Origin of the sequence: Nocardia sp. NPDC058705, from assembly GCF_042749305.1 — a bacterium.
Lineage (GTDB): Bacteria > Actinomycetota > Actinomycetes > Mycobacteriales > Mycobacteriaceae > Nocardia.
Map to the genome: position 1 here is coordinate 17,468 of NZ_JBHYRN010000025.1, position 56,286 is coordinate 73,753.

The following is a 56,286-nucleotide window of genomic DNA, read 5'->3' on the forward strand; positions in this document are numbered from 1 at the left end:
TCGCCGAGTGCGTGCTTGCCGCGCTCACAGCTGTCGACGGTGACTCGGCCGCAACGGATTCCGGTGATACCGGGGTCTTTCTGCGGTCGATCACCGTACAGGGCTTCCGCGGGATCGGGCCCGAGGCCACGTTGCGGTTGAACCCGGGGCCGGGCCTGACGCTGGTGGTAGGACGTAACGGCAGCGGGAAGTCGAGTTTCGCCGAGGCTGCGGAATTCGCGTTGACCGGGGGCAATCGGCGCTGGGACGGCCGCTCGACCGCATGGCGGGAGGGGTGGCGCAACCTGCACGAACCCGATACCGCTCGGATCGATGTCGAACTGCTCACCGCGGGCGAGCGGCCACACCTCTCGGTCGCCACCAGCTGGGACCCGAACGCCGAACTCGCCGACGCGCGGTGGACCGAACGGCGTGGCTCCGATCCGGCGACCTCGGTCGATCCGCAGGGCCGCAGGCAACGGCTCGATCTGTACCGGCCGTTCCTGTCCTACAGCGAACTCGGCGCGCTCGTCGACGGAAAGCCCAGCGACCTGTTCGACGCCCTGCATCGCCTGCTCGGCCTCGACGATCTGGCCGCCGCGGCCGAACAGATCCGGCTGCGTAAGCTCGAACTCGAACGCGCCGTGAAGGAATCACGCCAGTCCCGCGCCGATCTGCTGGACGAGCTCGCCGAGGCCGATGACGAACGCGCCCGCGGCGTGGCCGACCTGCTGCGCGCCCCTGACCCCGGTCTCGACGCGGTGGCGCGAGCGGTGGCCGACTCGGTCCTCGGCGTCGATGGGCCGGAGGGGTTGCGTGCGATCCTGCGGCTGACGTTGCCGACGGCCGCGCAGGTAGCCGCCACGACAGATCTGCTCGCCGAAGCTGCCCGCAACGTGGCGCGCCACGCGACCGTCGACACCGACGCCGACCTGCGAGTACTCGAATTGCTCACGCGGGCACGCGAACACGTCACCGCGGCGGGTTCCTGCCCCTGCCCTGTGTGTGGGCGCGACGAACTCGATGCCGACTGGCTCACAGCCGCCGACTCCGAAATCGCCTACCGCACTGCCGAACTCGCGACATTGCAGGCGGCGACAGCGGAGTTCGACACGGCTTTGGTGGCAGCCCGCAACCTTCCCGCAGAGCTGCCGATCGTGCTCGGCGCACAGGGCCGCTCGGCCCAGACGATCGATCCGCCAGTGCGGCAGGCGGATTCGACTACGAGACAACCCGGAACTTCGGACACGTTGCGTAAACGGCGCGAAATCGTCGGGCACCTCTGGTCGGAGTGGGCCGCGCTCGCGACAGTCGACTACGACGACCATCTCCCGGCCCGGCTGCGCGAAATTCACACCGCTCTCTTGGCGGAACTCACTGCACTGCAACGGGAGACGCAGACCGAGCTGGACCGCCTCGACACGGTCTGGTCGCCCCTCGTCCCGCGCATTCTCGCCTGGCTCGACCCCGCCCGCGTCGTCGCCGACCACGCGAACGAACTGCGGGTCGTGAAGAAGGCAGCCGACTGGCTCAAGGCGGCAACCGCGACGATCCGCGGCGAGCGGATGCGGCCACTGGAAACCACCGCCCGCTGGGTGTGGAGCACACTGCGCCAGCACAGCAATGTGGAGCTCGGCGCGATCCGGTTGCAGGGCAGTGCGGGCACGGCCCGACGGGTACTGCTCGATGTCACCGTCGACGACGTGGACGGCGCGGCCCTCGGGGTGATGAGCCAAGGCGAGCTGCACGCCCTCGGTCTGTCATTGTTCCTGCCGCGAGCCACGGTGGCGCACAGTCCTTTCCGCTTCGTGATGATCGACGACCCGGTGCAGGCGATGGATCCCGCGAAGGTCGACGGGCTGGCGCGGGTGCTCGCCGAGGTGGCGGCCTCGCGGCAGGTGGTGGTGTTCACCCACGACGAGCGGCTCGCCGAGGCGGTGCGCCGCATGCAACTCGATGCGACGGTCCTGGAGGTCCAGCGTCGCGAGCGGTCGATCGTGGAGGTGCGGGTGACCGGCGATCCGGTGCGCCGCTACCTCGACGACGCCCGATCTCTGCTGCGCACACCGCAGCTCCCGCCCGCCATCGCCGACGAACTCGTGGCGACCTGCTGCCGTTCGGCGATCGAAGCGGCCGGGCTGGCGAAGGCACGCCAGGAACTGCTCGCCGCGGGTCTCGCGCACGGGGAAGTGGAACGGCGCGTACGCAACGCCCACACCACCCGCGCGATGATCACCCTCGCCATCATGGGCGTCGGCGCCCGCGTGGACGACCTGAACAAGCACCTGAGCGCAGTCGGCGGACGCTGGCTCGTCGGCGTCCTGCGCGATGCCACGGCGGGTGCGCACGTACCGATCGACCGTCCCATGCGTGAGTTGATCAGTGACACAGAACGATTCATCACCTGGCTGCGCGCGCACGAGCCCGCTGTGGTGCGAACGTGAGGCGGCGCGGCGGGCCAATCAGCAGGCTGCGGTCTTTCGGGGAGTGCGAGTCGACGGTTGTGGTCGGCCCGGCGGGCAAGGTTCGCGGTAGTGCGGCGGCGGCGTCGTGAACCGGCGAGGCAGGCGGTCGCGGCCCGAGTTCAGTCCGCGACCATCGGTGGCGGCACGGCTCGAGGCGGCCGAAAATCTGCTCGACGGATCCGTATCGGATGCCGGCGGGGTGTGGTCGCGGGCGGTTGCCTGGATCTTGCGATTGGCGCTCGAGCAGGCGGTGGATCAGTTGTGGGCGCAGGTGGCGCCCGAGCTGATGCGGTGTCCGATGCGGGCGCAGCTGCTCGCGTTGCGGGTGTACGCGGGGCCGGAGGCCGCCGGTCAGGTCGGGGCGCTGTGGGCCGCGTTGTCGCGCGCGGCGCATCACCTCGACTACGAGATGGCGCCGAGTGTCACCGACCTGCGGCGCTGGCGGGACCAGACGGCAGAGCTGGCGCGGGTGCTGGAACTCGCGCCGCTCGCACACCAGCCGTTCGGGTGAGGTGGTGGGCACGGAGTCCGGCAGGATGGCTCGTATGGGTCAAGTGAAAGCGTGTCCGTGTCGTCGCGGTGAGCTGTTCGACGGCTGTTGCGGGCCGATTCTGGCGGGAGAGAAGGCCGCGCCCACCGCGGAGACGCTGATGCGGTCGCGCTTCGCCGCCTATGTTGTCGGCGATGTGGACTACCTGCTGCGCTCCTGGCATCCCAGCACCCGCCCGGCCGAGCTCGAACTCGATCCGGATCAGCGGTGGCTGTTCCTCGAGGTCGTGGGGACGCAGCGTGGGGGGCCGTTCGACGACAACGGCACGGTCGAATTCATCGCCCACTACAAACTCGACGGTGCGCGCGACGCGATGCACGAGCTGAGCACTTTCGTGCGGGTCGACGGGGCGTGGGTCTACCTCGACGGGACGTTCCAGGCCTGAACCGGGGATACTGCACGAGTGCCCCGTATCGCGATCGAATACTGCACCCAATGCCGCTGGCTGCTCCGCGCGAGCTGGATGGCGCAGGAACTGCTGACCACCTTCGCCACCGAACTCGGCGAAGTGGCGTTGGTGCCGGGGCAGGGCGGGATCTTCCGGATCACCCTCGACGGCGAACAGCTCTGGGAACGCAAGGCGGACGGCGGTTTTCCCGATATCGCCGTGCTCAAGCAGCGGGTTCGCGACCGGATCGCACCCGATCGCGACCTCGGCCACGTCGACCGTCGCGACTGACGCCTCAGCAGCAGCCGCCACCACCACAGCAACCGCCACCGGCCGGACGTGGCGCGGGTGCGGGTGCGGGCGCGGATCCGCGGCCCACCGCTGCGAAGGTGGTGAGCAGTTTGACGGTGTCGTCGTGGCCGACGGGGCAGGCGGCAGGGTCCGAGGACTGCGCCATCGGCCGGTTGACGTCGAACGTGTCGCCGCAGGAACGACACCGGAAGCTGTAGTTCGGCATCGGCCCAGTGTAAGCGGCCCGGTGTCACCCGCTGACCGCTGCTTTCGGTACCGCGCGTAACTGTTACCTGCGGAAATGGTAACCAGAGCGACTGTAGGGCCGGTGCGCACGTACTCTCGTAGGAAGTCACCAGGTGCTGCGGCCCGCGGGAGCAAATGCACAGGCACCCGTGCGGTCGCGCCGGCTAGGAGGTGTGCGATGAGCATTCAGCCCGATCTCGACCCCGACATGCAGATACACGAGGCCGACCCGATCGCGGATACCGAATACGGACTCGTCGGCGGAACCTGGGACGGGCCGGTCGCCGTGTGGCGCAGCATTCCCTACGCCACCGCACCCGCCGGACCCGCCCGCTTCACCAGGCCCGAACCCCCGAAGTCCTGGGACGGGGTGCGCGACTGCGTGGTGTTCGGCGACATCGCCCCGCAGGCCATGGGCGCGATGGTGCCGGTGGGTTCCGATCTGCAGATGGGCGAGGACTGCCTGTGGGTCAATGTCTGGTCGCCGCGGCCCGAACCCGGCGCCGACCCGCGACCGGTGATGGTGTGGCTGCACGGCGGCGCCTACTGCCTCGGCACCGCCGCCCAGACCATCTACGACGGACGCAAGCTGGCCGAGGCCGGTGACGTGGTGGTCGTGTCGGTGAACTATCGACTCGGTGTCCTCGGCTTCCTCGACCTGTCCTCGTTCGGCGAGCAGTTCACGGCGAACCTCGGCCTGCACGATCAGCTCGCCGCACTCGCGTGGGTGCGCGACAATATCGCCGCGTTCGGCGGCGACCCGGGCAATGTGACGCTGTTCGGCGAGTCCTCTGGCGCGGGATGTGTGACCGCACTGCTCACTTCGCCCGCCGCGGCCGGACTTTTCCACAAGGCGATCGCCCAGAGTCCGCCCGCCACTACGGTTTTCGGGCAGGAGCGGGCAGCGGTGGTCGCTCGACGCTATCTGGAACTCCTGGAACTCGGGCCGAACGAGGCGAATCGGTTGCTGGAGTTGCCGATCGAACAGCTCGTCGAGATCGGCTCGATGCTGTTGGACGAGGTGCCGATCAAGGAACCCGGCCGACTCGCCGCGGCGCCGGTCGTCGACGGAGATCTGTTGCCGGGCTACCCGATCGATCGATTCCAGCAGGGACGTTCACACCGGGTGCCGCTGCTGATCGGCACCAATCGTGATGAGGCGTCACTGTTTCGGGTATTGCGTTCGCCGATCATGCCGGTGACGCCCGACGCGGTGAACGCGATGCTGCGCGATGTCGCCGCCTCGCACCCGGAGATGTCGCCGGAACGGATCGCCGAGATCACCTCGGCCTATCCCGACCTCACCAAAACCCGTGGGGCACTGGCGATGTCGACCGATGCTGCCTTCCGGATGCCCGCCGCCTGGGTGGCCGAGGGGCACGCGCAGCATTCGCCGACCTGGATGTACCGCTTCGACTACGCCACTCCGATGCTGAAAGCGGCCAGGGTGGGCGCGGGTCACGCCACCGAATTGCCTTACGTCTTCGGCAATTTCGGCACCCTCAACCACGACCCCACCTTCTGGCTCGGCGGCCGCAAAGCCTCGGTCGCGGTCTCGGGCCGCATGCAGCGTCGCTGGCTGGCCTTCGCCGAACACAGCGTCCCCGCCGCCATCGACGGCTCCAAACACTGGCCCCACTACCGCCCGGCCGCCCGCACCACCTTGCTCATCGACACGATCGACCGCGTGGTCGACAACCCCGACGCCGACCTCCACACCGCCTGGGGCGATCAAGCGGTCGGCTTCAGCTAGCCGTCCCACACAGCACAACGCCGGGTCACCCTCCGAACGAATCGGCGGTAACCCGGCGTTGTGCGGATCAGACGTCGGTGGAGAAGCGGATGCCGCCGTCGGGAATCTCCACACCCGGCCACACCCGCGCACCACGCAGGAGTTCACAGCGAGCGCCGACAACGGCGCCGTCACCGATCACCCCGTCGCGAACCAGCGCGCGCGGGCCGATCCGAGCACCGAAGCCGATGATGGAACGTTCGACCGTCGCGCCCGCTTCGACAACAGCACCGTCGAAGATCACCGCGCCGTCCAGACGCGCGCCCGCACCGATCTCCGCGCCACGTCCGACCACGGTGCCGCCGATCAGCAGCGCGCCCGGTGCCACCCCGGCACTGGGATGGACCAGCGATTCGCCACGCTGACCCGGAAGAGCAGGCGAGGGAGCGATGCCACGGACCAGGTCCGCCGAACCACGCACGAAGTCTTCCGGAGTGCCCATATCGCGCCAGTAGGAGGCATCGACGTGCCCCTGCACGCGAGCGCCCTCGGCGAGCAGCGCCGGGAACACCTCGCGTTCCACCGACACCGGACGACCCGTGGGGATCTTCTCGATGTATTCGCGACGGAACACATAGCAACCCGCGTTGATCTGGTCGGTCGGCGGATCCTGGGTCTTCTCCAGGAACGCGGTGACGCGACCGTCGGCGTCGGTCGGCACGCAACCGAACGCGCGCGGGTCGCTGACCCGGACCAGGTGCAAGGTGACGTCGGCGTTGGTCGACTCGTGGGTGTCGAGGATGGCGCCGAGGTCGGTGCCGCCGAGGACGTCACCGTTGAACACCATCACGTTGTCCGCGCGCAGCTTGGGCAGCACATTGCGGATACCGCCGCCGGTGCCCAGCGGCTCGGTCTCGGTCACGTACTCCAGCTCGAGGCCGAGTTCCGAACCGTCACCGAAGTGTTCTTCGAAGACCTCGGCCTTGAAGGAGGTGCCCAGCACCACGTGGGTGATCCCCGCGTCGGCGATGCGCGCCAGCAGGTGGGTCAGGAACGGCAGCCCGGCCGTCGGCAGCATGGGCTTTGGCGCCGAGAGGGTGAGCGGCCGCAGCCGCGTGCCCTGTCCGCCGACGAGGATGACCGCGTCGGTGCCTGCATTGCCTGCCATCGAATTTCCCCTGTTCACAGTGGACCGGTGCCTACTCAGGCGCCGGTTCGCGCTTTCTCACGCAGCGCCGATCGAACCGCAATCTTGGAGCGAACCGCAAGTCCGGCCCGCAACGCGCCCCGCAACGGTGCCTGCCACCAGTGCGGATGCCGATCCGCCTGGAAACGGTAGGCGCTGGCGTGGTGGGCGGGCAGCATCAGTTCGGGATGCTTGCCCGCGGCGTGGCCCTTGGCGTGGGTCACCTCGGCGTCGGGGACGAACACATTGTGCCAGCCCGCCTTGCCCATGCGGTCACCGAAGTCCACGTCCTCCATGTACATGAAGTAGCGCGAGTCGAAACCGTCGATGGTGTCGAACGCGGCGCGACGCACCAGCAGGCACGAGCCCGACAGCCAGCCGACCACCCGCTCGGAGATCTGCTCGTTCTCCTGCCGGTAGCGCACCGACCAGGGGTTCTTCGGCCAGACCGAGCCCAGAATCGCGTGGCCCGCACCGTCGGCGAGGCCGGGGACCTGACGGGCGGACGGGTAGATGCTGCCGTCGGGCTCACGAACCATCGGCCCGATCGCGCCCGCGCGCGGCCAGCGCTCGGCGGCCTCGAGCATCTTGTCGATGGAGTCGACACCCCAGCAGATGTCCGGGTTGGCCAGGATGACGAATTCGATCGACGGGTCGATCTCGGCGACGGCCCGGTTGATGGCGCCGCCGTAGCCGATATTGCCGCCGGTGTGCAGCAGCGTGACGTGCGAGTTGGCCTCGGCGACGAGTTCGGGGACGCCGTCGGTCGAGCCGTTGTCGGCCAGGATCACCTGCGGCTTCTCGCTGGTGGCGTCGGCCAGGGTGGTGATGAAGTGCTCGAGGTGCTCACCCGGTGAATAGGTCACCGTGACCACGGCAAGGCCGGCGGGGGCTGGAGAATCGGCTGCGTCGTTCACGAGAGCGGAGCCTAGTCGGACAACCGGCGCAGTGCGTCGGTGAGTGCGATACGCCAAGGGCGGAGCGGGGTGAGACCGGCCGCATCCCAGGCCGCCGGAGACAGCACCGAATACGCCGGGCGCGGTGCGGGTCTGGGGAATTCGGTGGACGCGCACGGCAGCACGCGGGTCGGGTCGGCGCCGAGGTCGGTGAAAACCGCTGCGGCGAGGTCAAACCAGGTAGCGGTGCCGGAATTGGTGGCGTGCAGCACACGCGGGGTATCCGGGCGGGCGCTCAGTTCCAGGAGCGCGGCGGCCAGGTCGGCGGCGCTGGTGGGGGATCCGAGCTGGTCGTTCACGACGGTGACGGTGTCGCGTTCGGCTTCCAGCCTGCGCATGGTCGCGACGAAATCCCCCTCGACACCGCTGTATACCCACGCGGTGCGCGCCACCTGGGCGCCCAACTCTAGGACGGCCCGTTCACCGGTGAGCTTGGACTGTCCGTAAACCGTGTGCGGGCCGGTGGGATCACCCGGCTCGTAGGGGGTGTCCGCATTCCCTGGGAAGACGTAGTCGGTCGAAACGTGAATAAGCCGCGCACCTGCGTCGACACAGGCAGCCGCGAGCACAGCGGGACCGGTCGCATTGGCGGCGTAAGCGGCCTCGACATCGGTTTCGGCGGCGTCGACCGCGGTGTAGGCCGCGCAGTTGATCACCACCGCACCCGGCGTGAGGACGGCATCGACGGCAGCGCGGTCGGTGATATCGAGTTCGGCACGCCCGAAGCCACGCGCCTCGGGTGCCAGACGCAGGATCTGTCGCCCCAGCAGCCCACGTGCGCCGGTTACGATCAGGTGAGCGGGGGCGGGGAAAGCGGCGTACACGCGGTCAGTCTGGCACGCCGGGGCACCTGCGGTTGGGCCGGAGTGTGGTAACTAATGGTTAGCCTGTGATGGCCGGTGTTCGCGAACTGGCCCGGGTCAACAGCAAGGCGGTGTTTGCCGGGGGGATAGCGGACCGGGCGCGGAGTTCGTCGAGAGGATGCACGAGTGCGAGAGTCGACAAGGCCGGTCAGCGCGACCTTCGGTCCGGCCAAACTGATGGTGGCGATCTCGGCGGTGCTTGTGCTGTGCCTCACCGGATTCGCCTGGCGCAGTGTCGACAACCTGATCGCCAATATCGACCGGATCGGTGGGCTCGGGCTCGGTGGTGAGCGCGACGGCGCCGTCGACATCCTCCTGGTCGGCGTCGACAGCCGCACCGACGCGCACGGCAACCCGCTCACCAGCGCCGAGAAAGCCATGCTGCACGCCGGCGACGAAGTGGGCACCAACACCGACACCATCGTGCTCGTCCGCGTCCCCAACGACGGCCGCTCGGCCACCGCGATCTCCATCCCGCGCGACGCCTACGTCGACATCGGCGGCCAGGGCAAGGCCAAGATCAACTCCGCCTACGGCGCGACCAAGGAGACCGAACGCGCCGAACTGCTCGCCGACGGCAAGTCCGAGGCCGACGCCGAGAAGGAGTCGACCAAGGCGGGCAGACAGGCGCTGATCAAATCGGTGGCCACCCTCACCGGCATCACCGTCGACCACTACGCCGAGGTGAGCCTGCTCGGTTTCGTCCTGCTCACCGACTCGGTCGGCGGCGTGGAGGTGTGTCTGAATCAGGCGGTGGACGAACCGATGTCGGGCGCGGACTTCCCGGCCGGACGTCAGCGTCTCGACGGCCAGGAGGCGTTGAGTTTCGTGCGGCAGCGCCACGATCTCGAGCGCGGCGACATCGACCGGATCGTGCGTCAGCAGGTATTCATGGCGCAATTGGTCGGCCAGTTGCTCAATGCCAAGACCCTCGCCAACCCGAACAAGCTCAGCGAGATCAGCGAAGCGGTCGGGCGCACCGTGGTGCTCGACGAGGACTGGGACGTGCTGGCCTTCCTGCAGCAGCTCAAGGACTTGTCCGGCGGCAAGGTGGAATTCGACACCATTCCCGTCACCGATCTCAACGGCATGACCTCGGCGGGGGAATCGGTGGTCAAGGTCGACCCGAAGACGGTGCAGCGCTTCGTCGCAGGGCTGGTGGGCGAGGAGAAAACCGACGACACACCGAAACTCGACCCCTCGACGGTGACGGTGAACGTGCTCAACGCGGGCGGCGCCACCGGGCTCGCGGGCAAGGTGTCGACCGCGCTGACGGGCAAGGGCTTCAAGGAAGGCACGGTCGGCAACTACAGCGGCGGCAGCGTGACCTCGAGTCGCGTGCTGGCCGCCGACGCCGACGATCCGAAGGCGGCGGCGGTCGCCGAGGCGCTCGGCGGTCTCACCGTGGTCGCGGATGCGTCACTGTCGCCGGATTCGGTGAGCGTGGTGCTGGCGAGCGACTACTCTGGTCCCGGTTCGGCCGCGGCAGGCATGTTCGATCTCGACGCGACATCCTCGGCGACCGCGACGCCCATCCCGCCCGCCCCGCCGATCGACGCAGGCCAGAACGGACCGAAATGTGTGAATTGACCCATGCGTGAGCCGAACTCGACCCTGACCGACGCCCTGCTCGACCCGATTCTCGAACGCGATCCCGCCGGACCGCGCGTCACCTGGTACGACGACGCCACCGGCGCCAGGATCGAACTGTCGGGTCTGACGTTGGCCAACTGGGCCGCCAAGACCGCGAACCTGATCCGCGACGAATTCGCGCTCACCCCCGGCGCCAGGGTGGCGGTGCTGTTGCCCGCGCACTGGCAGACCGCCGCGGTGCTGCTCGGATGCTGGTGGGCGGGAACCGAAGTGGTGCTCACCCCTGATCCCGACGCCGACCTCGCGCTGGTCACGCCCGACCGGCTCGATGATGCCGACGGTGTCGGTGAGGTGGCGGTGCTGTCGCTGGACGCGATGGGGACGCCGGTGCGTGACCTGCCGGTCGGCGTCACCGACTTCGCGACCGCGGTGCGGGTGCACGGTGACCAGTTCCTGCCCGGTGGTTTCCGGGCCGCGCTGGATGGGCTCTCGGTGAACGAGGTGCTCACCGCCGCCCGCAAGTCCGCTGCGCTGCAAGGCTTTTCCGCCGGCGATCGGGTGTTGTCGAGTACGCCGTGGGAGACGGTGGCGGAAGTGATCGACGGGTTCGTCGCGGTGTTGTTCGCGGGGGCTTCGCTGGTGCAGGTCGTCAATCCCGATCCCGCGGGGATCGAGCATCGGGTAGTCACCGAGAAGGTGACCGTTCGCCGCTAGCTCCTACTCAGGTATGAGGTCGTCTCCCTCTCTGGACCGTGGTGTGTGTCACAGCCCGCCCGTACTGTCGAAGTCAGTGTTCGACTCGAGGACGGGGTGGCGATGATCGCGAAGTACTGGTTTCGGTGGTCGGCTGAGCACGGGGCGCCGCGGGCGATCCTGCGGTGGCAGGTGCGCAAGGGGGATCCGTTCGCGACGTTGCTCAGTGGTCAGCGGGGGTTGCACGACCCCTATCCGCTGATCGATGAGCTGCGCGCGAAGGGCGGATTGCTCGAGACGCCGCTGGCGTATGCCGCGTTCGACCACGCGCCGGTCCGGGCGATTCTGCGCGACCCCAGGTTCGGGGTACGGCCCGCGCTCGGCGACGAGTTGCCCGCGCCGTGGCGCAAGCTCGCCGAGCGGGTCACGGTGCCGCCCAATCCTGTTGAGCCGCCGTCGATGCTGGTGATCAATCCACCCGAACACACCAGGATGCGCAAGCCGGTGGCCTCGGCGTTCACCCCGCGCGCCATCGCCAGGCTGCGCGATCGGGTGGAGGTGGTCACGGCCGAACTCCTCGACGCGATGCCCGCCGACGGTTCGGTCGACCTGATCACCGATTTCGCCGCCAGGGTGCCGATCGCGATCATCGCCGAGATGCTCGGTTTCCCACCCGAGGACCGCGACCGGTTCCTCGCCTGGGGCGACAAGGTGACGCCGCTGCTCGACATCGGCACCTCGTGGAAGTCCTTCCGCGCCGCGATGAGCGCGATCGAGGACATGGACGAGTTCCTCGCCGACCACATCGCCACGCTGCGCCGCGCGCCGGGCGAAGACATCCTCTCCGCCCTCGTCAGCTCCGGTGACCTGAGTCTGCCGGAGCTGCAGGCGGGCGCGAGTCTGCTGATGGGGGCAGGGTTCGAGACGACCGTCAATCTCATCGGCAACGCGGTGGCCGCGCTGTCGGCCCATCCCGACCAGCTCGCCTTGGCGCAGGACGATCCCGAGCGGTGGCCCGACGTGGTGGAGGAGACGCTGCGGTTCGATCCGCCGGTGCAGAACACCGCCCGCCAGGCACTCGAGGAGGTGGAGATCGAGGGGGTGCGGTTGCCTGCGATGAGCACGGTCATCCTGTCGCTGGCCGGGGCCAACCGCGACCCGGCCGTCTTCCCCGACCCGCATCGCTTCGACATCGACCGCCCGAATGTCAAGGAGCACATGGCATTCAGCAGCGGCATCCACGCCTGCCTTGGCGCGAGCCTGGCCAGGATGGAAGCGGTACACGCCCTGCGTGCGCTCTACACCCGCTACCCGAACCTGCGCTTACGCGGTGAGCCGGTCCGCCGAAACCTGTTCACGCTGCACGGTTTCGAACACATGCCGGTCGACTTGGGGCCGGTCGCACGAACCTCGGCGCCCGACGAACTGACGGGAGCTTCGCACCCGGCGTGAACCATCGGGTCAGGTGGTGCTCGCGCGCCAGCGGTAGCGGGTCTTCGGGCGACCGGCGCGGCCGTAGTCGGCACGGCGTTCGGCGAGTCCGTCGTCGGCCAGCTTCTCGAGGTATCGCCAGGCGGTGATGCGCGAAACACCAACGGCGGCAGCGGCATCGGTGGCCGTGATGCCGGCTTCGGCTGCGCGGACCGCGCGGGAGACCTCCTCGAGGGTGTGCTGCACCACGCCTTTCGGCGCACCCGCCTTCTGGTCGGCGGTGCGCAGCGCACCGAGCGCGCGGTCGATGTCGTACTGCGACAACGCCGCCTCCCCAGCGGGCAGCGCCGTGTCGAAATCGCGGTAGCGCTCCAGCTTTTCGCGGAAGGCGGCGAAGGTGAACGGCTTGAGCAGATACAGCACCACACCGTGCGCCACCGCACTGCGCACCATGTTCAGCTCGCGCGCGGAGGTGATCGCGATGACATCGGGTCGCGGCTGCAAACCGTTGAGGGCGGCCGCGACATCGAGGCCGCTGATATCGGGCAGTCCGATATCCATCAGCACCAGATGGAACGGATTGCCGTCGGCGATCGCCTCGGCCGCGACCCGCAGCGCATCGCGCCCGGTGTGCACGACCCCGCCGGTGACGAAACCGTCGAGCCGTTCGAGATAGGCCCGATGTGCCTGGGCGATCAACGGTTCGTCTTCGACGATCAGCACGCGGATCAAGGTGTCTCCTTCAGCGGAATGCGAACGATGACCGCGCTGTGTGGTGCGGCCGTGGTGGTGATGGTGCCGCGATGTCGGTCGACGAGGCGGTGCACCAGTGCGAGGCCGAGGCCCGCGTGGTCGGACTTGGTGGTGTAGCCGCGTTCGGCGGCTCGCGAGAACATCTGGGCCGACATGCCGGGCCCGCTGTCGGACACCTTGACCCACAGTGCGCTGTCACGATGGCACACCGACACCTCGACGCGCTTGTCGACGGTCCCGGCGGCCGCGTCGATCGCATTGTCGATCAGGTTGCCGACCAGCGTCACGGTCTCGTGTGCCGAGAGCGGATCGGTGGAATCCAGGGCGGTGTCCTCGCTGATGGCCAGGCTCACCCCGCGCTCGGCGGCTTGGTCGACCTTGCCGAGCAGCAGTGCGGCCAGCGCCGCGTCACCCACGGCGGCCAGCAGCCGGTCGATCAATACCTGTGAGAGCTGCAGTTCGGCGGTCGCGAAGGCCACCGCCTCGTCGGGGCGGCCGAGCTCGACCATTGTGACGACCGTGTGCAGCCGGTTGGCCGCCTCGTGCGCCTGCGCACGCAGCGATTCGGCGAAGCCACGCACCGAATCGAGCTCGCCGAGCACCGCCCGGAGTTCGGTCTGATCGCGAATGGTGAGCACGGTGCCGATCTCGCGGCCCTCCCAGCTCACCAGGTCCTGGTTGACCAGCAGGATCCGATCGGTGGTCACGTGCGTCTCGTCGCGCACCACGCCCGCGCTCATCTGCTGCAGTGAGACGGGCAGGTCGCCGCGGTGCACCGGACCGTCGGGCAGGTCGAGCAGGGTGCGCGCCTGATCGTTGACCACCTCCGCGGCCTCGGCGCCATCGCCGAACACCACCAGACCCTCGTGCACCGAGTGCAGCACGGCGTCGTGGTGCTCGTAGAGCGCGCGCAACTCGTCGGGGGCGAGGCCGTGGGTCTGGCGACGGAGCCTGCGGCTGATCAGGAACGACGACAGCGCGGCCAGCGCCAGACCCACCGCCGCCACCCCGAGGATCAGCGGTAGCTGGGTGGCGACCTGGGTGGTGATCTTGGCCCGGGTGACCCCCGCCGAGACCAGCGCGACCACCCGGCCGTTGTCGTAGACCGGGGTGACCGCGCGGATCGAGGGGCCGAGGGTGCCGGTGAAGGTCTCGGTCAGCGTCTGGCCTGCCAGCGCACCGTCGATGCTGCCGACGAACGGCTTGCCGATCAGGTCGGGGTTGGTGTGGGTGTAGCGGGTGCGGTCGGGCGCCATCACGACGATGAAGTCCATGCCGGTGGCCGCTCTGATCCGCTCGGTGGTCGGCTGCAGCAGCCCGCTCGGGTAGGGCGAGTTCACCGCCGCGAGGGTGGACGGCGAGCGCGCCACGGTAATCGCTACGTCTCTGACCTGCATTTCCGCGGCCAGGTCATGGTCGCGCTTGGCATCGAGCACGGCCAGGATCGTGCCGACCGCGATCAGCAGCGCCAGCACCACCAGCTGCCACACGAAGGCCTGTCCCGCGAGCGACAGTCGTCCTCGTCGCACCTCTAGCCTCCGACCTGCTGTGAACGTAATGCACTGGATTTGAACGTTATGTACCAAAAGTGACGGCAGTCACAGTACTTGCCCATGCTCGTGCGCATGAGTACAACCACCGCACCGCGGAAACGCGACCATACCCACTGGCTGTACATCGCGGTGATCATCGCCGTCGTGGCCGGCGTCATTGTCGGCCGGGTGGTACCGGAATTCGGTCAGTCACTGGCACCGCTGGGCACCCTGTTCGTGAATCTGATCAAGATGATGATTGCACCCGTCATCTTCTGCACGATCGTCCTGGGTATCGGTTCGGTGCGCGCGGCCGCCACGGTCGGCAAGGTGGGTGGCCTGGCCATCGGCTATTTCCTGGTGATGTCGACGGTCGCGCTCGGCATCGGACTCGTCGTCGGCAACCTGATCGATCCCGGTGAAGGGCTCAACGTCACCGCCTCGGGCGCCGGTGCGAAATACGCCGATCAGGCGCACAGTGCGGGCGGCACGTGGGACTTCATCCAGAACATCGTGCCGACCACGCTGGTGTCCTCGCTGACCGCGGGCAGCGTGCTGCAGGCGCTGTTCGTCGCGCTGCTGGTCGGGTTCGCGGTGCAGGCGATGGGCGCCACGGGCGCGCCGATCCTGCGCGCGGTCTCGCTGATGCAGAAGCTCGTGTTCCGGATCCTGTCGATGATCCTGTGGCTGGCCCCGATCGGCGCGTTCGGCGCGATCGCCAACGTGGTCGGCCGCACCGGCTGGTCGGCGGTGGTGCAGTTGGCGACGCTGATGATCGCGTTCTACCTGACGTGTCTGGTGTTCGTGTTCGGTGTGCTGGGCGTGATCCTGCGCGTGGTCTCGGGTGTGTCGATCCTGAAGCTGTGCCGCTACCTCTCGCGGGAGTATCTGCTGATCGTGGCGACCTCGTCGTCGGAGTCGGCGCTGCCGCGACTGATCGCCAAGATGGAGCACGCGGGTGTGGAGAAGACGACCGTGGGTGTTGTTGTCCCGACGGGCTATTCGTTCAACCTCGACGGCACCGCCATCTACCTCACCATGGCGTCGATCTTCATCGCCGACGCCATGGGCAAGCCGCTGAACCTCGGCGAACAAATCGGCCTGCTGCTGTTCATGATCATCGCGTCCAAGGGCGCCGCGGGCGTCACCGGCGCCGGCCTGGCCACCCTCGCCGGCGGCCTGCAGAGCCACCGCCCCGACCTCCTCGACGGCGTCGGCCTGATCGTCGGCATCGACCGCTTCATGTCCGAAGCCCGCGCCCTGACCAACTTCTCGGGCAACGCCGTCGCCACCCTCCTCATCGGCACCTGGACCAAGACCGTCGACGCCGACCGCACCATGCGCGTCCTCGACCGCGAACTGCCGTTCGACGAGGAAACCATGGTCGACGACCACGAACTCGACGAGCCCGTCGACATCACGAAACCGGTTCCGGCGCAAGCCGTCGACGCGTAGTCCGGACAGCCGAAAGGCCCCGCGAGCAGAATTCGCGGGGCCTTTCGCTGGGCGCTAGATTCTGGCCCACTTGCCGGGGTTGAGGTGGAACTGGACGAGGGCGGTGGCGTGGCCGTGGCCGAGGCCGTGTTCGGACTTCAGCCAGGTGACCAGTGCCGTGTGGCCGGTCGGCTCGGCCGCGTCGAGCAGGGTGAACCACTCGTCGACGGTGCGCCCGTACTTGGTCTCGATGGTGGGGAAGTAGGACGCGGGTCCGTGCGGCGCGTTCGCCATGGTGGTTCCTCCTCGACGGGTGTTCGTTATCGGTGAAGACGGTGCGGCGGGCGGGAATTCATCGCCGGTGGGGTCAGGCTGCGACGAGGGTGGGTTCGGGGGTGCTCACGCGGCGCTCGCGGATCAGCAGCACACCGGCGAGGGCGACGAGGATCGCGGTGAAGCCGTGGACGCCGAGGGCGGTGGCGGTGGAGCCGTGCCAGCTCAGGATGGTGGTCATGTCGCCGAAGGGGGTGAGGGAGGTGGCCAGCATGGCGACGCCGAGGGCGAAGCGCTGCTTGGTGGCCAGCAGGCCGAGGATCACCAGGCCGCTCACGATGTCGCGGACGCCCTTGATGTTCAGGAACGCCACCGCGTCGCCCGCTGGCACCACGGGGAGGCCGAAGCCGGCGGCCGTCGCCTCGGGGGCGATCAAGTAGTTGATGCCGACGTAGATGATGAACAGTCCGCCGAGCAGGGAGAGTGCGGTGGCGATGCGCGAGGTGGTCATGGTGTGCTCCTGAATCTTTCACTGTGCTCTGAAATCTAGCGGCGCTAGGTGTTGAAAGAACTGTAACCCAGCCGCGCTATCTTGTCTAGCGATGCTAGAATTTCGAGCATGATTACACAGCAGCGCAAGGAACGTGAACGTGCCGAACGGCACCAGCGGATCATCGACGCCGCACGGGAGATGGCCGAAGCGGACGGCTGGGACGCGGTCACCATCCGAAAACTGGCCGACCGCATCGAATACAGCCAGCCCGTGCTCTACAGCCACTTCGCGAACAAGGCGGCGATCGTCGGGGCCGTGGCACTGGAAGGCTGTGTCGAGTTCGCCGAGAAACTGAAGCAGGCCAGGGAAGCTGCGACCACCCACACCGAGGTGGTCGCCAATGTCGCCCGCGCCTACCTCGATTTCGCCACCGACAACCCCGCCCGCTACGACGCCATCTTCGAACAGAAGACCGACCTGGAGTTCGGCCTCGACGCGCCACAACCCCTGCGCGACGCCTTCGCCGGCTTGGAAGCGATGTTCACCCCGTACGCCGAAGGCGACGATCTCGGCGCCCGCACCGAAGTCGCCTGGGCCTCGCTGCACGGCCTCGCCACCCTCGAACGCAACGGTCGACTTCGCCCAGAACTACGCGAACGCCGCATCGCCTTACTCGTCGACGGGGCCAGCGAAGCTGTATTGGATTGAGCGCTGGCGCGCTCGAGGTGGGCCCCTTCTGGCCCTGATCTTTCCTCCCTCCGGGCACTCCTTCGTCGCAGGAGTGACGAGTCAGCTCCTACCCGGGGTCCAGATCAGGGCGGGCCCCGACCTTGGCAGAGACAGACGGCGGATACCTAGCCGGTTCCGCGTAGGTTGGAGTAGCAGGCATTCCGGGGCGAAGGGACGGCAATGGCGGAAGTCGTAGTGGTCGGGTCGGGGCCGAACGGGCTCGCGGCGGCGGTGATCGCCGCTCGCGCGGGGCTGTCGGTGCGGGTTCTCGAAGCGCAGGAACAGGCGGGCGGCGGGTCGCGCACGGCCGAGCTGACCCTGCCCGGATTCCATCATGACGTCTGCGCCGGTGCGCATCCGATGGCATTGGCGTCACCGTTCTTTCGCGCGTTCGACCTCGAGGCACACGGCGTCGAACTGCTCACCCCGACCGTCTCCTACGCGCATCCCCTCGACGGCGGGATCGCCGGATTGGCTTGGCGCAACCTCGAATCCACCGTCGCCGACCTCGGACGCGACGGACCGGCCTGGCGCGAAATGTTCGGTCCGCTGGTGGAGCGCTGGCGCGACGTGGTCGAGCTGGCCATGTGTGACCTGCGTCATCCGCCGCTGCGGATAGCCGCGGGCACCGACTTCGCGCTACGCCTGCTCGCCCAGGCATCACCGTTGGCCAACAAGCGTTTTCACGGCGACGTCGCTCCCGCGATGTTCACCGGCGTCGCCGCCCATGCCATCACCTCACCGCGCGCGTTCCCCGCCGTCGGCGCGGCACTGCTGCTCGGCACCCTCGCCCACGCGGGCGGCTGGGTGATCCCGCGCGGCGGCAGTCAGGCCATCCCGAACGCGATGATCGCCGAAATCGAAAGCCTCGGCGGGGAAGTGATCACCGGCCACCGAGTGGACGACTTCGCCGAACTCGCCGATGCCCGTGCCGTGCTGTTCGACACCTCACCCGCCGAACTCCTTCGCATCGCCGGCGACCGTCTCCCGACCCGATACCGCAACGGCCTCGGGCACTTCCAGTACGGCAACGCCGCCTGCAAGGTCGACTTCGCGCTGTCGGGCCCGGTCCCGTGGACCGCACCCGGCGCCGAACTGGCGGGCACCCTGCACGTGATCGGTGACGCCGCCGAGTCCATGCGCGCCGAAGATGCCGTCAACGCAGGCAGATTCGCCGATCGCCCGTATGTGATGACAATCCAACCCGGGGTTGTCGACGACACCAGGGCACCCGAAGGCATGCAGACCCTTTACACCTACGCCCACGTCCCCAACGGCACCGACCGCGATATCAGCGAACAGGTGATCGACCAGATCGAACGCTTCGCCCCCGGCTTCCGCGACCTGATCCTCGCCAAACATGTGACACCAGCGGCCTTCATGCCCGCCCACAACGCCAACTACATCGGCGGCGACATCTCCGCGGGCGCGATGACCACCCTCCAAACCGTCTTCCGGCCCCTCGCCCGCTGGAACCCGTACTCCACCCCGATTCCGGGCACCTACCTGTGTTCGTCGTCCACCCCACCCGGCCCCGGCGTGCACGGTATGTCCGGCCTCCACGCCGCACAACACCTGCTGCGCAACCGTTTCGGCATCGTCACCGATCCCCTCGACCTGCTGCGCGGCGAGGCCCCCGCGTACCGCTAGGGCTGCTTCATCGGTGCGTCGTGAACCATGTCCGGCTTGAACACATCGGGCTCGAGGTAGATCGTGCACGCGTTCGGCACGGCGGCGTGGATGCGGTCGTCGGCGGCGTCGATCGCCTCGGAGACCTGGGTGATGTCGAGGCCGGCGTGCAGGGCGATCTTGGCGTTGATCAGTAGGTCCTGGGGGCCGAGGTACTGGGTCTGCATCCGGATGACGCGTTCGATCCGCGGATCGGCGAGCAGCGCGGATCGAATCGCGGTGTCGTCCTTGGTCGTCGCACCCTCACCGATGAGCAGGCTCTTGGTCTCCACGATCAGGATGATCGCGTTCACGCCGAGCAGGGTGCCGATCAGCAGGGTGCCGATACCGTCCCAGACCGCGTTGCCGGTGAGCACCGACAGGCTCACGCCCAGCAGCGCGAACATCAGGCCGATGATCGCTCCCGCGTCTTCGAGCAGCACTACCGGCAGTTCGGGATTACGGGTGTTGCGGATGAAATGCCACCAGGAATTCTTGCCCTTCAGCGGCTCCGACTGCTTGCGCGCGGTGCGGAAACTGGCGCCCTCGAGCACCATCGACACCCCGAGGATCCCGATCGCGACCCACGGCGACACGATCTCCTCCGGAAACCGGATCTTGTGGATCGCCTCGTTGATCGCGAACAGGGAGCCCACCGTGAACAGCACCAGCGCCACGACGAACGAATAGAAGTACCGATTGCGCGAGTACCCGAACGGGTGCAGCGTGTCCGGTGGCTGGTCGGCCCGGTTGTGGCCGACCAGCAGCAGCGCCTCGTTGCCGGTGTCGGCGACCGAGTGCACCGCCTCGGCCAGCATCGACGACGACCCGGTGATGAACGCACCGATGAACTTCGCGATCATGATGCCCGCGTTCGCGCCGAGCGCGGCGAGGATCGCGATCTTGCTGTCTCCACCTTGCTCGGCCATACCAGAACGCTACAGCCAGCATCAGGCCATGCCTTCGACCCCGGCATCGTGTCGGCGTACCCCATGTTCTCGGCGCGCCTCCGCCGATGGACTGACCGAAGGGTGCGACGAAGGAGTGCCCGTAGGGAGGGAAGAGGTGGAGTTAAGCGCCGAGAACCGCGGCACCAGCCGCCAATAGACACCGAGAACCGCGGCGCCAGCCGCTATTTGACTCTGTACAGGTCCGGCTCCAGGTAGATGAGGCGGGCGGTCGGGACCGCGGCGCGCACGCGCATCTCCGCCGCGTCGATGGCCTCGGCCACGTCGGCGATGTCGAGATTGGGCGCCAGGGCGACCTTGGCGGCCACCAGCATCTCCTCCGGGCCCATGTACTGGGTCTTGAGGTGGATCACCGAGGTGATCTTGGAGCCGTCGACCAGTTCGTCGCGGATGGCGCGGGTCTGGTCGGCGGTGGCGCCCTCACCGATGAGCAGGCTCTTCATCTCGATGATCAGCACGATCGCGATGATGCCGAGCAGGATGCCGATGGACAGGGTGCCGAGACCGTCGAAGATCGGGTCGTCGGTGACCATGGTGAGTCCGACACCACCGAGGGCCAGAACCAGACCGATCAGCGCGCCGGTGTCTTCCAGCAGCACCACCGGCAGCTCGGGGCTGCGCGAGTTGCGGATGAACTGCCACCAGCTGGCATTGCCCTTGAGCGGGCGGGATTCGCGCACCGCGGTGAGGAAGCTGTAGGTCTCCAGCCCGATCGCGATCACCAGGATCACGACCGCGACCATCGGCTGACTCAGCTCTTCGGGATGCTGGATCTTGTGGATGCCCTCGTAGATCGCGAACACCGAGCCGAGGGTGAACAGCACCAGCGCCACGACGAACGAGTAGAAGTAGCGGTTGCGGCCGTACCCGAACTGGTGCAGGTCGTCGGCGTCCTTGGCGGCGGCACGCTGCCCGAACAACAGCAGGCCCTGGTTCGAGGTGTCGGCGACCGAGTGCACGCCCTCGGCCATCATCGAGGCCGACCCGGTGATGAACGCGCCGATGAACTTCGCCACCGCGATGCCCGCATTGGCCGTCAACGCCGCGAGGATTGCCTTCTTGCCACCACCAGCCGACATGCCGGCCCGCCCTTCTGTTCGCTGAACACGACTCGGCACAGCTTAGTAGGACACCGGCGCGAAACGGTGATCAGTCGGGCGGCTTTCAGCCACCGTCGCCGACGCAGGCGCTGAAAAGCTGCGCGGGTCCGCGAACGGCCCGCGCCTTGATGTCGGTGTCGGAGGCCGAAATCCAGGCCGCACCGCCACGTTCGACGATCAGCGTGCGCCCGTTCTCGGAGAGCTCGACCGTGCCCGCGGTGCACAGCACGATGCCCGGCCCGGCGTCGGCGAGTACCACCGGTTCGTCGTCGGCGCCGAGGTCGAAGCGGCACAGCGCGAATTCCGGTGCGGGCGTGCGATATCGGATGCCGCCGTCGCCGCCGGGTTCGGGTTCGATCACCGGCAGGTCGATCGGCTGGAAGTCGAGCACCCGCAGCAGTTCGGGCACGTCGACATGCTTGGGCGTGAGCCCGCCACGCAACACATTGTCGGAGTTGGCCATGATCTCCACCCCGACACCGCTCAGGTAGGCGTGCAGATTGCCTGCCGCGAGGAACAGTGCCTGGCCGGGTTCGAGAGTCAGCCGGTTGAGTAACAGCGCGGCGAGGACACCCGCGTCGCCGGGGTAGACCTCGGCCAGTTCCAGCGCGGTGCGCACCTCCGCGGTGAACTCGCGCGCGCCCTTGCCGGACAGATACTGCACGCACCCTTCCAGCACCGTGGGCAGTAACTTCGACAGGGCCGCAGGCGGCAGCGTGATCCAGGTGGTGAACAGCGTCCGCAGGCCGGCCGAATCAGGTTGGGCTGCAAGCAGTTCGGCATACACATTGAGGCCGGGCACATCGAGCGCGCGTAACAAATCGACGGTGCGGTGCGGGTCGCGGAATCCGGCCAGCGCCTCGAAACGTTCCAGTGCGACAACGAGTTCGGGCTTGTGGCTGTCGTCGCGATAATTGCGCAGCGGCGAATCCAGCGCGACGCCGGTGCGGTTCTCCCGTTCGAAACCGGCGCTGGCCTGCGCCGAACTCGGGTGGGCCTGCAGCGACAGCGGTTCCTCGGCGGCGAGGATCTTCAGCAGAAACGGCAGCCGGGCGCCGAAAGTGTCGGCCACCGTGCCCAATTCGCCCGTCGGGTCGGCGGTGAGTACCTCGACCAGTGAGCGGGTGCCCGAGTCGGTTTTCACATGCGCGGGATCGGCCGGATGCGCGCCGAACCAGAGTTCGGCTTCCGGATGAGCCGATGGCACCGGTCGTCCGCACAGCTGAGCGAGCGCGGTGCGCGACCCCCATGCGTAAGAACGCAGCGCACCAACGAGTTCCTGCACTAGTAGCGTCCCCCGTCATATCGATCCGGTTCGGGCGCGGTGGTACCGCGCGCACCGGTCAGTCGCAGATAAGCCGCGGCCATCTCGAGTCGCAGCGCGAGCACGGCCAGCTGCTCGAGTTTGCTGCCGTGGCCGCCCCCTGCGGCGGACTCGGCAGCGGTTCGTTCGATCGCGGGTGCGGCACCCGGGTCGGCGAGCTGGGATTGCAGCACGTCGATATCGGCATGCACCAGCTCGGCGTCGATGAGACCACCGCCCGCGCCTTCGAAGACAGTGAGCTTGCGCCGCGCGGCCGCCTGGTCGGGATGCACGCTCATGGCGAGTACCCGCACCCGCTCGACCGGGGCCGGTCCGTCGAGTTCCTCGTCGTGGAACAGCGGATCGAAGCCAGGTGCGGTGCCGGCGGTGGCCTGCGACAGCCGACCGATCGAGGCCACGGCATCGGCAAGATCGGCCGCCGAGGCGAGCCTGCCCGCCGACTGCAACAGCACCTCGCAGCCGTGGCCCGCCAGTTCGACGGCCGCAGGCGAGTCACCCGCGAGCACCACGCCGACACCGTGCATCCGGGCCGCGAGGGTCTTGGCCGGATTGCGGAAGACCTCCGTCTGCGGGGCATCGCGCAGCGCTTCGGCATCGAGCATGTCGGCCAGCGCGGTCAGATCGGGCGTGACCGGTCCGCTGCGCTGGGCGTCGACCCCACGCAGCACCGCGATCCCGACGGCGAGGAAACGCAGCAGCCGATTGTGATCGAGCACGGGCACCCGCGGTTCGAGCACGATCGCGCGACCGGCGGCGACCGCGCGTAACGGACCCTCGTTGGGCGCCGCGATCACCACTTCGGCGCTGCGGCGGATGGCCCGGTCGACGGCGTCGATGAGCCGCGGATCGCCCGCGTCGTCGCCGGCCACCAGCACCACGTCCAGTGGGCCGACCCACGGCGGCAGTGCGGTGACGGGCACGATCGGCAGCCCGGCCCGGTCACCCAGCGTGGCGACCAGCAGCCCAGCCGCGCGCGTGGCCCGGCCCGAGCCCGTGACCAGCACCAGACTGCGCGGGCGCAAGTCGGCGAGCCGTTCGATGAGCGAGGTTTCGGCGACCGCGGCCGCGGTGGCACGCACCTGGGCGCCGCCCGAGGCCGCCGAGCGCAGGGCGCCGCCGGTGTCGGCTGCCGCCAGCGACTCGGCGTCGTCGAGGTCGAATACCGGTGTTCCAGCGATCATCGCCGAATCCACCTCCCCTCATCGCGCTGTGTCGTCTGTGACTCCACTATTCCAGCCGAGCTCCGGCAATGCTCGTGATCTGCCGTCGCCGAATACCGGGCATGTGATTCCACGGGTACTGGTTTCATCTTCCCAGTCAGGCGCGGACGATGCTCAGGATCTCGGTCACGAGTGCGTTTACTTCGGCCTGCGATCCGGCCTCGACGTTGAGTCGAAGCAGCGGTTCGGTATTCGAGGCGCGCAGGTTGAACCAGGCGTGGTTGCCCAGGTCGACCGTCACACCGTCCATGCGGTCCACCGATTCGGTGCGATCGGCGAACGCGGCCAGTACGGCGGCGGTGCGTTCGGCGGCGTCGGCCACGGTCGAGTTGATCTCGCCCGACGCGGCGTACACGTCGTAGGCGGCCATCAGGTCCGAGACCGTGCGCTCGCCCTCACCGAGTGCGGCCAGCACGTGCAGCGCGGCCAGCATGCCCGAGTCGGCACCCCAGAAATCGCGGAAGTAGTAGTGCGCGGAGTGCTCGCCGCCGAACACCGCGCCGGTGGCGGCCATCTCCTGCTTGATGAACGAGTGCCCGACGCGCGTGCGCACCGGCTTGCCGCCCAGTTCCTCGACCAGTTCGGGCACCGCGCGCGAGGTGATCAGGTTGTGGATGACCGTCGCGCCCGGCTCCTTGGCCAGTTCGCGCTGGGCCACGATCGCCGTGATCGCCGAGGGGGAGACCGGCTCGCCGCGCTCGTCGACGACGAAGCAGCGGTCGGCGTCGCCGTCGAAGGCGAGGCCTATGTCGGCGCCGCTGGAACGCACGAGCGCCTGCAGGTCGACGAGGTTCTTCGGGTCGAGGGGGTTGGCCTCGTGGTTAGGGAACGAGCCATCGAGTTCGAAGTACAGCGGCACGATCGTGATCGGCCCGAGCGTGCCGAGTACGGCGGGCACGGTGTGGCCGCCCATGCCGTTGCCGGCATCGACGGCGATGGTGAGCGGGCGGATCTCGTCGAGATTCACCAGTTCGCGCAGATAGGCGGCGTAGTCGGCGAGCAGATCGGTGCTGGTCGCGGTGCCGGGGGTGCCGTCGTAGGCGGGCACGCCGTCGATGACCTCGGCGGAGATGGTGGCAAGACCGGTGTCCTGGCCGACGGGCAGCGCGTTCGCGCGGCACAGCTTGATGCCGTTGTACTTGGCCGGATTGTGGCTGGCGGTGAACATGGCGCCGGGACAACCGAGCTTGCCGGAGGCGAAGTAGAGCTGGTCGGTGGAGGCGAGGCCGATGTGCACCACATCCAGGCCCTGCGCCTGCACACCCTCGGCGAAAGCCTGGGAGAGAGTGGGGGAGGATTCGCGCATGTCATGGCCGATCACCACGCGGGTGGCGCCTTCGGCGCGCATGAGGCGAGCGAAGGAAGCGCCGACATCGCCGACGAACGCCTCGTCGATCTGTTCGCCCACCACCCCGCGGACGTCATAAGCCTTGATCACGGCATTCACGAGTTCGCCAGAGCGCGCGAGGGTCGTCATGGCTGTAACCCTAGCGGGCTTGTCCGCCTCTCCGGGACTCCAGGCCAGACCTAGGCGCGTGCGGGCCTGCGATGGCGGCCGGACTGCGGTGTGGGAATGGTTAGGGGTCTGGCAGAACTCGCAGGTGGCCTCGGCGACCGGTGCGTGCGGTGCGCGGGGTCGCGGGGGTGTTGTCTCGGTGGCCGGGCTGGTCGGGTTCGGCCGGACGGCGGCGAAGGCCCGCTTCGCGGACGGCTTCGGCAAGGGCGGTCAGATCGTCGTCGTCGGGCGTGCTCGAGGAGAAGCCGCCTTCGTGGCGGACCAGCTCCCAGCCCTTCGGCGCGGTGATGCGGCAGGCGTGCGTTTCGCAGAGATCCCAGGAGTGTGGTTCGGCAACGGTGGCCAGGGGTCCGACGACAGCGGTCGAGTCGGAGTACACATAAGTCAGCGTCGCTACTGCCGGATTCTTGCAGCCTGGTCGGCAGCAACGACGCATAGGGATCACGACGTCGAGATTAGCCCTCCACGCGGCAAAAGTGGATACGGACACGCCCTAAAACGGGCACAGTCGCGCAGCGTTCCTCAGACTGCGCACGGCCGGAGCGCATGCGGAGGTTTCGCCGAGGGGGCGCAGTCGCGACAGCGTTCCTCAGACTGCGCATGGCCGGAGCGCAGGCGGAGGTTTCGCTCATTCGGGTTCTGGATCTATCAGATCGGGGTCGACACCGAGGTAGGTGGCGATCTGTTGGACGAGGACCTCGCGCAACAACTCGACGAGATCGTCGGGGTCGGCGGCGCGCAGTTCGAGCGGCTTGCGGAACAGCACCACCCTGGCGCGGGTGGCCGCACCGTGGCGGTCGACGCCCGCGGGGATGAGCCGTGACAGCGGGACCGGCCCGTCGGCGACGACCTCGTCCGGCCAGGTGACCGAATCAGGATGCAGCGGACGGATTTTCGGCACGTCGTCGACGGCGATATCGAGCTTGGTGAGTCGATCGTGCCAGCGGGTGTCGAGCGGAGCGAAGGCCTCGAGCACGAGTCGATCGAATTTCTGCCCTCTGGTGCGCCACGCGGGCACCGTCGGCGGGAGCATGGGACCACGAACACCTCGGCCGCGGCGGGTCACCGAACGGGCGGTGGGTGCCGGGGAATGACGCCGGGAACGTGCCATGGGTCTTTCACCTCTCTCGCCTGCACCGTGTTGAGTAGGGCGTTCGCCCGGAGACACCGACGTACTGCGCCTGCGTGGCTCCGGGCCAGGCCTGGAGAGAGTCTACTTTCGAACAGTCACTTAACCGATTCCGCGCTTCAGCCTGCGACGCTCTCGTTCCGAGAGACCGCCCCAGATGCCGAAGCGTTCATCATGTGCCAGTGCGTATTCCAGGCACTGGTCACGTACTTCACAACCCAAGCAGATGCGCTTGGCCTCACGCGTGGAGCCGCCCTTCTCGGGGAAGAACGCCTCGGGGTCGGTCTGAGCGCAGAGGGCACGTTCCTGCCACTGCTCTTCGATCGACTCGAACATTTCGTCGAAGCCCGTGACGACCAGACTCAGCCGGGGAGCCGCGACTTCGCTTACCACGTCCGGTTCCTGCCAGCTCATGTCAGCGCAGACAGCGTGAGCTGCGCCTGCTGTGGAATCGGTCGGCGAGACCAGATCTTCGGTCATCGTTCCGCCTCCTCACTATGTGTTAGCGCAGAATGATTCTTTCCGTCGGACCAGATGAAACTCCGACGGCCCAACACCGCGATGTAGTCTCGCGGGCTTCCCCGAGCCTGCCTTCCGGCGAGTGGGAAGCCCGCTCGCAAAGGCTTCCTGCGCTGTGCCCTCGCGCAGTGACCCTTTTCGGCGAGTTGAAACCCTCTCGCAAACGCCCCCGCGCTATGCCCTCTCGCGGTGACCGGAATGACATGTCTGTGATTAGACACGCCGCACTTGCCGGTGGTCAACCCGCCGTCACCCTTCCGTTACACTCCGCACCCGCCTTTCGTGTTGATCTTGTTATGTGCCGTGGCAAATGACCAGCAACTTCCCTGGAATTCGGCGTGAAATCACCCGGCAACCCTCGTTCACTAGGCTGTGACCTTGTGACTGCACAACACGCGGTGCGCGAGCCCAAGATCGCCGTTCTCGTCGGCGGCGTCGGCGGTGCCCGGTTCCTCCAAGGCGTCCGGCAGCTGCTGCCCGACGCCGACATCAACGCCATCGTCAACGTCGGCGACGACGTCTGGATGCATGGCCTCCGTATCTGTCCCGACCTCGACACCTGCATGTACACCCTCGGTGGTGGCATCGACACCGAGCGCGGCTGGGGCCATGCCGACGAAACCTGGCACGCGAAAGAGGAGCTGGCGAAATACAACGCCCAGCCCGATTGGTTCGGCCTGGGCGATCGCGATATCGCCACCCATCTCATTCGCACCGAAATGCTGCGTGCCGGATATCCGCTGTCCGCGGTCACCGAAGCGCTGTGTAATCGGTGGCAACCGGGAGTGAAGCTGATCCCGGCTACCGACGATCGTTGCGAAACCCACGTAGTGGTCAGCGATCCCGACAATGCTGGCGAACGTCGCGCGATCCACTTTCAGGAATGGTGGGTGCGGTACCGCGCGGCGCTCCCGACTCACGGATTTGCCTCGATCGGCGCCGAGCAAGCCTCTCCGGCACCGAATGTGACCGAAATCATAGCGTCCGCTGACGCCGTGTTGCTGGCCCCCTCGAACCCCGTTGTGAGCATCGGCGCGATCCTCGCGGTGCCCGGAATTCGGGGCGCGCTGCGCACCACCGAAGCCAAGGTGATCGGGCTCTCGCCGGTGATCGACGGAAAGCCGTTGCGCGGCATGGCCGATGAGTGCTTGACGGCGATCGGCGTGGAATCCACCGCCGAGGCGATCGGCCGCCACTACGGCGCGCGCTCGGCCACCGGCATCCTCGACGGGTGGCTGGTGCACTCCACCGACACCGCCGAGGTGCCCGGCGTCGAGGTGCGCAGCGTGCCCTTGCTGATGACCGATCCCGAGGCGACCGCCGAAATGGCGCGCGCCGCACTGGAATTGGCGGAGGTCAAGGCGTGAGCGGTCAGCGCGCGGAGGAGGCGGCCCGCGTAACCACGCAGGGCGCGGCGGCCACTCCGGATGGTGTCAGCATGAGTGTCCTGCCCGATCACGCGGCCGACGAGCTGCGGATTCTGCCGGTGCGAGGTCTGCCGGAATTCCGGCCGGGCGACGACATCGCCGAACACCTTGCGGCACAAGCGCCTTGGCTCGCCGACGGCGACATCATCGTGGTCACCAGCAAGATCGTCTCGAAGGTGGAGGGTCGTATCGTCGCGGCGCCGACCGATCCCGAGGAGCGCGACACCGCCCGCCGCGAACTCGTCGAGTCCGAAGCCGTTCGGGTGCTCGCGCGCAAGGGTCGCACCCTCATCACCGAGAACCGCCTCGGCATCGTGCAGGCGGCCTCCGGCGTCGACGGCTCCAATGTGGCCGAGGGCGAATTGGTGCTGCTGCCAGTCGATCCCGACGCCAGCGCGAAGGCCCTGCGCACCGCGCTTGCCCAGCGACTCGGCGTCGACGTGGCCGTGGTCGTCACCGACACGATGGGCCGGGCCTGGCGCAACGGGCAGATCGACGCGGCCATCGGCGCGGCCGGGCTGCGGGTGCTGCACGACTACGACGGCGCGGTGGACGGGCAGGGCAACGAACTGCACGTCACCCAGGTGGCCATCGCCGACGAACTCGCCGCGGCCGCCGATCTGGTCAAGGGCAAGCTCGGCGGTGTGCCCGTCGCGGTGGTGCGTGGACTGAGCACCGACGACGACGGGTCGACCGCGGCGACGCTGCTGCGCGGTGGCGTCGACGACCTGTTCTGGCTCGGCACCGCCGAGGCGCTCGAGCGGGGCCGCAAAGAGGCTGTGCCGCTGCGTCGTTCGGTGCGCGCGTTCGCCGACGAGCCGGTGGACCCGGAGCGGATCCGCGCCGCCGTCGCGGTCGGCCTCACCGCGCCTGCCCCGCACCACACCCGTCCCGTGCGCTTCGTCTGGTTGCGCAAGGCGACCCTGCGCGCGCAACTGCTCGAGGCGATGGCGGAGAAATGGAGCGCCGACCTCACCGCCGACGGTCTCGATCCCGAACGCGTGCAACGCCGAATCGCGCGTGGCCGCATCCTTTTCGACGCGCCGGAGGTGATCATCCCGTTCTGCGTGCCCGACGGCGCCCACGACTATCCCGACGCGCGTCGACAGGCCGCCGAGCAGACGATGTTCACGGTGGCGGTCGGCGCGGCGGTGCAGGGCCTGCTGGTCGCGCTGGCCGCCGACCGTCTGGGCAGCTGCTGGATCGGCTCGACCATCTTCGCGCCCGAGATCGTGCGAGAGGTTCTCGGTCTCGACGAGGACTGGATGCCGTTGGGCGCCATCGCGATCGGTCATCCGCTCGAAGCGCCGGTTCCGCGCACCGTCAGCTCGGCAGGCGCCGGCCTGGTGGAACTGTGAACTCGACAGTGCGCGCCGCCACGTCGGTGACCGAGGAGTCTGCCTTGCCGGAGGCGAGCGCGCAGGCGCACGCCGAGACAACGGAGTCGATATGAGCGCGGAGTCGCTGCACGCCTCGGCCACTGAACTGCTCACCGAGTGGAAGCCGGAAGCAGGCCCGGATCACTCACTGCGCGAAGCGATTCTGGCTTTCCTCGGCTCGGCGCCCCGCGGCTGCCTGCGCGAACACGCCCCGGGACACATCACCGCCTCGGCGATCGTCCTGTCCCACGATCGCCGGGAAATCCTGCTCACCCTGCACCCGCGCGTCGGTCGCTGGATCCAGCTCGGCGGTCACTGCGAACCCGAGGACGAGACCGTGCAGGACGCGGCGCTGCGCGAAGCGGTGGAGGAATCCGGCATTCCAGACCTGGTGCTCACACCCGGTCTCTACGGCGCGCAGGCGCACCCGATCACCTGCTCGCTCGGTGTGCCCACGCGCCATCTGGACCTGCTCTTCGAGATCGTCGCGCCGCCGAACGCGATGCCGGTGCGCAGTGCCGAATCCGACGATCTGCGGTGGTGGCCGGTCGGCGGGCTACCTGTGGGCACAGACGTGCTGATCCGGTCAGCGCCCTGATGTAAAGGGGTATTGAAAGGTCTCTGACCTGTAACGATGGCGACCGCGCCCTGGTGGCGCGGTCGCCTTTTCTGTTATCCGACCAGCAGAGCTTTACAAATTCCAGAATTTGTCTAGACAGCGGACAGATCCAGACATATCGTCTGTGACAGAGAGTTACGCACATCACAGGTGTGAGATGTGCCTCTGGGATGGAGACGATGATGTCGACCGATGCCAACACGTCCGAGCAGCGGGTAGCACCGCCGCAGTGGCGAGATTCCAAACGCTATTTGTGGCTGTGGGGCCTGTTCGCCCCGACCGGCCTGTTCACGATCGCGATCCCCCTGATCTGGGGCCTCAACCAACTCGGCTGGCATCGCATCGCCGAGATCCCGTTCTGGCTCGGCCCGGTGCTGGTCTACATCGTGATCCCGCTGGCCGACCTGTTCTTCGGGCCGGACGGCGACAACCCCCCCGACGAGGTGATGGAGTACCTGGAGAACGACAAGTACTACCGCTACCTCACCTATCTCTACCTGCCGTTCCAGTACGCCTCGCTGATCTTCGCCTGCTACATCATCACCGCGCCGAACCTGCACTGGCTCGGCTTCTCCGGTGGTGCCAATGTCGTGGACAAGATCGGTATCGCGATCAGCGTCGGCATGATCGGCGGCATCGGCATCAACACCGCCCACGAGCTCGGCCACAAGAAGGTCGAACTGGAGCGCTGGCTCGCGCGCATCGCGCTGGCCCAGTCGTTCTACGGGCATTTCTACATCGAGCACAACCGTGGACACCACGTCCGGGTAGCGACTCCGGAGGACCCGGCCAGCTCCCGCCTCGGTGAGTCGTTCTGGGCGTTCTGGCCGCGCACGGTGTGGGGCAGTCTGCGCTCGGCCTGGCATCTCGAGAAAGAGCGTCTCGGCCGGCTCGAGAAGAGCCCGTGGACGCTGCGCAACGACGTGCTCAACGCCTGGGCGATGTCGGTGGTGCTGTGGCTGGGCTTGATCGCGGTGTTCGGCATCGAGGTGCTGCCGTACCTGATCCTGCAGGCCGTGGTCGGTTTCAGTCTGCTCGAATCGGTGAACTACCTCGAGCACTACGGCCTGGTCCGGCAGAAGACCGCCAGCGGACGCTACGAACGCCCGGCGCCCGCGCATAGTTGGAACAGCGACCACATCGTCACCAACATCTTCCTCTATCACTTGCAGCGCCACAGCGACCATCACGCCTACCCCACCCGTCGCTACCAGACCCTGCGCAGCTGGGACGGTGCGCCGAACCTGCCCAGCGGCTACGCCAGCATGATCCTGCTCGGCTACTTCCCACCGATCTGGCGCAAGGTGATGGACAAGCGTGTGCTCGCGCACTACGGCGGCGACGTCACCCTCGCCAATATCGAACCCAAGCGCCGGGAGCAGGTGCTGGAAAAGTACGGAACCGAGGTTCAGTCATGAGTGCCTACAAGTGTCCGGTGTGTGATTTCGTCTTCGATGAAGCCAAAGGCGCCCCACGCGAAGGATTTCCGCCTGGCACACTGTGGTCGGCCGTTCCCGACGACTGGTGCTGTCCGGATTGTGGGGTACGGGAGAAGATCGACTTCGAGGCGGTAGGAGTTTCCCGGTGACCGACTACAAGCTGTACCAGTGCGCACAGTGCGGTTTCGAGTACGACGAGGCGCAGGGCTGGCCCGACGACGGCATCGCCCCCGGCACCCGCTGGGACGACATCGCCGACGACTGGACCTGCCCGGACTGCGGGGCCCGCAAGTCCGACTTCTTCATGGTCGAGATCGAACGTTCGTGAGCGTCGCGGGTACCCCGCGCACCGGTTCGCGCATCCCGTACCAGGAGGCCGCGCGCGAACTGCTGCGCAACTCGGTCCTCGACGGGATGCGCGAACTGCTCACCGAGCGTGACTGGTCCAAGGTCACGCTCGGTGACGTCGCGGCAAGTGCGGGGGTGAGCAGGCAGACGCTCTACAACGAATTCGGTTCGCGCGCCGGTCTCTCCCAGGCCTACGCGCTGCGCCTGGCCGACGACCTCGTCGACCATGTGCGCGAAGCGCTCGATGCCAATATCGGTGACGCGCGGGCCTCGATCCGGGTCGGGATGACCGGCTTCTTCCTTTCCGCCGCGGGCGACCCCCTGGTCCGCTCGCTGCTGAGCGGTGAGATGAAACCGGACCTGCTGCGGTTGATCACCCTCGACGCCGCACCGCTGCTCGAGCACGCCACCGCGCGCCTGACCCGGGTTTTCATGCATAGCTGGGTGAACGCGACCGAGACCGAGGCCGATCTGCTCGCGCACGCGCTGGTCCGCATCGCGCTCAGTTACATCCCGAATCCGCCCGTGCCCGAGCGCGATGCCCCCGCCGAGATGAGCGCGCTGCTCAGTCCGTACGTGGAGGCAATTGTGCAGGTACGAGGCGTGCGGGTCCCATCAGGTGATCTGGATCACTGAGACATCTCATGGGTGCTGAATCGCCCTTGTGTAACCATCACCACGTTTGAGGATCTCGTGCTGTGTAACGCGCCTATGGTCTGTCAGTATTCACATCGGTCAGGAATCGGTCTTTTTACAGCGGAGTAGGCGTGCAAACGGTCGGCAAACCGGGGGGGTTTCGTGATCCCAAACGGTATCTCTGGGCATTGGGCCTGATCACTCCGGCGTGCACGCTGTTGCCCTCTCAGCTCGTGTATCACACCAAGGCAGAAGTGCTGTGGTGGATCGGACCGGTGATCGTGCTGATCGCGGTTCCGGTGGTGGACTGGATCGTCGGCGAGGACGGCAACAATCCGCGCGACGAGGACTACGAGGCGCTCTCCGCCGACCGGTACTACCGGTGGTGCACCTACCTGTTCCTGCCGATCCAGCTGGCCGGTCTCGCGGTGGCCTGTTTCATGTGGACGAGCCCCGAGCTCGACCTCCTCGACAAGCTCGGTTTGGCCGCGACTGTCGGCATCATCGGTGGCATCGGTATCAACGCCGCCCATGAATTGGGCCACCGCATCGAGAGTGCTGAGAAATTGCTGTCGAAGATCGCGCTGGCCCAGTCGGGCTACGGGCACTTCTTCGTCGAGCACAATCGCGGCCACCACGCACGGGTGGCGACCCCGGACGATCCGGCCAGTGCCCGGTTGGGTGAGTCGGTGTGGGAGTTCTTGCCGCGCAGCGTGATCGGCGGGTTCCTGTCCGCGCTGCGACTCGAGCATGCACGCCTGCAACGACAGGGTCTCGGCTGGTGGAGCGTGTCGAACAACATCCTGCAGGCCTGGTCGATGACCGCGGTGTTGTTCGGTTCGCTGACGGTGGCGTTCGGCCCCGGGGTGTTGCCGTGGCTGGTCGTGCAGGCCGTGATCGGCATCGCGCTGCTCGAAATCGTCAACTACGTCGAGCACTACGGACTGCTGCGCGCTCGCAAGCCCAACGGCCGCTACGAACGGTGCTCCCCACGCGACAGCTGGAACTCTGATCGCCTGGTCACCAACATTTTCATGTTCCATGTGCAACGCCACAGCGACCACCACGCCAACCCCGGCCGCCGCTATCAAACCCTGCGCACCAGCGACGAGGCGCCGCAGCTGCCCGCCGGGTACGCCACCATGATCGTGCTCGCGGCCTTCCCGCCGCTGTGGCGTGCGGTGATGGACCCGCGCGTCGCGGCGCATTACGGCGGCGATCTGAGCCTGGCCAACGTCGCACCGGAGAAGCCGCGGCGGTTGCTGGCCCGATACCGCGCGGCAGCCTGAGACTCAGCTCGACGGAGCGGGGAACGCGGGCGGCCTCAACCGGTAACCTAACCAATGTGACGACCTCAGAACTCCCCGCGCGTACCGAGCTCACCCCCGACGTCCGCAACGGCATCGACTTCAAGGTGGCAGACCTCTCGCTGGCCGAATTCGGCCGCAAGGAGATCCGCCTCGCCGAGCACGAGATGCCGGGCCTGATGGCGCTGCGCCGTGAATACCACGACGTCCAGCCGCTGAAGGGCGCGCGAATCTCCGGATCGCTGCACATGACGGTCCAGACCGCCGTCCTGATCGAAACCCTCGTAGCGCTTGGCGCCGACGTGCGCTGGGCCTCCTGCAACATCTTCTCCACCCAGGACCACGCCGCCGCCGCCATCGTGGTCGGCCCGAACGGCACCGTCGACGAGCCCAAGGGCATCCCCGTGTTCGCCTGGAAGGGCGAGACGCTGGAGGAGTACTGGTGGGCCGCCGAGCAGATGCTCACCTGGCCCGGTGCCCCCGCCAACATGATCCTCGACGACGGTGGCGACGCGACCATGCTCGTGCTGCGCGGCGCCCAGTTCGAGAAGGCCGGGGTGGTCCCGCCCGCCGACGCCGACCACTCCGCCGAGTACACGGTCTTCCTCGACCTGCTGCGCGAGAGCATCGATGCCGACAAGACCAAGTGGAGCACCATCGCCGACTCGGTCAAGGGTGTCACCGAGGAGACCACCACCGGCGTGCTGCGGCTGTACCAGTTCGCTGCCGCGGGTGAGCTGGTGTTCCCGGCGATCAACGTCAACGACTCGGTCACCAAGTCCAAGTTCGACAACAAGTACGGCACCCGCCACTCGCTCATCGACGGCATCAACCGCGGCACCGACGTGCTCATCGGCGGCAAGAAGGTGCTGATCTGCGGTTACGGCGACGTCGGCAAGGGCTGCGCGGAGTCGCTGGCGGGCCAGGGCGCGCGCGTGCAGGTCACCGAGATCGACCCGATCAACGCGCTGCAGGCGCTGATGGACGGCTACGACGTGGTCACCGTCGAGCAGGCGATCGGCGACGCCGACATCGTCATCACCTCGACCGGCAACAAGGACATCATCACCCTCGACCACATGAAGGCGATGAAGGATCACGCGATCCTCGGCAACATCGGCCACTTCGACAACGAGATCGACATCGCGGCCCTCGAGCGTTCGGGCGCGACCCGGATCAACATCAAGCCGCAGGTCGACGAGTGGACCTTCGATTCGGGCAAGGCGATCATCCTGCTGTCGGAAGGCCGTCTGCTCAACCTCGGCAACGCGACCGGCCACCCGTCGTTCGTGATGTCGAACAGCTTCTCCAACCAGGTCATCGCACAGGTCGAACTGTGGACCAAGCCGCAGGAGTACGACAACGAGGTCTACCGCCTGCCCAAGCACCTCGACGAGAAGGTCGCCAAGATCCACGTCGAGGCCCTCGGCGGCACCCTGACCAAGCTCACCAAGGACCAGGCCGAGTACATCAACGTGGACGTGGAAGGCCCGTACAAGCCGGACCACTACCGCTACTGAGTTCCGCGCACCACGGTGGCCCGTCGACCCTCCGGTCGGCGGGCCACCGTCGTACTAGCCGACGATTCCGGTGTCGCAGATGGTGGGGCCGCCTGCGCTGCTCATGCCGATCAGTCCGCAGATCAGTGTGCCGGCCAGGTCGCTGGAGCCGGTTGCGGCGGCGGCGTCGTTGCTTCCGGTCAGCAGGGCGGGGCCGGAGCCGGTCGTGACCAGGCCGGTGACCAGCTGACTCAGTGAGCCCGACCCGTCCGTTGCCTGTGCTGTCGCGGTCGGGGCGGTGACAGCCGCGCACGCTGCCATGGCGGCGGTGATGGCGAGCGTGGCCGCGCTGGTGCGGAAGATCGTTTTCATGGCGGAATCATTGCCGCTGCGAAGAGCGCGGACCAGACCGCAGAACTGGGGTGTCCGACGGGTCGGGTGCGGGCCGTCGACGGGTAATCTGCTGCGCATGGGCGTACTGATTGCGGTCGAGGGGCTCGACGGTGCCGGTAAACGGACTTTGATCGATGGGCTGATCGCCGAATTGTCCGGCAAAGGGGTGCGGGCGGACAGTCTGGCCTTTCCGCAATACGGGCATTCGATCCACGCCGATCTCGCGGCGGAAGCGCTGCGCGGGGGCAATGGCGACCTGGCGGGGTCGATCAACGCGATGGCGATCATGTTCGCGCTCGACCGGGCCGCCGCGCGCGTGGAACTGGCGGACCTGTTGGGCGGCAACGACATCGTGATCCTCGACCGCTGGGTGGCCTCCAACGCCGCCTACTCGGCCGCACGGGCACACCAGGGCGCCGACGGCGAAATCGTCTCGTGGGTGGGCGATCTGGAGTTCGGCAGGCTCGAACTGCCCGCGCCGGACCTGACCGTACTGCTCGACATTCCCACCGAGGTCGCGGCCGAACGTGCCCGTCTCCGAGGCGAACTCGACGACGCGCGCGCCCTCGATGCCTACGAACGGGACGGCGGTCTGCAGCACCGCACCGGCGAGGTCTATCGTGAACTCGCCGACCGCGACTGGTTCGGCCGGTGGTGGACATACCGATCCGATGACGATAGGCCTGCGTTACTCACCCTCTGTTCGGAAATCTTTTCCGGATAAGGTTGGATACGCGACGGGTTCGCACCATTAATGGCGTGGCAGCCCGATCCTGGCCATGGAGATGACAACATAGGACTATGAAGCCCAAGATTCTGGTCGTCGACGACGATATGGCACTCGCTGAGATGCTGACCATCGTCTTGCGCGGGGAAGGGTTCGACCCGCATGTGGTGGGCGACGGCACACAGGCCCTGTCAGCGGTGCGGGAGATCCGCCCCGACCTGGTTCTGCTGGACCTGATGCTCCCCGGCATGAACGGCATCGACGTATGCCGTGTGCTGCGGGCCGATTCCGGCGTTCCGATCGTCATGCTCACCGCCAAGACCGACACGGTCGATGTGGTCCTCGGCCTGGAGTCCGGTGCCGACGACTACATCGTCAAACCCTTCAAGCCCAAGGAACTCGTCGCCCGCGTGCGAGCGCGCCTGCGCCGCACCGAGGACGAGCCCGCCGAGCTGCTCTCGATCGCCGACATCGTCATCGATGTGCCCGCGCACAAGGTGACTCGCGGTCCCGGTCAGATCTCGCTCACCCCGTTGGAGTTCGACCTGCTGGTCGCGCTCGCGCGCAAGCCGCGGCAGGTGTTCACCCGCGAGGTGCTGCTCGAACAGGTGTGGGGCTACCGGCACGCCGCCGACACCCGTCTGGTGAACGTGCACGTGCAGCGCCTGCGCGCCAAGGTCGAGAAGGATCCAGAGAACCCGGAGATCGTGCTGACCGTGCGCGGGGTCGGATACAAGGCCGGACCGCCGTGATCGGTCACTGCGGGGCGCCGCTGTGACCACTGGTCCAGTGGCGCGGCTGCGGGGATGGGCGACTCCGATCATGGCCTGGTTCCAGGCCGTCGGGACCGCACTCGGCCATCTGTGGCGCCGTTCGCTGCAGCTGCGAGTCATCGTTTCGACGCTGACCCTCTCGCTCATCGTGATCACGATCCTCGGGGTCGTGCTGACCGGTCAGATCACCGACCGGCTCCTCGAGGCCAAGATCAACGCGGCCGTCGAGGAAATGGAACGTGCCCGCAGCACGATCGAGAACAAGATGTCCGGTGTGCAGACGGGCAGCAGCCAGGAGCAGCTCGCCGACGCCCGCGCCGCGCTGTCCAGCCGTGGCGGCACCGGTCAGTCCACCGGCGCCGCGGGCAGTTTCGACTCCGCGCTGGCGATGGTCGGCGGCAATCCGCCCCGCGAGATCCACGAGGGCCCGCTCGGCGAGGTGCCGCAGGAGTTGCGCCGGTTCGTCCAGCGCGACCAGATCTCCTACCAGTTCACCACCGTCGCCGACCCCGACGGTTATCGAGGGCGCGCGCTGGTGATCGGCAGTCCGAGCGCCGAGGTCACGACGCTCGAGATCTACCTGATCTTCCCGCTGGCCAGCGAGGAATCGAGCCTGTCGCTGATGCGCGGCACGATGCTCATCGGTGGCGTGGTGCTGCTGGTGTTGCTCGCCGCGATCACCGCCCTTGTCACCAGACAGGTGGTGCTGCCGATCCGGTCGGCGGCACGGATCGCGGGCCGCTTCGCCGACGGCCGACTCAAAGAACGCATGCTGGTGCGCGGCGAGGACGACATGGCGCGGCTGGCGCAGGCGTTCAACGAGATGGCCGAGAGCCTGTCGAACCAGATCACCCAGCTCGAGGAATTCGGTAATCTGCAGCGCCGCTTCACCTCCGACGTCAGCCACGAACTGCGCACCCCGCTCACCACGGTGCGCATGGCCGCCGACCTCATCCACGGTTCCAGCGACGAACTCGATCCCGCGCTCGCCCGCAGCTCGGAGCTGCTCGTCAACGAACTCGACCGGTTCGAAGGCCTGCTCAACGACTTGCTCGAGATCTCGCGCCACGACGCGGGCGTTGCCGAACTGCAGGTCGAATCACTGGATGTGCGGATGTGCGCGCGGGCCGCGATCTCCACGGTGCGCCACCTGGCCCGCGACGCCGAGATCGAGGTGGTGATCGACCTGCCGGAGGAGCCGGTGATCGCCGAGGTCGACCCGCGCCGCGTCGAACGCGTGCTGCGCAACCTGCTCGCCAACGCGATCGACCACTCCGAGGGCAAGCCGGTGCTGATCCGCATGCGCGGCGACGCCGAGGCCAATGCCGTTGCGACGGTCGTGCGCGATCAGGGCGTCGGGCTGCGACCGGGCGAGGAGAAGCTGGTGTTCAACCGGTTCTGGCGCTCCGACCCCTCGCGGGTGCGGCGTTCGGGTGGCACCGGGCTCGGCCTGTCGATCAGCGTCGAGGACGCGAATCTGCACGAGGGCAGGCTCGAAGCATGGGGCGACCCTGGCGTCGGCGCGAGCTTCCGGCTGCTGCTGCCGATGGTGCGCGGCCGCAAGCTCGGGCAGAGCCCGCTGGCGCTGGAACCGATGTTGCGCAAGGTCCCCGCGCTGCCGGAAATCGAAGCCGCCGAGCCGACGATCATCGACGTGCCTGCCGTCGATGTCGACGCTGCCGAGTCGACCGGCGCCGAGTCGGCTGGATCCACCGCGATAGTGGTCGAGCCGGTAGTCGTCGATCCGACCGGAGCCGAACCGTCGAGTGTCGATTCCGACGGACATGAGATGGTCGTACCGCGCGACGCCGAAACCTCGGTGGGGGAGCCAGGCGTCGACCCGGCGGGTGCGCAGACGAACGGCCGCGGCACTGCCCCCGCCGACACATCGAAACCCAGCGAGACGGGAGAGTCGGAGTCATGACCAGCGCGCGTGGTGATCGTCGGGATCGGCACGGCGCGGCACTGGTCGCAGCGGTGCTGGCCGCCCTGATGGTGCTCACCGGGTGCGCGAGCCTGCCGGAGTCCTCCGCACCGCAGGCACTCGGCACGATCAACCGCGCCCCCACCTCGGAAGGTCCGACTCCGCCGATCGCAGGCCGCGACCCCGACCTGCTGCTTGGTGACTTCCTCACCGCCAGCGCCGATCCCGCCAACCGGCACGCCGCGGCCCGCCAGTACATGGCACCCGAGACCGCGGGCAGCTGGAACGACGAGGCGAGCACCACCATCGTCGACGACCGACCCGACACCTTGCGCGAGTCGCGTTCGGGCGACACCGCGAGCTATGTGTTGCGCGCCCGCAAGGTCGGCGAGCTCGCCCGCGACGGCGGCTACCGCGCCACCGAGGGCACCCTCGAGAACAAGATCGAGATGAGCAAGATCGACGGCGAGTGGCGGATCACCCAGCTGCCGCCGGGTGTCGTGATGGACAACGACGCCTTCGTCAAGTCCTATCACCGCAACGTCCTGCACTACATCGACCCGGGCAATTCGTTGCTCGTCCCCGATCCGCGCTGGATCTCGGTGCCGCGCGCCCAGCTCACCGAGCGACTGATCGGCATGCTCGCCGAGGGACCGCAGTCCGCGATCGCCCCGGTGGTACGCAACCAGCTGGCACAGCCGGTCTCGCTACGCGGTCCGATCACCAGGGCCAACAACGAACCCGGCGATGTCGGTGTCGGTATCGGCGGGGTGCGCATCGACTTCGCCGGGATCGGTGGGCTCGGCCAGCGCGACCGGGAACTGCTCGCCGCGCAGGTGGTGCTCACGCTGTCCGGCGCCGAGATCCTCGGCCCGTACGTGCTGCTCGCCGACGGCAAACCGCTCGACGATCGGTACGCGGCCACCGGCTGGTCGGTGGCCGATGTCGACCAGTACAGCGCCTCGGCGCCCGGTCAGAACCGGATCGGCCTGCACGCCCTGCGCAACGGGACCCTGGTGCAGGTCACCCCCGACGGGATCGTCACGCCGAGTGGTTCGTTCGGCGAAGCGACCAACCTGCAGTCGGTCGGTATCTCCGCCGACGGCCAGTTCGTCGCCGCGGTCGCCGACTCCAACAAACCGACACCCGAACCGGCCCGCACGCTGCTCATCGGCAATTACGGCGCCAAGGCGTTCGCGGTCGCCGAGGGCGCCAGCATCGCCCGACCGTCCTGGACCAACGACGGCGGCGCGGCCTGGACGGTGATCGACGGTGAGCGGGTGATCAGGGCCGTCACCGACCGCGCCACGGGCAACGTGTCCACCGAAGACGTCGACATCTCGGCCCTGCTCGAAGGCACCGGTGCACCGCGGACGCCGATCAGCGAGGTGGTGATCTCCCGCACCGGCGTGCGCGCGGCGCTGATCGCCGACGGCAAGGTCTACGTTGCGGTGGTCGAACGGCGCCCCGACGGCAAGTACGCGCTCACCTCCCCGCTGCCGCTGGCGCTGGGCCTGAGCTCGCGCGCGGTCTCGCTGAGCTGGGTCACCGGTGACACGATCATGGTCGCGCGCGAAGGCAACGTGGACCCGGTCTTCACCGTCTCCATCGACGGCTCACAATTCAGCGCCGTGACCTCACAGAACCTCACCCCGCCGGTCCGAGTGGTGACAGCGTCCCCCGCCACGCAGTACGTGGCCGATTCCAGGGCCGTCCTGCAGCTCCAGACCGCCGATCCGACCCGCAACGACCGCTTCTGGCGCGAGGTCCCCGGATTGACCGGAGAACAGGTAGTACCCGTCCTGCCGAGTTGAAAAATTGTCAGTGCCCGCTGCCATACTCGCTTGCTATGAAGGCGCTGCTGGATCTGGTTCTGCCCGACCGGTGCGGGGGCTGTGGTTCGCTCGGTGAGCAATGGTGTGCGGGATGCGCCGACGAACTCGGCCGCGGCCCGGTTCGGGTCCGGCCTCGTGCCGATCCAGGGGTGCCGTGCTGGGCACTCGGCCCCTACTCGGGCGTCGGCCGACGGGCCGTGCTTGCGGCAAAGGAGCACGGCAGGCGTGATCTTGCCGTGCCACTCGGCCTGGCATTGGCCCACGCGCTGGCTCGGCTACGGGCTCCCGATCGCCCGCTGCTGCTCGTCCCCGCACCGACCAGATCCGCCGCGGCCCGTCGCCGTGGCGGTGATCCGGTGGCCCGCTCGGCCGTGATCGCGGCACGGTGGCTGCTCGATTGCCAAACCGCGCCACTACTGCGCATGGGCAGCGGCGTGCGTGATTCTGTGGGCTTGACGCCGCGTGAACGCACCCACAATCTGCGCGGCAAGATCATGACTGTCCTCGATCCGGACGAAGGGGCAGCGCTGGGCGCAAATGCGCAGGTCGTGCTGGTCGACGACGTACTCACCACCGGTGCCACCGCCTGCGAATCGATACGTGTTCTTAGCCGAATCGGCATAGTTCCGCGCGCGGTTTTGGTGACCTGCGCGGCTTGACTGAGGAAAGTTCGCGTGAACAGTGGCGGACTTGCTCGTGGCGGACTAGCGTCGCGAGCACACACCGAACACGGCGCCTGAGACGGCGGGCCGAAGGCGGCAGCGCAGCGTAACCACGCAGGCCCTCGCGAAGGCGCCAGTTCAATACAGCTCTGGGAGGTGGTGCCGCGGATACAGGTGCCGGGCGAATCCCGATCGGCACAGCTCAATCCCGCCGCCCTTCGCTTCTGTAGAGCGGCCATATCCGGGAGGTACGCGTGACGACTTCTTCACAGGCACTACAGAACGGTGCCACCGAGACGATCGAATTCGAGACCCCGAACGCCGAAGTGGTGGTCTCCGGTCGCAACGTCGAAATTCCTGACCACTATCGAATCTATGTCGCGGAGAAGCTGTCTCGGTTGGAGCGCTTCGACCCGTCGATCTTCCTCTTCGATGTGGAACTGTTCCACGAACGCAACCGTCGTCAACGCAAGGCCTGTCAGCGCGTGGAGATCACCGCGCGCGGCCGAGGACCGATCGTGCGCGCCGAGGCGTGCGCCGACAGCTTCTACGCCGCGCTCGAATCGGCCGTCCAGAAGATCGAGAGCAGACTGCGCCGGACCAAGGACAAGCGGCGCGTCGTGCACTACGGCGACAAGACGCCGGTCTCGGTCGCGCAGGCCACCGCGACACTCGTCGACGACTCGCTGTTCGCACTGCCGGACGGTTCCGCCGCGCACGACCACGACGAGGCGGCCGAGGACACCGGCCCCGGTCACATCGTGCGCACCAAGGTGCACACCGCGACACCCATGTCGGTGGACGACGCCCTCTATCAGATGGAATTGGTCGGCCACGACTTCTTCCTCTTCCACGACAAAGAGACCGACCGCCCGTCGGTGGTCTATCGCCGACACGCCTTCGACTACGGCCTGATCAAGCTGGCCTAGCACGTCGACCCAGCCGGGCATCCGCTACGAGCGGGTGCCCGGATTCGTCTCAGCCACCGAAGGTTTCGTGATGCACGGCCTCGGCCAGCGAACGTCGCGCACGCCAGCCGAACCGTTCCAGATCCGGCACCTGCTGGAATTCCGCCACCGGCCCCACGCACAACCAGGCCACCGGCTTGATCCCGGCGGGCAGCCCGACGAGTTCGCGCAGGAATTCCGGCTCGTAGAACGACACCCAGCCCACCCCCACCTGCTCCGCGGTCGCCGCGAGCCACAGGTTCTGGATCGCCAGCACTGTCGAGTACAGGCCGGTCTCGGGCACACTCGCCCGGCCGAGCACCTGCGGCCCGCCCCGCGAATCATCGTGGGTGACAACAACACCCGTGCCGCTCTCGATGATGCCGTCGATCTTGATCGGCTCGAAGGTCGCCGCCCGCTCGGCAGGCAGCGACGCACCGAACTCGACCCGCTTGTCCGCCACATGCTCGGCGAAACGGCGCAGCGTCCCTGGCTGACGAACCACTACGAAATCCCACGGCTGTGAGTTCCCGACGCTGGGCGCGCGATGCGCGGCGTCGAGAATTCGCAGCAGGGTCTCGTCGTCGACCGGCTCGCCGGTGAATTCGGCGCGCACATCACGACGCAGGCGGATCGCGTCGTAGACGCTCAGTTGGTCGGCACTCACGCCGACCATACAACCGCAGCCGGGTCAGCCGACCGTGCGGCGGGCCAGCTTACGACCGGCTGCCAGCGCGGTGCGCAGGCCCTGACGACGCCCGGTCACCGGGTCGATCGAGGGGGCGGTGTTGCCGGCGAACAGGCGCTCGGACTTGGTTTCCGGCGCGTCGTCGGTGGTGTGGCGCAGGTACTTGTTCGGCAGCGAGAGTTTGAGGATGGTGCGCCACGACTTGAAGTACTGCACCGGCAGCGAACCGGTGGTGTAGGGCAGGTCGTACTTCTCGGCCAGCTCACGCACCCGTACCGCGATGGCGGCGTAGCGGTTGCTCGGCAGGTCGGGGAACAGGTGGTGTTCAATCTGGTGGCTGAGGTTGCCGCTCATGAAGTGCAGCAGCGGGCCGCCGCTGATGTTGGCGCTGCCCAGCATCTGGCGCAGGTACCACTCGCCCTTGGTCTCGCCCTCGATGTCGGCCTTGGTGAACTTCTCGGCGCCGTCGGGGAAGTGCCCGCAGAAGATGATCGCGTTGGTCCACACATTGCGCACCACGTTGGCGGCGATATTGGCGGTGAGCGTGGTGACGAACGACGGGCCGGTGAGCAGCGGGAAGACCACGTAGTCCTTGAGGGCCTGCTTGCCGATCTTCTTCAGCACCAGCGCGCGGTCGGCCTCGAACTGCTTCCACTCGGGGGAGTCCTTGTCCCACTTCTTCTTGGCGATCTTGCCCAGTTCGAGGTGCTGGATCGCGACGCCGTACTCGAACAGCGCCTGCAGGATGAGGTTGTAGACCGGGTTGCCCAGGTAGAACGGCATCCAGCGCTGGTCACGGGTGACGCGCAGCAGGCCGTAGCCGATGTCGTCGTCCATGCCGAGCACGTTGGTGTACTTGTGGTGCAGGAAGTTGTGGGTGATCTTCCAGTGCGCCGACGGGCCCGCGTTGTCCCATTCCCATGCGGTGGAGTGGATCTCCGGATCGTTCATCCAGTCCCACTGCCCGTGCATGACGTTGTGCCCGATCTCCATGTTTTCGATGATCTTGGCGGAGCCGAGCAGGGCGACACCGGCCAGCCAGGCCGGGGGCAGGAAGCTGGCGAACAGGACGGTGCGGCCACTGATCTCGAGCGCGCGCTGTAACCGGATGACGTTGCGGATATAGCGCGCGTCCGCCGCGCCGCGGGAGGATTCGATCTCCCGGCGGATCGCATCGAACTCCGCACCTAGAGCTTCGACATCCGCTGCGGTGAGGTGCGCGTATTCCTTGACATCCGAGATCGCCATGGCGGCTACAGTACCGTAAGTTACGAGAGCGTAGGTTGGCGATTTTCGGGCCGAATTGTGTGAAAAGTCCTATTGCGCAATCGAGATGTAAATGTTATCAGGCGTGTCGGGCCATACGACGTGCGGCTTTGTCGCGCAGCAGGCCACGTTCGCGCACCGCGCGTTCGCCCAGTGCTCGCTTGGCCTCGCGCAGCGCCAGCTTCTCCTGACGTGCCCGTGCCTTGAGCGCCGTCTTGGCCTCGCGCAGCACTTCCTTCTCGTGCCGTGCCTTGATCTCCAGGGTGACCTTCGCATCGTGCAGCGCCGAACGCAGCCCGAAGCGCTTGCCGGTCTCCGGGTCGACTCGCAGGCTCTCGGGCAGCGAGATACCGGCGAACTTGCGCTCCGAGGAGGTCTCGGGCGCATCGTCGGCGGTGCGCTTGAGGAAGCGGTCCGGCAGTGCCAGCTTGTGGATGGTGCGGAAGGCCAGCAGGTACTGCTTGCCCAGCGACCCGGTGGTGTAGGGCAGGTCGTACTTGTCACACAGCTCGCGCACGCGCACCGCCACCTCCGAATACCGATTGCTCGGCAGGTCGGGGAACAGGTGGTGCTCGATCTGGTAGCAGAGGTTGCCGCTCATGAACGCCATCACGGGACCGGCCTTGAAGTTGGCGCTGCCCAGCATCTGGCGCAGGTACCACTCGCCCTGGGTTTCCCCGTCGAGCTGTTCGGCGGCGAACTTCTGCGCACCGTCGGGGAAGTGCCCGCAGAAGATCACCGCGTACGACCACAGGTTACGCACCAGGTTGGCGGTCGCGTTGGCCTTGAGCGTCGACTTCCAGGCCGGGCCGGTGAGCCCCGGGTAGATCACGAAATCCTTGACGACCTGACGTCCCGCCTTGCGGTAGAAGTCCATGTCGGCGGGCGAGGTGAGGGTGCCCGCCTCGACCCCGGCCAGCTCCTTCTCGATGCCGAGATCGTGCAGCGCGATACCCCACTCGAAGGTCGCGGCCAGCAACAGATTCGCGGCGGGCTGGGCCAGATGCAGTGGGCGCCACTGCTCGTCGCGCGTCATCCGCAGAATGCCGAACCCGAGATCCTCGTCCTTGCCGAGGACGTTGGTGTAGGTGTGGTGCGAGTAGTTGTGCGCGCGCCGCCACTGCGACGACGTGCCCGTCATGTCCCACTCCCAGGTGGTGGAGTGGATCTCGGGGTCGTTCATCCAATCCCACTGGCCGTGGCTCACATTGTGGCCCAGCTCCATGTTCTCGATGATCTTGGCGACCGAGAGCATCGCGGTACCGCCGAGCCACGCCCACCGGTTACGGCTGCCGAACAGCACCGCGCGACCGGCCACCTCGAGGGCGCGCTGGGCCGCGATCGTGCGCCGGATGTACTTCGCGTCGCGTTCGCCACGCGAGGTCTCCACCTCTCGGCGGATCGAATCGAGTTCTTTCCCCAGGGTCTCGATGTCGGCCGCCGTCAGATGGGCGAAGGCCTGGATATCGGTGATGGCCACCGGGGGTCCTCCTGTGTTTAATAGCGGCTGGCGCCGCGGGTTTTCGGCCTCGTAACCTCGATCTTCCCTCCCTGCGGGCACTCCTTCGTCGCACCCACCGGGGGAGTCCAGATCGAGGCGGCCGAAAACCGCGGCTGCGCCGCGAAAAACTCGGCGCTCACTGGCTGTGTCCTGTGAGTGGTCCTAGCGGGTGCCCTCGAGAGTTGATCGAAGTGAGGGGCCTAAGCGATTGCCGTCGGTCAAGGTTATGGCCGACGCCTACTTCGAGGGTACCCGCTCCCCGGTTCCGCAACCGGTTAGATGTCCAGCGTGCAGTCGCCCGCGGCGGCGGAAATGCAGGTTTGGACCTTGTCGCCGGGTTGACGTTCGTCACCGTTGCGCAGATCGCGGGCGTGTCCGGCGGACAGGGTGACCACGCAGGTCTGGCAGATGCCCATCCGGCAGCCGAAGGGCAACTGCACGCCGACGGACTCGCCTGCTTCGAGCAGGCTGGTGGCGCCGTCGACGGTGAGGGTGCGTCCGGTGGTGCCGAAGGTCACGGTGCCGCCCTCGCCGACCGCGGAGCGTTCCACCTCGAAGCGTTCGATGTTCAGCTTGTCGGCCACACCGGCGCTCTTCCAGTGGTTCTCGATCGCGTCGAGCATCGGTGCGGGTCCGCAGGCCCAGGTCTCGCGTTCGCGCCAGTCGGGGTAGAGCTCGTCGAGGCTGGCCAGGGAGAACAGGCCCTGCGCGTCGGTGAGCTGCAGGTGTGAGACGAAGCTGGGGTGCTTGTCGTGCAGGGCGCGTAGTTCGGCGCCGAACATCACGTCGGCGTCGGTGGGCGCGGAATGGACGTGCACCACATCGTGGACGCCGTCGCGACGGTCCATCGTGCGCAGCATCGACATCACCGGGGTGATACCGCTGCCCGCGGTGAGGAACAGCACCTTCGCCGGCGGCGGCTCGGGGAGCACGAAACCGCCCTGCGGCGCGGCAAGGCGCACGATGGTGCCCTCGGCCACTCCGTTGACAAGGTGGCTGGACAGCTTGCCCTCTGGCATCGCCTTCACCGCGATGGAGATGAGTCGCTTGCCGCCCTCGCCGGTCCAGTCGGGCGGACAGGTGAGCGAGTAGGAACGCCAGTTCCAGCGGCCGTCGATCAGGATGCCGATGCCGATGTACTGCCCGGGCCGGTACTTGAAATCGAAGCCCCAGCCCGGCTTGATCACCAGGGTCGCCGAGTCGGCGGTCTCCTTGCGCACCTCGACGATGCGCCCACGCAGCTCGCGCGCCGACCACAGCGGGTTGGCCAGGTGTAGGTAGTCGTCGGGCAGCAGGGGAGTGGTCACCCGGGCTACCGCGCCACGCAACACGTTCAGCTTGCCGCCGCGGTCAGCGACCTGCGCCGCCGGTGCTTCGAGCCATTCCCGGAACTTATTGAGGACCATTTGCTGCGATTTCTCCCTGTCGTGCATTCGAGTCACCGTGGGGTGACTCGCTCGCAGCAAGGTTACGGCATCGTAGGTTCAGCGCCAGTTGTGAACAGTGAGCAACCGCGCCGACCCGCGACAAACAGTTGTTACAACAGCTCGAGCAGGAACGGCACTTCTTGGGGTGCGTACCAGGCGAGCTGGTGGTCCTCGGCGTCGCCGAGCACGAATTCGGCGTCGGTGTCGCCGAGGTCGGCGGCGTCGATGACGTCCACGGCCTTGGCCACCTGCGGTTCGGCATCGGCCAGGTCCACGTGAACCGCCGCGATCTGCTTGAAGGTGACCGGCCCCGACAGCTTCACCACGGCGTCGTCGAGATCGGGCCGCAGTTTCGCCCCCGGCACATCCGCCGCGATCACCGCGCGCCGATACACGGGGCTGCCCGGGTCGGTCGCCGCGCCTTCGTTGTCGACGACCTCGTCGAGCCCGTCGCGCTCGGCGCCGATCAGCCGCATGGAGGCCCGTGCGGCTTCCTGCATCGCCACTTCCGCGAGCTCCTCGTCGTCACCGGCGGCGTAGGCCTCGCGCAGGGCGGGCGTCACGGCGAACGCGGTTCCGCCGAGCGGGAACAGCTCCTGGTCGTCGACCAGCTGACGCAGGATCGGGATCGTCGCGGGGATATAGACGCGCATCGTGTCGTTCTCAGAGACAGGCACCGAGCAACTCCTCCATCGATTCGTGCACCGAGGCCGCGAGGACATCGATGTCGGCCATGGCGTCGCGGTCGGCGTTGAGTCCGTAGAAGACCTGACCGTCGTACGAGGTGAGTCCGAAACTCAACGTCTGATTGCGCAGCAGCGGCGATACCGGATACATCTCCAGCATGCGCGCCCCGCCGATGTACATCGCGGTCTGTGGTCCCGGCGCGTTGGTGATCACCAGATTGAAACTGTTGTCGGCGAAGGTACTCGCCGCCCGCACGCTCATCGCGTGCAGGCTCGCGGGCGCGAACCCAGCCAGGTGCACGAGCGTGCGCGCCCGCACCCCGCGACGCGTGCGGCCCGCGGCCTCGGTGGCGTGCGAGATGTGCGAAAGGCGCATCGTCGGATTCGGTTCGCCCACCGGCAGATCGATGAGAAACGAGGAGACCTCGCTGGCCGGGGTCAGCTGGTTGTCGCCGTCGACGTAGACCGACATCGGCACCACCGCACGCAGATTGGTCGACTCGATCAGCGCCTCGTTGCGCGAGAGCAACCAGTTGCGCAGCGCCCCGGTGACCACCGCGAGCACCGTGTCGTTGATCGAGCAGTCGAAATGGCGGCGGATCGTGCGGTAGTCCTCGAGATCGGTGCGCACCACGTCGAAGCGCCGGCTGCGTGAGGTGCGGGCGTTGAGCGGGCTGTCCGGCGCCGCGCCCGAGGTCGCCGCGCGCACCACATTGGCCGCGGCCTTCACCGCCATCCGCGTGCCGCGCACCACCCCGAAGGCGTTCGATCCGGCATCGCGCATCACGCTGTAGGCCTCGCGCGGCTGCGCGGCCAACTGCGACAGTGCCCCCGCCAGCAATTCCACATCCGACGGTTCGCGCGGCGCCCGCCAGGCATCGTCGGCCAGTTCGCGCGGTAAGGGCGAGTTGTCGAGGATCACGTGACCGATCTCCAGGGCGGTGTCACCGTCCACCAACGCCGAATGCGACTTGGTGAACACCGCGGCGCGCCCGTCGGCGAGCCCTTCGATCAGATACATCTCCCACAGCGGTCGCCCCTGGTCCAGGGGGCGTGACGCGAGCCGGGCGACCAGGTCGTAGAGCTGTTCGTCGCTGCCGGGACCTGGCAGTGCGGAGCGGCGGATGTGATAGCTGATGTCGAAGCGACTGTCCTCGACCCAGACCGGCCTGCCCATCGCCAGGGGGATCTCGCGCACCTTGCGGCGATAGCGCGGCACCATCGGCAGCCGGGATTCGACCAGGTCGACGAGCCGCTCGTAGTCAAGGACCTGGCCCGATGCGTCAGGGGAGGAGTTGTTCAGGATCGCGAGAGAGCCGATGTGGATCGGATTGCTGCTCGATTCGAGCCGGTAGAACGACGAGTCCTGCGGCGTCAATCTCGTGATCACGCGCTCCGATACTCCTTCCGGTGCCGTAGCACGCAACGCGGGCGCATGGCGCTGATCGCCGCACGCGCTACATCCTACGTCACGGCAGTTCAACAGCAGTGCCGGGCAACGAGGCTCGCCGAGCGTCGTGACCTGGGGCAATGAGTGCGCCGGTACGTCGGGCACGGGTCCGCGCCGCCGGGTACGGTGGTCTGCGGACTACCATCGCCGTTGAACACAACTCCGACCAGAGGACTGACGAGACCCGTGCCTGCGCTGACACTGACGAGGTTGCTACGGATTGGTGAAGGTCGCATGGTCAAGCGGCTCTCGAACCTCGCCGATGAGGTCATCGCGTACGGCGACGAGATCGAGTCGTTGACCGACGCCGAGCTGCGCGCCAAGACCGATGAGTTCCGCGAGCGTTACGCCGCCGGTGAAACCCTCGACGACCTGCTGCTCGAGGCCTTCGCCGTGGCACGTGAGGCGTCGTGGCGAGTGCTGAACCAGAAGCACTACAAGGTCCAGATCATGGGTGGCGCCTCGCTGCACCTGGGCAACATCTCGGAGATGAAGACCGGTGAGGGCAAGACCCTGACCTGTGTGCTTCCCGCCTACCTGAACGCGATCTCCGGCGACGGCGTGCACGTCGTCACGGTCAACGACTACCTCGCCAAGCGCGACTCCGAGTGGATGGGCCGCGTGCACCGTTTCCTCGGTTTCGAGGTCGGCGTGATCCTCGGTGGCATGACCCCGGCCGAGCGCCGCGTGGCCTACAACGCCGACATCACCTACGGCACGAACAACGAGTTCGGCTTCGATTACCTGCGCGACAACATGACCCACTCCCTGGACGATCTGGTCCAGCGCGGTCACAACTTCGCCGTGGTCGACGAGGTCGACTCCATCCTCATCGACGAGGCCCGCACCCCGCTGATCATCTCGGGCCCTGCCGATGCCTCCTCGAAGTGGTACGCCGAGTTCGCGCGCATCGCGCCGCTGCTCAAGAAGGATGTCCACTACGAAGTCGACATCAAGAAGCGCACCATCGGCGTGCACGAGGCGGGCGTTGAGTTCGTCGAGGATCAGCTCGGCATCGACAACCTCTACGAGTCCGCGAACTCGTCGTTGGTGAGCTACCTGAACAACGCGATCAAGGCCAAGGAGCTCTACCAGCGCGACAAGGACTACATCGTCCGCGACGGCGAGGTCATCATCGTCGACGAGTTCACCGGCCGCATCCTGGTCGGGCGCCGCTACAACGAGGGCATGCACCAGGCGATCGAGGCCAAGGAGAAGGTCGAGATCCAGCCGGAGAACCAGACCCTGGCCACGATCACCCTGCAGAACTACTTCCGCCTCTACGACAAGCTGTCCGGTATGACCGGTACCGCCGAGACCGAGGCCGCCGAGCTGCACGCCACCTACAACCTCGGCGTGGTCCCGATCCCGACGAACAAGCCGATGATCCGCAAGGACCAGTCCGACCTGATCTACAAGTCGGAAGAGGCCAAGTTCGCCGCCGTCGTCGACGACGTCACCGAGCGCCACGAGAAGGGCCAGCCGGTCCTGATCGGTACCACCAGCGTCGAGCGCTCGGAGTACCTGTCCAAGCAGTTCACCAAACGCGGTGTGGCGCACTCTGTTCTGAACGCGAAGTTCCACGAGCAGGAAGCCCAGATCATCGCCGAGGCCGGTCGCCCCGGCGCGGTCACGGTCGCCACCAACATGGCCGGTCGTGGTACCGACATCGTGCTCGGCGGCAACGCCGACATCATCGCCGACATCCTCCTGCGCAAGCAGGGTCTTGACCCGGTGAACACCCCCGACGAGTACGAGGCCGCCTGGCACTCCGCGCTCGAGCAGGTCAAGAAGCAGACCGAGGAAGACGCCGAAACGGTCCGCGAGGCGGGCGGTCTCTACGTGCTCGGCACCGAGCGCCACGAGTCGCGTCGTATCGACAACCAGCTGCGCGGTCGCTCCGGCCGTCAGGGCGACCCGGGCGAGTCCCGTTTCTACCTGTCGCTGGGTGACGAGCTGATGCGCCGCTTCAACGGTGCCGCCCTCGAGGCGATCATGACGCGCCTGAACCTGCCCGACGATGTCCCGATCGAGGCCAAGATGGTCTCCAAGGCCATCAAGAGCGCCCAGACCCAGGTCGAGCAGCAGAACTTCGAGATCCGCAAGAACGTGCTGAAGTACGACGAGGTCATGAACCAGCAGCGCACCGTCATCTACGGCGAGCGCAACCAGATCCTGCGTGGCGAGGACATGGAGGGTCAGGTTCAGAACATGATCACCGACGTGACCACCGCCTACGTCGACGGCGCCACCGCCGAGGGCTACGTCGAGGACTGGGACCTGGACAAGCTCTGGACCGCTCTCAAAACCCTCTACCCGGTGACCCTTGACCACAAGGAACTCACCGGCGAAACCGCCACCGGCGACGCGGGCGAACTCAGCCGCGACGAACTCCGCGAGCTCCTCCTCGAGGACGCCCACAACGCCTACGAGAAGCGCGAACAGGAAATCGACGGCCTCGCAGGCGTCGGCGCCATGCGCAACCTGGAACGCCAGGTCCTGCTCTCGGTCCTGGACCGCAAGTGGCGCGAACACCTCTACGAGATGGACTACCTCAAGGAGGGCATCGGCCTGCGCGCCATGGCCCAGCGCGACCCCCTGGTCGAATACCAGCGCGAAGGCTTCGACATGTTCGCCGCCATGCTGGAAGGCCTGAAAGAGGAATCCGTCGGCTTCCTCTTCAACCTCCAGGTAGAGGTCCAGCAGCCCCAGCCCGAAGGCGTCTCCATCGACAAGGGCCTGCGCTCCCCAGTAGGCGCCCCGGTCCAGGACGCCCCCGTCCAAGCCCCACCCGCCTTGCGCGCCAAGGGAATCGGCGACACCACCCCCCGAGCCATGAACTACTCGGGCCCCGCCGAAGACGGCCACGCCGAATCCCACTCCGACGCCCAGGAATACGGCGGCCAACAGCAATCCGGCACCCGCCGCGAACGCCGCGTAGCCGCCCGCACCGACTCAAAGGGCAAGCGCCGCCGCTGATCACGACCGGCCACGAGGGCTCCCACGGTTTTGAGTGGGAGCCCTCGTTTTTGCCCGATGGTGCATGTACTATTGCATGCATGGTTGCCTTGCAGATTCGTGACGTTCCTGAGCCGATGCGTGATCAGTTGGTGGCGTTGGCGCGGCGGCGGGGGCAGTCGTTGCAGGCTTTTCTCTTCGATCTGGTTCGTGATGAGGTTCGTCGTCAGGACAACCTCGCGGTGCTCAAGCAGTTCAGTCCGGTGACGTGGGATGTCGCGTTCGCTTCGCGGGACGTGGTGGTGGCGCTGGATGCTGAACGCGCTGAGCGTGATTCGGTGCTCGGTGGGCCGGAGATCGGGGAGTGATCGTGGTCGATGCTTCGGTGTTCGCCCATGCTCTGCTGAATCCCGACCCGCTCGGTGACAGCTGTCGTGCGGCTCTCGAAGCCGACAATCGCTGGATCGCGCCTCAGCACTGGACCGTGGAGGTTCTCTCGGTGATTCGCCGTTTCATGCGTGCGGGCACGATCAGCGCCGAGCAAGCGGCCCGAGCGGTGACGGCTGTGGAGAAACTCGACCCGGAAGTCCCGGTCACCCGCGTTCTCGTGCGCAGAATCTGGGAACTACACGACAATCTGACCGCCTACGACGCCGCCTACGTCGCGGCGGCGGAGGCCTACGGTTGTGATCTGCTCACCACTGATTCACGACTGGCGAACGCGCCGGGGGTCACCTGCACGGTGCGTGTCCTGACGGCGTCGGCGGGTGCTGCGCCGCGATAGCCGACCTCAACTCGCCCGGTGGATCGGGTGGACGCGGGAGAGGGCGCGTTTGGCTTCGGCGAGGGAGATCATCTGGTCTTCGTCGTCTATTTCGGCGACTGCCGCTTCGGCCCATTCGCGTAGGAGAGTGGAGACGCCTACTCGGCGTTCGTCGGCTAGGGATTTCAGGCGTGTATGTAAGCCGAGGGGGAGGCGGATCGACGTGGTCACCATGATGTCTTCGTTGACCGGAAGGCGTGGTGGGGCGTCGGTGGGCTCGTTGGAGAAACTCAGCCGATCCATGAAGTCGGCGAGTTCTTCTTTGCTAGACGGAAGTCCCGGCTCGCTCATGATTGGCTCCCACTTTCCCACTGCTCGAATTGCGCCAGTTCCTCGGCGCGCATCGTGCGTGCGCCGATGATCACCCACGTCCAGTCCTCCCGCTGTCGCATCACCACGATCAGCGGGCGGCCTGCTGTGGTGCGCCCCCACACCGTCAACACGGTCACCTGGCCGTCGAAGGCCGGGCGTGGCCACCGTCGTGACGCTGCGAGGACCTGCCGAACCTCGCTGGGTTCGATGCCGATCAGGTGAGCGATCGCCCAATCAGGCCACTCGAAACCCATAAGTCCATAATACTCACGTAGTAACGCCATGTGAAAGAACTGAGTTTCGAGCGGGCATCGGTTCGCTACTCTCGCGGTGACAGTTGTCGACAAAGGGGAGTGCCGCGATGGGTGAGGTGATGCGGCCGCTGTCGGCGTCGGAGCGCTGGTTCTGGCTCGTCGACCAATTGTCGCCGGCGAATTGTGTGGTCCGCTTGCGGGTGCGGGGCCCGATCGGCGCCTACCGCCTCGAAGAGGCGACGGACGCACTGCTCACAGAATTTCCCCTGCTTCGGACAACGGTGGTCGAGGGCCCGCGCTTCGCCCCGTCCGCCGACCCGCACCTGCCGGTCCTGCACCGCATGGTCGAAGACCCCGACGAGTGGCGCTCGATCTTCGACGAACAACTCGCCGAACCCATCGACCTCGCGACATCACCCGGCCGTCTCATCGATTTAGCCTGGCGTCCAGGCACTTCCGACGAACACCACGACCTGATCCTCGCCCTGTCGCACGTCCTGCTCGACGGCCGCTCGATGGCAGCACTGGTCTGGCGAATCCTCGCCTACGCCTTCGGATCTCCGCTCCCGACCGCCACCCGCGAACCGATCCCGCCCCCTGACGACCTCATCCCACCCGCGCACACCCGCCTCCTACGCTGCCTGCGCACCAACATCACCGGCCAACTCACCGCCATGGCCCGCCGCCCGACCGGCCTCCCGGGCACCCCGCCACCACTACCGATTCGCCGCACCCGCACCGTGATTCGGCACATCGAGGGAGATACTCTCGCCACCCTCCGCGCCCGCTGCCATCAGCACGGCGTCACAGTCAATGCCGCCTTGACCGCCGCCCTGGCCAACGCCCTCGGCCACCTCGCCCCCCGCTCCTCCGGCGTCGCGGGCATCGGCATCCCGGTAGACGTCCGCACCCGCCTGCTCCCACCCCCGGCCGACGACGAGCCAGGCATGTTCACCGCGGTAGTCCCCACGTTCGTCCCCTACGGCCCGACCAACTTCCTCTGGGACGCGGCCCGCGCAGCGAAAACCCAACTGACTCAACAATTAGCGAAGCACACAGACCTCACCGCCCTGGCCGCGATCCGCTACGGCTGCCCCCGCTCGATTGAATCCGGCAGACGCACAATAGAACTCATAGACCGCCGCGCCCCCTGGAACGTCACTCTCAGCAACCTCGGCAACCTGACCCCACCCGAAACCCCTGAGCCACTGGACATCACCGCGCTCACAGTCGCCGGAACGAACTCCTGCGCCAGTGCCCTGACCGTAGCCGTAGCCACCCTCGACGCCACGATGTCGATCACCTTCTGCTACGTCGACACCATGCTCCCGCGCACCACCATCGAATCCCTGGCCGACCACACCATCCAGTCCGTCACCCGCTGAGTTGGCAGCTACACGGCGACAATGTTGAGTAGCGGCCCGAGCCCCTTGAAGTCATCGGGATTTCGGGTATAGAGCGGCAGCGCATGCTGGACGGCTGTCGCCGCGATTTGCAGATCGGCGACCCGGCGGCGTGGCTTGCGGCCGATTTGTTCTACGAGCAAAGCCAGCGACCCGTAAACGTGGGCCGCGTCGACATCGAACGGGAGCGGATCGAACGACCGGACCACCCATTGAAACCGCAGTTGGCGCTGCGCCTGGCGCACCGGATCCTTGGCGGCGTGGATTCCGGCCGCGAGTTCGGCCACGCTGACGGCGCTGATCGCGGCATCAGCGGCCGCGGGCAGGCTTGATTGAACATCGCTGTAGTCGATGAGGACCGATGTGTCGAGAAGGATATGGAGTGGTTCGGCGGACTCACTCACCGTCGGGCATCTCCGGGTCGATCATCGCGTCCAGATCGGCACGCCACTGCTGATAATCGACACGCGGCAAGCGGGCACTCGTCCGCGCCAGCTCGGAGACGGGCACGAAGGTGCGTCGGACGAGCGGCTCGAGCTTGGCTACAGGGTTACCGTTGCGAGTGATGATGA

57 protein-coding genes (1 of these 57 running past the window's edge) are annotated in these 56,286 nt (G+C 67.3%); 30 read left to right on the top strand and 27 right to left on the bottom strand.

The features are described 5' to 3' along the window. From ACFW6D_RS24430 to ACFW6D_RS24445, 4 genes are all read left to right on the top strand, one after another. Window positions 1-2,423: AAA family ATPase (locus ACFW6D_RS24430; RefSeq protein WP_379331740.1), on the top strand; the 2,423-nt coding region annotated here is incomplete at its 5' end. A 157-nt stretch (window positions 2,424-2,580) separates the two neighbouring features. After that, window positions 2,581-2,955, top strand: coding sequence for a hypothetical protein (locus tag ACFW6D_RS24435; RefSeq protein ID WP_379331742.1), 375 nt, complete (start codon window positions 2,581-2,583; stop codon window positions 2,953-2,955). A 25-nt stretch (window positions 2,956-2,980) separates the two neighbouring features. After that, entirely contained in the window at window positions 2,981-3,379 is a 399-nt protein-coding gene (locus tag ACFW6D_RS24440; protein ID WP_379331744.1) for a YchJ family protein, read from the top strand. 18 nt (window positions 3,380-3,397) lie between these two features. Further along, complete coding sequence (locus tag ACFW6D_RS24445) at window positions 3,398-3,673, top strand: SelT/SelW/SelH family protein (protein ID WP_132369677.1); 276 nt, start codon at window positions 3,398-3,400, stop codon at window positions 3,671-3,673. A gap of 4 nt (window positions 3,674-3,677) precedes the next feature. Here the strand turns inward: ACFW6D_RS24445 and ACFW6D_RS24450 are convergent, their stop codons facing one another. Beyond that, the gene (locus ACFW6D_RS24450; RefSeq protein WP_379331746.1) at window positions 3,678-3,899 is read right to left on the bottom strand and encodes a zinc ribbon domain-containing protein; all 222 of its coding nucleotides are present in this window, start codon (window positions 3,897-3,899) and stop codon (window positions 3,678-3,680) included. Window positions 3,900-4,097: 198 nt separating this feature from the next. Here ACFW6D_RS24450 and ACFW6D_RS24455 point away from each other — a divergent pair, with 198 nt between their 5' ends. Then, window positions 4,098-5,672, top strand: a complete 1,575-nt coding sequence (locus ACFW6D_RS24455) for a carboxylesterase/lipase family protein (protein ID WP_379331748.1) — start codon at window positions 4,098-4,100, stop codon at window positions 5,670-5,672. A gap of 67 nt (window positions 5,673-5,739) precedes the next feature. Here ACFW6D_RS24455 and ACFW6D_RS24460 read toward each other — a convergent pair whose 3' ends face one another. The 3 genes from ACFW6D_RS24460 to rfbD are packed head-to-tail and all read right to left on the bottom strand — an operon-like array spanning window position 5,740 to window position 8,617. Beyond that, entirely contained in the window at window positions 5,740-6,819 is a 1,080-nt protein-coding gene (locus ACFW6D_RS24460; protein ID WP_379231170.1) for a sugar phosphate nucleotidyltransferase, read from the bottom strand. A 35-nt stretch (window positions 6,820-6,854) separates the two neighbouring features. Next, window positions 6,855-7,754 carry a glycosyltransferase family 2 protein gene (locus ACFW6D_RS24465; protein ID WP_379331750.1) on the bottom strand — a complete coding sequence of 300 codons (900 nt, stop codon included), beginning with the start codon at window positions 7,752-7,754 and terminating at the stop codon, window positions 6,855-6,857. 11 nt (window positions 7,755-7,765) lie between these two features. Next, window positions 7,766-8,617 carry a dTDP-4-dehydrorhamnose reductase gene (gene rfbD, locus ACFW6D_RS24470; RefSeq protein ID WP_379331752.1) on the bottom strand — a complete coding sequence of 284 codons (852 nt, stop codon included), beginning with the start codon at window positions 8,615-8,617 and terminating at the stop codon, window positions 7,766-7,768. Window positions 8,618-8,833: 216 nt separating this feature from the next. Between rfbD and ACFW6D_RS24475 the strand changes: the two genes are divergently transcribed. The 3 genes from ACFW6D_RS24475 to ACFW6D_RS24485 all read left to right on the top strand — a co-directional run bounded on the left by ACFW6D_RS24475 (window position 8,834) and on the right by ACFW6D_RS24485 (window position 12,394). After that, window positions 8,834-10,246 carry an LCP family protein gene (locus ACFW6D_RS24475; protein WP_379331891.1) on the top strand — a complete coding sequence of 471 codons (1,413 nt, stop codon included), beginning with the start codon at window positions 8,834-8,836 and terminating at the stop codon, window positions 10,244-10,246. 3 nt (window positions 10,247-10,249) lie between these two features. Next, entirely contained in the window at window positions 10,250-10,963 is a 714-nt protein-coding gene (locus tag ACFW6D_RS24480) for a TIGR03089 family protein (protein WP_379331754.1), read from the top strand. Between the two features lie 102 nt (window positions 10,964-11,065). Next, complete coding sequence (locus ACFW6D_RS24485; protein ID WP_379331756.1) at window positions 11,066-12,394, top strand: cytochrome P450; 1,329 nt, start codon at window positions 11,066-11,068, stop codon at window positions 12,392-12,394. Window positions 12,395-12,403: 9 nt separating this feature from the next. Here ACFW6D_RS24485 and ACFW6D_RS24490 read toward each other — a convergent pair whose 3' ends face one another. Further along, window positions 12,404-13,105, bottom strand: coding sequence for a response regulator (locus ACFW6D_RS24490; protein ID WP_379331758.1), 702 nt, complete (start codon window positions 13,103-13,105; stop codon window positions 12,404-12,406). After that, entirely contained in the window at window positions 13,102-14,655 is a 1,554-nt protein-coding gene (locus ACFW6D_RS24495; protein WP_379331760.1) for an ATP-binding protein, read from the bottom strand. Before ACFW6D_RS24495 ends, ACFW6D_RS24490 begins: the two co-directional genes overlap by 4 nt. A gap of 96 nt (window positions 14,656-14,751) precedes the next feature. Between ACFW6D_RS24495 and ACFW6D_RS24500 the strand changes: the two genes are divergently transcribed. Beyond that, a complete protein-coding gene (locus ACFW6D_RS24500) occupies window positions 14,752-16,113 on the top strand; it encodes a cation:dicarboxylate symporter family transporter (RefSeq protein ID WP_379331762.1) in 1,362 nt (453 codons plus the stop codon). 54 nt (window positions 16,114-16,167) lie between these two features. On the opposite strand, the gene ACFW6D_RS24505 is transcribed toward ACFW6D_RS24500, so the two are convergent. Next, window positions 16,168-16,386: a DUF4287 domain-containing protein gene (locus ACFW6D_RS24505; protein WP_379331764.1), complete on the bottom strand. Its 219-nt coding sequence runs from the start codon at window positions 16,384-16,386 to the stop codon at window positions 16,168-16,170. A gap of 73 nt (window positions 16,387-16,459) precedes the next feature. Further along, complete coding sequence (locus ACFW6D_RS24510; protein ID WP_379331766.1) at window positions 16,460-16,876, bottom strand: DUF4267 domain-containing protein; 417 nt, start codon at window positions 16,874-16,876, stop codon at window positions 16,460-16,462. Between the two features lie 108 nt (window positions 16,877-16,984). On the opposite strand from ACFW6D_RS24510, the gene ACFW6D_RS24515 reads away from it, so the two are divergent. Together ACFW6D_RS24515 and ACFW6D_RS24520 are read left to right on the top strand one after the other, a co-directional pair. Next, window positions 16,985-17,566, top strand: coding sequence for a TetR/AcrR family transcriptional regulator (locus ACFW6D_RS24515; RefSeq protein ID WP_379331768.1), 582 nt, complete (start codon window positions 16,985-16,987; stop codon window positions 17,564-17,566). 201 nt (window positions 17,567-17,767) lie between these two features. Then, window positions 17,768-19,237, top strand: coding sequence for a phytoene desaturase family protein (locus ACFW6D_RS24520; RefSeq protein WP_379331770.1), 1,470 nt, complete (start codon window positions 17,768-17,770; stop codon window positions 19,235-19,237). Here ACFW6D_RS24520 and ACFW6D_RS24525 read toward each other — a convergent pair. The 8 genes from ACFW6D_RS24525 to ACFW6D_RS24560 all read right to left on the bottom strand — a co-directional run bounded on the left by ACFW6D_RS24525 (window position 19,234) and on the right by ACFW6D_RS24560 (window position 26,848). Beyond that, window positions 19,234-20,184: a cation diffusion facilitator family transporter gene (locus tag ACFW6D_RS24525; protein ID WP_379331772.1), complete on the bottom strand. Its 951-nt coding sequence runs from the start codon at window positions 20,182-20,184 to the stop codon at window positions 19,234-19,236. The two genes, ACFW6D_RS24520 and ACFW6D_RS24525, sit on opposite strands and share 4 nt — an antisense overlap. Before the next feature lie 203 nt (window positions 20,185-20,387). Then, window positions 20,388-21,302, bottom strand: a complete 915-nt coding sequence (locus ACFW6D_RS24530; protein WP_379331774.1) for a cation diffusion facilitator family transporter — start codon at window positions 21,300-21,302, stop codon at window positions 20,388-20,390. A gap of 85 nt (window positions 21,303-21,387) precedes the next feature. Beyond that, entirely contained in the window at window positions 21,388-22,608 is a 1,221-nt protein-coding gene (gene manA, locus ACFW6D_RS24535; RefSeq protein ID WP_379331776.1) for a mannose-6-phosphate isomerase, class I, read from the bottom strand. Continuing rightward, window positions 22,608-23,828 carry a tobH protein gene (locus ACFW6D_RS24540; protein ID WP_379331778.1) on the bottom strand — a complete coding sequence of 407 codons (1,221 nt, stop codon included), beginning with the start codon at window positions 23,826-23,828 and terminating at the stop codon, window positions 22,608-22,610. Before ACFW6D_RS24540 ends, manA begins: the two co-directional genes overlap by 1 nt. A 136-nt stretch (window positions 23,829-23,964) precedes the next feature. Next, on the bottom strand, window positions 23,965-25,344 hold the full coding sequence (locus tag ACFW6D_RS24545) for a phosphomannomutase/phosphoglucomutase (RefSeq protein ID WP_379331780.1): 1,380 nt from the start codon (window positions 25,342-25,344) through the stop codon (window positions 23,965-23,967). Between the two features lie 100 nt (window positions 25,345-25,444). Then, window positions 25,445-25,819 carry a DUF3499 domain-containing protein gene (locus ACFW6D_RS24550; RefSeq protein WP_379331893.1) on the bottom strand — a complete coding sequence of 125 codons (375 nt, stop codon included), beginning with the start codon at window positions 25,817-25,819 and terminating at the stop codon, window positions 25,445-25,447. A 192-nt stretch (window positions 25,820-26,011) separates the two neighbouring features. Continuing rightward, the gene (locus ACFW6D_RS24555) at window positions 26,012-26,494 is read right to left on the bottom strand and encodes a metallopeptidase family protein (RefSeq protein ID WP_194826429.1); all 483 of its coding nucleotides are present in this window, start codon (window positions 26,492-26,494) and stop codon (window positions 26,012-26,014) included. 120 nt (window positions 26,495-26,614) lie between these two features. Then, window positions 26,615-26,848, bottom strand: coding sequence for a WhiB family transcriptional regulator (locus ACFW6D_RS24560; protein ID WP_133733920.1), 234 nt, complete (start codon window positions 26,846-26,848; stop codon window positions 26,615-26,617). Between the two features lie 563 nt (window positions 26,849-27,411). Here ACFW6D_RS24560 and cofD point away from each other — a divergent pair. The 9 genes from cofD to ahcY all read left to right on the top strand — a co-directional run bounded on the left by cofD (window position 27,412) and on the right by ahcY (window position 35,706). Next, the gene (gene cofD, locus ACFW6D_RS24565; protein ID WP_379331782.1) at window positions 27,412-28,398 is read left to right on the top strand and encodes a 2-phospho-L-lactate transferase; all 987 of its coding nucleotides are present in this window, start codon (window positions 27,412-27,414) and stop codon (window positions 28,396-28,398) included. 71 nt (window positions 28,399-28,469) lie between these two features. Further along, on the top strand, window positions 28,470-29,816 hold the full coding sequence (locus tag ACFW6D_RS24570) for a coenzyme F420-0:L-glutamate ligase (protein WP_379331784.1): 1,347 nt from the start codon (window positions 28,470-28,472) through the stop codon (window positions 29,814-29,816). Between the two features lie 91 nt (window positions 29,817-29,907). Continuing rightward, the gene (locus tag ACFW6D_RS24575; protein WP_379331786.1) at window positions 29,908-30,435 is read left to right on the top strand and encodes an NUDIX hydrolase; all 528 of its coding nucleotides are present in this window, start codon (window positions 29,908-29,910) and stop codon (window positions 30,433-30,435) included. A 203-nt stretch (window positions 30,436-30,638) separates the two neighbouring features. Further along, window positions 30,639-31,874, top strand: a complete 1,236-nt coding sequence (locus ACFW6D_RS24580) for an alkane 1-monooxygenase (RefSeq protein WP_379331895.1) — start codon at window positions 30,639-30,641, stop codon at window positions 31,872-31,874. Further along, a complete protein-coding gene (locus tag ACFW6D_RS24585; RefSeq protein WP_379331788.1) occupies window positions 31,871-32,044 on the top strand; it encodes a rubredoxin in 174 nt (57 codons plus the stop codon). Before ACFW6D_RS24580 ends, ACFW6D_RS24585 begins: the two co-directional genes overlap by 4 nt. Continuing rightward, window positions 32,041-32,223, top strand: a complete 183-nt coding sequence (locus ACFW6D_RS24590) for a rubredoxin (protein ID WP_266292625.1) — start codon at window positions 32,041-32,043, stop codon at window positions 32,221-32,223. Before ACFW6D_RS24585 ends, ACFW6D_RS24590 begins: the two co-directional genes overlap by 4 nt. After that, entirely contained in the window at window positions 32,220-32,879 is a 660-nt protein-coding gene (locus ACFW6D_RS24595) for a TetR family transcriptional regulator (RefSeq protein WP_379331790.1), read from the top strand. Before ACFW6D_RS24590 ends, ACFW6D_RS24595 begins: the two co-directional genes overlap by 4 nt. Window positions 32,880-33,010: 131 nt before the next feature. Further along, complete coding sequence (locus ACFW6D_RS24600; protein ID WP_379331792.1) at window positions 33,011-34,168, top strand: alkane 1-monooxygenase; 1,158 nt, start codon at window positions 33,011-33,013, stop codon at window positions 34,166-34,168. Between the two features lie 56 nt (window positions 34,169-34,224). Continuing rightward, window positions 34,225-35,706 (top strand): adenosylhomocysteinase, encoded by a 1,482-nt coding sequence (ahcY, locus tag ACFW6D_RS24605; RefSeq protein ID WP_379331794.1) that lies wholly within the window; start codon window positions 34,225-34,227, stop codon window positions 35,704-35,706. Between the two features lie 54 nt (window positions 35,707-35,760). On the opposite strand, the gene ACFW6D_RS24610 is transcribed toward ahcY, so the two are convergent. Next, a complete protein-coding gene (locus ACFW6D_RS24610; protein WP_379331796.1) occupies window positions 35,761-36,057 on the bottom strand; it encodes a hypothetical protein in 297 nt (98 codons plus the stop codon). Between the two features lie 97 nt (window positions 36,058-36,154). Here ACFW6D_RS24610 and ACFW6D_RS24615 point away from each other — a divergent pair, with 97 nt between their 5' ends. The 6 genes from ACFW6D_RS24615 (at window position 36,155) to hpf (ending at window position 42,928) form a co-directional block, all read left to right on the top strand. Next, the gene (locus ACFW6D_RS24615) at window positions 36,155-36,802 is read left to right on the top strand and encodes a dTMP kinase (protein ID WP_379331798.1); all 648 of its coding nucleotides are present in this window, start codon (window positions 36,155-36,157) and stop codon (window positions 36,800-36,802) included. A 77-nt stretch (window positions 36,803-36,879) separates the two neighbouring features. Then, window positions 36,880-37,557, top strand: a complete 678-nt coding sequence (mtrA, locus tag ACFW6D_RS24620; RefSeq protein ID WP_056813049.1) for an MtrAB system response regulator MtrA — start codon at window positions 36,880-36,882, stop codon at window positions 37,555-37,557. 70 nt (window positions 37,558-37,627) lie between these two features. Further along, window positions 37,628-39,502 (top strand): MtrAB system histidine kinase MtrB, encoded by a 1,875-nt coding sequence (gene mtrB / locus ACFW6D_RS24625; protein ID WP_379331897.1) that lies wholly within the window; start codon window positions 37,628-37,630, stop codon window positions 39,500-39,502. Further along, window positions 39,499-41,316, top strand: coding sequence for an MtrAB system accessory lipoprotein LpqB (lpqB, locus tag ACFW6D_RS24630; RefSeq protein ID WP_379331800.1), 1,818 nt, complete (start codon window positions 39,499-39,501; stop codon window positions 41,314-41,316). The genes mtrB and lpqB overlap by 4 nt, the downstream gene beginning before the upstream one ends. A 35-nt stretch (window positions 41,317-41,351) precedes the next feature. Then, window positions 41,352-41,996, top strand: coding sequence for a ComF family protein (locus ACFW6D_RS24635; protein WP_379331802.1), 645 nt, complete (start codon window positions 41,352-41,354; stop codon window positions 41,994-41,996). A gap of 257 nt (window positions 41,997-42,253) precedes the next feature. Further along, window positions 42,254-42,928 carry a ribosome hibernation-promoting factor, HPF/YfiA family gene (gene hpf / locus ACFW6D_RS24640; protein ID WP_379331804.1) on the top strand — a complete coding sequence of 225 codons (675 nt, stop codon included), beginning with the start codon at window positions 42,254-42,256 and terminating at the stop codon, window positions 42,926-42,928. Between the two features lie 49 nt (window positions 42,929-42,977). Here the strand turns inward: hpf and bluB are convergent, their stop codons facing one another. From bluB to ACFW6D_RS24670, 6 genes are all read right to left on the bottom strand, one after another. Further along, window positions 42,978-43,622: a 5,6-dimethylbenzimidazole synthase gene (gene bluB / locus ACFW6D_RS24645; protein ID WP_379331806.1), complete on the bottom strand. Its 645-nt coding sequence runs from the start codon at window positions 43,620-43,622 to the stop codon at window positions 42,978-42,980. A 15-nt stretch (window positions 43,623-43,637) separates the two neighbouring features. Beyond that, the gene (locus tag ACFW6D_RS24650; protein WP_379331808.1) at window positions 43,638-44,882 is read right to left on the bottom strand and encodes a fatty acid desaturase family protein; all 1,245 of its coding nucleotides are present in this window, start codon (window positions 44,880-44,882) and stop codon (window positions 43,638-43,640) included. A gap of 97 nt (window positions 44,883-44,979) precedes the next feature. Next, window positions 44,980-46,380 carry a fatty acid desaturase family protein gene (locus ACFW6D_RS24655; protein ID WP_379331810.1) on the bottom strand — a complete coding sequence of 467 codons (1,401 nt, stop codon included), beginning with the start codon at window positions 46,378-46,380 and terminating at the stop codon, window positions 44,980-44,982. A gap of 296 nt (window positions 46,381-46,676) precedes the next feature. Then, the gene (locus tag ACFW6D_RS24660) at window positions 46,677-47,807 is read right to left on the bottom strand and encodes a ferredoxin reductase (protein WP_379331811.1); all 1,131 of its coding nucleotides are present in this window, start codon (window positions 47,805-47,807) and stop codon (window positions 46,677-46,679) included. A 131-nt stretch (window positions 47,808-47,938) separates the two neighbouring features. Further along, on the bottom strand, window positions 47,939-48,481 hold the full coding sequence (locus tag ACFW6D_RS24665; protein WP_379331899.1) for a DUF6912 family protein: 543 nt from the start codon (window positions 48,479-48,481) through the stop codon (window positions 47,939-47,941). Between the two features lie 10 nt (window positions 48,482-48,491). Beyond that, on the bottom strand, window positions 48,492-49,904 hold the full coding sequence (locus ACFW6D_RS24670) for a wax ester/triacylglycerol synthase family O-acyltransferase (RefSeq protein ID WP_379331813.1): 1,413 nt from the start codon (window positions 49,902-49,904) through the stop codon (window positions 48,492-48,494). 246 nt (window positions 49,905-50,150) lie between these two features. Here ACFW6D_RS24670 and secA point away from each other — a divergent pair, with 246 nt between their 5' ends. The 3 genes from secA to ACFW6D_RS24685 all read left to right on the top strand — a co-directional run bounded on the left by secA (window position 50,151) and on the right by ACFW6D_RS24685 (window position 53,706). Beyond that, window positions 50,151-52,943 carry a preprotein translocase subunit SecA gene (gene secA / locus ACFW6D_RS24675; protein WP_379331815.1) on the top strand — a complete coding sequence of 931 codons (2,793 nt, stop codon included), beginning with the start codon at window positions 50,151-50,153 and terminating at the stop codon, window positions 52,941-52,943. Between the two features lie 80 nt (window positions 52,944-53,023). Then, window positions 53,024-53,290, top strand: a complete 267-nt coding sequence (locus ACFW6D_RS24680; RefSeq protein ID WP_379331817.1) for a hypothetical protein — start codon at window positions 53,024-53,026, stop codon at window positions 53,288-53,290. A gap of 2 nt (window positions 53,291-53,292) precedes the next feature. Continuing rightward, on the top strand, window positions 53,293-53,706 hold the full coding sequence (locus tag ACFW6D_RS24685; protein WP_379331819.1) for a type II toxin-antitoxin system VapC family toxin: 414 nt from the start codon (window positions 53,293-53,295) through the stop codon (window positions 53,704-53,706). Between the two features lie 6 nt (window positions 53,707-53,712). Here ACFW6D_RS24685 and ACFW6D_RS24690 read toward each other — a convergent pair whose 3' ends face one another. Then, complete coding sequence (locus ACFW6D_RS24690) at window positions 53,713-54,036, bottom strand: hypothetical protein (protein ID WP_379331821.1); 324 nt, start codon at window positions 54,034-54,036, stop codon at window positions 53,713-53,715. Next, entirely contained in the window at window positions 54,033-54,311 is a 279-nt protein-coding gene (locus tag ACFW6D_RS24695; RefSeq protein WP_101466053.1) for a hypothetical protein, read from the bottom strand. Before ACFW6D_RS24695 ends, ACFW6D_RS24690 begins: the two co-directional genes overlap by 4 nt. Before the next feature lie 107 nt (window positions 54,312-54,418). On the opposite strand from ACFW6D_RS24695, the gene ACFW6D_RS24700 reads away from it, so the two are divergent. Further along, window positions 54,419-55,696 (top strand): hypothetical protein, encoded by a 1,278-nt coding sequence (locus ACFW6D_RS24700; RefSeq protein WP_379331823.1) that lies wholly within the window; start codon window positions 54,419-54,421, stop codon window positions 55,694-55,696. An 8-nt stretch (window positions 55,697-55,704) separates the two neighbouring features. Here the strand turns inward: ACFW6D_RS24700 and ACFW6D_RS24705 are convergent, their stop codons facing one another. Next, window positions 55,705-56,118 (bottom strand): type II toxin-antitoxin system VapC family toxin, encoded by a 414-nt coding sequence (locus ACFW6D_RS24705; RefSeq protein ID WP_379331825.1) that lies wholly within the window; start codon window positions 56,116-56,118, stop codon window positions 55,705-55,707. Then, window positions 56,111-56,286 carry the 3' portion of a type II toxin-antitoxin system Phd/YefM family antitoxin gene (locus ACFW6D_RS24710; RefSeq protein ID WP_379231089.1) on the bottom strand. Its footprint extends 76 nt past the window's final position, so 176 of the gene's 252 nt are visible here — the last part of the coding sequence; its start codon lies off the right edge, out of view — the gene reads right to left on this strand; it ends in the stop codon at window positions 56,111-56,113. Before ACFW6D_RS24710 ends, ACFW6D_RS24705 begins: the two co-directional genes overlap by 8 nt.

Excerpts from the sequence above, each read along its gene's own strand:
- mtrB (WP_379331897.1), top strand. The coding sequence starts at position 37,628 with ATGGCCTGGTTCCAGGCCGTCGGGACCGCACTCGGCCATCTGTGGCGC.
- ACFW6D_RS24570 (WP_379331784.1), top strand. The coding sequence starts at position 28,470 with ATGAGTGTCCTGCCCGATCACGCGGCCGACGAGCTGCGGATTCTGCCG.
- ACFW6D_RS24485 (WP_379331756.1), top strand. The coding sequence starts at position 11,066 with ATGATCGCGAAGTACTGGTTTCGGTGGTCGGCTGAGCACGGGGCGCCG.
- ACFW6D_RS24455 (WP_379331748.1), top strand. The coding sequence starts at position 4,098 with ATGAGCATTCAGCCCGATCTCGACCCCGACATGCAGATACACGAGGCC.
- ACFW6D_RS24665 (WP_379331899.1), bottom strand. The coding sequence starts at position 48,481 with ATGCGCGTCTATATCCCCGCGACGATCCCGATCCTGCGTCAGCTGGTC.
- ACFW6D_RS24575 (WP_379331786.1), top strand. The coding sequence starts at position 29,908 with ATGAGCGCGGAGTCGCTGCACGCCTCGGCCACTGAACTGCTCACCGAG.
- ACFW6D_RS24520 (WP_379331770.1), top strand. The coding sequence starts at position 17,768 with ATGGCGGAAGTCGTAGTGGTCGGGTCGGGGCCGAACGGGCTCGCGGCG.
- ACFW6D_RS24505 (WP_379331764.1), bottom strand. The coding sequence starts at position 16,386 with ATGGCGAACGCGCCGCACGGACCCGCGTCCTACTTCCCCACCATCGAG.
- ACFW6D_RS24680 (WP_379331817.1), top strand. The coding sequence starts at position 53,024 with ATGGTTGCCTTGCAGATTCGTGACGTTCCTGAGCCGATGCGTGATCAG.
- ACFW6D_RS24475 (WP_379331891.1), top strand. The coding sequence starts at position 8,834 with ATGGTGGCGATCTCGGCGGTGCTTGTGCTGTGCCTCACCGGATTCGCC.
- ACFW6D_RS24555 (WP_194826429.1), bottom strand. The coding sequence starts at position 26,494 with ATGGCACGTTCCCGGCGTCATTCCCCGGCACCCACCGCCCGTTCGGTG.
- ACFW6D_RS24585 (WP_379331788.1), top strand. The coding sequence starts at position 31,871 with ATGAGTGCCTACAAGTGTCCGGTGTGTGATTTCGTCTTCGATGAAGCC.
- ACFW6D_RS24510 (WP_379331766.1), bottom strand. The coding sequence starts at position 16,876 with ATGACCACCTCGCGCATCGCCACCGCACTCTCCCTGCTCGGCGGACTG.
- ACFW6D_RS24545 (WP_379331780.1), bottom strand. The coding sequence starts at position 25,344 with ATGACGACCCTCGCGCGCTCTGGCGAACTCGTGAATGCCGTGATCAAG.
- ACFW6D_RS24690 (WP_379331821.1), bottom strand. The coding sequence starts at position 54,036 with ATGAGCGAGCCGGGACTTCCGTCTAGCAAAGAAGAACTCGCCGACTTC.
- ACFW6D_RS24550 (WP_379331893.1), bottom strand. The coding sequence starts at position 25,819 with ATGCGTCGTTGCTGCCGACCAGGCTGCAAGAATCCGGCAGTAGCGACG.
- ACFW6D_RS24500 (WP_379331762.1), top strand. The coding sequence starts at position 14,752 with ATGAGTACAACCACCGCACCGCGGAAACGCGACCATACCCACTGGCTG.
- ACFW6D_RS24660 (WP_379331811.1), bottom strand. The coding sequence starts at position 47,807 with ATGGTCCTCAATAAGTTCCGGGAATGGCTCGAAGCACCGGCGGCGCAG.
- ACFW6D_RS24515 (WP_379331768.1), top strand. The coding sequence starts at position 16,985 with ATGATTACACAGCAGCGCAAGGAACGTGAACGTGCCGAACGGCACCAG.
- ACFW6D_RS24650 (WP_379331808.1), bottom strand. The coding sequence starts at position 44,882 with ATGGCGATCTCGGATGTCAAGGAATACGCGCACCTCACCGCAGCGGAT.
- ACFW6D_RS24450 (WP_379331746.1), bottom strand. The coding sequence starts at position 3,899 with ATGCCGAACTACAGCTTCCGGTGTCGTTCCTGCGGCGACACGTTCGAC.
- ACFW6D_RS24610 (WP_379331796.1), bottom strand. The coding sequence starts at position 36,057 with ATGAAAACGATCTTCCGCACCAGCGCGGCCACGCTCGCCATCACCGCC.
- ACFW6D_RS24460 (WP_379231170.1), bottom strand. The coding sequence starts at position 6,819 with ATGGCAGGCAATGCAGGCACCGACGCGGTCATCCTCGTCGGCGGACAG.
- ACFW6D_RS24560 (WP_133733920.1), bottom strand. The coding sequence starts at position 26,848 with ATGTTCGAGTCGATCGAAGAGCAGTGGCAGGAACGTGCCCTCTGCGCT.
- ACFW6D_RS24580 (WP_379331895.1), top strand. The coding sequence starts at position 30,639 with ATGTCGACCGATGCCAACACGTCCGAGCAGCGGGTAGCACCGCCGCAG.
- ACFW6D_RS24700 (WP_379331823.1), top strand. The coding sequence starts at position 54,419 with ATGGGTGAGGTGATGCGGCCGCTGTCGGCGTCGGAGCGCTGGTTCTGG.
- ACFW6D_RS24695 (WP_101466053.1), bottom strand. The coding sequence starts at position 54,311 with ATGGGTTTCGAGTGGCCTGATTGGGCGATCGCTCACCTGATCGGCATC.
- ACFW6D_RS24525 (WP_379331772.1), bottom strand. The coding sequence starts at position 20,184 with ATGGCCGAGCAAGGTGGAGACAGCAAGATCGCGATCCTCGCCGCGCTC.
- ACFW6D_RS24615 (WP_379331798.1), top strand. The coding sequence starts at position 36,155 with ATGGGCGTACTGATTGCGGTCGAGGGGCTCGACGGTGCCGGTAAACGG.
- ACFW6D_RS24530 (WP_379331774.1), bottom strand. The coding sequence starts at position 21,302 with ATGTCGGCTGGTGGTGGCAAGAAGGCAATCCTCGCGGCGTTGACGGCC.
- lpqB (WP_379331800.1), top strand. The coding sequence starts at position 39,499 with ATGACCAGCGCGCGTGGTGATCGTCGGGATCGGCACGGCGCGGCACTG.
- ACFW6D_RS24635 (WP_379331802.1), top strand. The coding sequence starts at position 41,352 with ATGAAGGCGCTGCTGGATCTGGTTCTGCCCGACCGGTGCGGGGGCTGT.
- ACFW6D_RS24440 (WP_379331744.1), top strand. The coding sequence starts at position 2,981 with ATGGCTCGTATGGGTCAAGTGAAAGCGTGTCCGTGTCGTCGCGGTGAG.
- ACFW6D_RS24540 (WP_379331778.1), bottom strand. The coding sequence starts at position 23,828 with ATGATCGCTGGAACACCGGTATTCGACCTCGACGACGCCGAGTCGCTG.
- bluB (WP_379331806.1), bottom strand. The coding sequence starts at position 43,622 with ATGGTCGGCGTGAGTGCCGACCAACTGAGCGTCTACGACGCGATCCGC.
- ACFW6D_RS24480 (WP_379331754.1), top strand. The coding sequence starts at position 10,250 with ATGCGTGAGCCGAACTCGACCCTGACCGACGCCCTGCTCGACCCGATT.
- mtrA (WP_056813049.1), top strand. The coding sequence starts at position 36,880 with ATGAAGCCCAAGATTCTGGTCGTCGACGACGATATGGCACTCGCTGAG.